Source organism: Floridaenema aerugineum BLCC-F46 (assembly GCF_041929345.1).
GTDB lineage: Bacteria > Cyanobacteriota > Cyanobacteriia > Cyanobacteriales > Aerosakkonemataceae > Floridanema > Floridanema aerugineum.
Genome location: NZ_JBHFNQ010000140.1, coordinates 1 through 45,909, shown reverse-complemented (window position 1 = coordinate 45,909; position 45,909 = coordinate 1). Strand labels below are relative to the sequence as shown.

The following is a 45,909-nucleotide window of genomic DNA, read 5'->3' as shown; positions in this document are numbered from 1 at the left end:
TTGGGCTTTGGTTTTTCCCTACCCTCGTTATGTCAAATATTCTTAAAACCTGCTCTCACGCCAAACAACGTACTAAATTTAATCTCTAACGGAGTTTGCTCAAAAGTAAAGTTCCTGGTACTGCTTTTTTAATCCAACTTGTCACTAGAATTTGGTCAGATGTAAAACTTGATAATTGTTCGCCGTTTATATTACGAAAGACAGTTTCAGGCGGGATTTTAATCTCTTCCCCTGTGGGCATAATCATGCTGTCAATTTGGGAAACATCGAACGGGCGGAAAGTTTGAAAAACTACATATTTGCCACTTTCTCCGGTTAAAACTTCCGCTAAACAATTTTGATTTCGGTAATCTGCTACTTTCGATTTCATTCTGGGGAAAAGTGATGTAGTGCGATTTGCTTTAAAGAATGGGGCGCGAGTTTCTCTAAACCAATTTAATCGTAAAGTTGCGGGATCTTTGAGAATTTGATGGCAAATATTATCGATGTCAACTGCGACATCGCCATTTTTTTCTAAATGTCGTAAGTCTAATCTTACTGTATATAATCCTGCTGATTCTAATCCCTCCAATTTATCCAAAATAAACTGGTCTTTGTCCAAAAACATCAAGGTTCCATGTATAGTTTCTAATGTGGGAAAATGGCGATTTGGTGCATCTTCAAAAGCAGCAGTAGCTTCTAAATAAAGCGTTGAATTTAAATCATATTCTGCTGCTAAAGGTTCAGTTAATAGAGAGCGTGGTGAATAAAATAGTAAAATTTGTCCCACACCTAGTAGTTCGCAAGAAACCGGAAGTTTTTGGCAATATTCAATTAGCTTTTCTTCGGGGAGTTCGATCGACAATATCAATCTCTCCAAACTTTCCCCAAAGATTTCACACCACCCAAGCAAAGATTCAAAGTTATGATTTCCCGTTTCTACAATTAACTGTAACGGCATTTTTGGGAAATGAATTTTCAACCAATAAGCAACACCCGGATCGCAAACGCGAATCGCTGCAAACTGACTGAAATCCCAACTTTTTAACCTTTCACAAACATCATTCATTGCCCGTTCTGGCATCAGAATATCCCAAACTAAAACCGGGCGCAATCCTCGTTTTAAAGCTTCCTCGGCTAAAGTTTTTACCTGATTTTCTGTAAGTTTTCCCTGACGTGCTAATAATATCGGTTCTAATAACACTTCCGGTAAATTAGGAGCATTAACGCACCGTTCTAAATCGGGAATTGATGAAATAAAAGTGTTAAATTGCATGGGCGACTTCTTTAACTGCTGATTTGAATCGAACTACATTGAATTTGGCAATATTTGCTGCTTTTGTTGCTGTTGGAAATTTAGGAATTCGTGCAATACTATCTTGACGCAAAAATTCTACACTTTCACCTGTGATGGAGAAAAGGCGATCGACTCTTCCCCGAATCGCCTCACCTTGAAATGGGATAATCTCAATCTCTTCTCCTACTGTTAAAGGTTCCACAAGTTGCAACACAATTTCATCAGGAGTGGTATCAACAACCAAACCTAAATATTCGTAAGTTCCTGTATTTATCCCTGACAATTGTCCGAACACAGAATCCTTACCTGCTGGCGTTTCTAAAGAACCAGAAAAATAGTCTCGGTTAGGTACAGATTGCAGTTCTCGCGCCGCAACTTGCAACATTTCTGCATTCAATGTTCCATCAGCATAAGCATCAATTAATTGCCGATAAATCTTACAAGTCAAACCAACATAAAAAGAAGATTTCATTCGCCCTTCGATTTTTAAAGAGCAAATTTGATGTTGAAAAAACTCTCCGATTTGGTAGATTCCCCACAAATCTCTCGAAGACATGAAACTTACTAAATCATCCGATTTCTTATCTTCAGTTTCTAAATGATAAGGTAATCGACAAGATTGAATACAACCGCCACGATTAGAATCTCGACCTGCGGTAAAATTAGAAATAGTGCAATGTCCAGAATAAGCCATACACATGGCACCGTGAGTAAACATTTCTACTTCAATGCCTGACTTTTCTCGAATTGCGCCAGCTTCAGCAATAGTCAATTCTCGCCCAACAATTAACCGCTTCACTCCCATTTGTTTCCACAACAGCCCAGCATAAGAATTGAGACAAGAAGCTTGCGTCGATAAGTGAATATTCAAGTTTGAACTGTTGCGAATAGCCCGAATCACACCAAGATCGGAAACAATAACAGCATCTACACCAATAGATTCTAAAAAATGACAATATTCGGCTAATCCGACAAAATCTGAATCGTGAAGAAAAGCGTTTAGGGTAACATAAATTTTCGCATGATGTTGATGGGCAAATACTACAGCTTGCTCTAATTCATAGTCTGTAAAATTATCAGCACGCGCCCGCAAGCCATAATTTTGTCCACCTAAATATATGGCATCTGCACCATAAGCAATGGCAACTTTGAGGCGTTCTAAGTTTTTGGCTGGGGCTAGGAGTTCTGGTTTCCACATGGTATTCTCAAAGACGATCGCTCAACTTATCTTGATTTTACTTAAATTTTCTGGTTGGTTGGGGATAAATCTTCCTTGAGATATGGGAAAATCGAGTTAAATAGAGACAAAATATTGATCTCAAGGGTCAATACAAAAACCTAAAATCTTCAATCTGAAATCGAATGACTACAACTTTAACTAGCCAACCTTTATCCTTTGAACAAAGGCTGGATGCTGCACCAGTAACTCGCGTGATGTGGTTACTTTGGGTGCTATCTGCGGGATTAATTGCTTTAGATGGTTTCGATTTTTTTATTATTGGTATTGCTTTACCGTTTCTTCAGCGAGACTTTAATTTAGGTTCGGCGCAAGTTGGGGCGGTGGCGGTAGCTGCGATCGCAGGATCGCTAGTAGGCGCACTAACTTTAGGCCCAATTACTGATAAAATTGGCAGACATTTAATGTTAATTATTGATATTGCAATTTTTGTAATTGCTACTGCTGGAACAGCATTTGCTTGGGATGCCACTTCATTAATTATATTTCGTTTTTTGGTGGGTGTTGGTATTGGTGCAGATTATCCAATTAGCGTTTCCTATATTACGGAAAACGTTCCTTCTCGACTGCGGGGAAGAATGGTAATTGGTGCTTTTACTTTTCAAGCAGTTGGCGCACTTTTGGGTGCTTTAACTGGATTAATTACAATTCACTTGTTTCAAGTTATTTATCCAGATTCAATATTGCCAATTATTCAATATTCGTGGCGTTGGATGTTAGGGGTGGGATTAATATTAGCAATTATTGTGGCGATTTTGCGGTTTAGTTTCTTGTTAGAAAGTCCGCGTTATTACATTGCCAGGTGTGAATATGATGAAGCTTCTAAGGCGGCATCTACTTTATTAGATGAACCGATCGCAATTACCCCAGAAACCGATCCCCCAGAACGAGAACCAAGTCTTCCTTATAGTTCCTTATTTTCTCCTAAGTATCTTCGCAGCACAATTTTAGCCTCGGTTCCTTGGTTTTTACAAGATATTGCTACCTACGGAATTGGCATTTTCACGCCGACAATTATTGGCGCTTTAGCCTTTGAAAATGCCACCAGTTTTATTGAGCGAGAAATTGCTTCTGCTAGAGGTTCTGCTTTTGTCGATTTGTTTTTAATTGCTGGGTTTTTGATTGCGGTATTTTTGGTGGAAAAAGCCGGACGTATTCGCTTACAAATTGTTGGCTTTTGTGGCATGGCTGTAGGACTTTTGGTGTTAGCAGCTTCTAATTTGATTAACTCAGATAGTTTTTGGAGTACGGCGATCGTCTTTCTTGGTTTTCTCATCTTTAATCTAACGATGAATGCTGGGCCAAATTCCACAACTTTTCTATTATCAGGAGAAGTTTTTACCACTTCAATTCGCGCCAGTGGTGCTGGTTTTGCTGCCGCTTTCGCCAAAGCTGGAGCCGTCTTAGGCACTTTCGCTTTACCAATTTTACAAAAATCAGTAGGGATTTCAATTGTGCTGTTTTTGTTGGCTATCTTTTGCGTACTAGCAGCCATAATTACCTATATGTTTCAGGTTGAAACAACTGGTAAGTCTCTGGAAGAAGTTAATCGATTTTAGATTTTAAGCTACTCAGATCCCCGACTTCTTCAAGAAGTCGGGGATCTAGATTCAATTCTCGATATACTTGAAATATGAGAGTAATTCAGCAAACTTTTACCTTACTAACTCTGCGGGAACGTCCAATAGCCATTTGGGTTTTGAGTAGTTTTACCGCAACAATTGGATTGTTAATTTTTCTATCTTCTACACCTCCTGTTGATTGGTTTGGATTATTTTGCATCATTTGTGCTAATTTTATGATGTTTGGTAGCCCGGAAAAGATGTGCTTATTTGATAAATCGGTAAATCGGGTTACTTTTAAACAAAAAGGATGGTTAGGAAATCAACATAGTCATTTTCCCATTACCAAAATATCTTTAGTTGAAGTTGAACCTTTTAAATTATTTGGGATTCAGTTTTACAGATTAACCTTAAAGTTATTTTCAGGAGAAAGATTCTATTTAACTCCTATTCCCAGTACTGACGATCGACTGTTAAACAATTTAGCTAGCTCCATTCAAGAATTTATATTGTCACTGTAATTTTAGCAATTATTGCCCCTGGATTTGGCGCACCTTTATATCTTTGGTTGTGGTTAGCTTTTCCCTTGGAATCAATCCTATGAAAGACTCAGAAATTTATCCTACTGAACTTTATCTTAGTCCTGAAAAAGATGACCTGTTTCAAAAAGAACCTTGGCCTAAACCTTTTGTTTTTAACGAGGATGTGGTCAATGTTTTTGATAACATGATCTCTCGCTCAGTTCCTCTGTACCGGGAAGTTTTAGCCTGTGCTGCTCATTGGGCTAGAGCTTACTACCAAACAGAAACTAAAATTATTGATATTGGCTGTTCTACAGGAACATTTTTAGAATTAATCGGGCGTTTTTTGCAGCAACCAGCTACATTAGTCGGGATTGATAATTCGCAACCAATGTTAGAAAAAGCCAGGGAAAAATTGCTACCAATTCAGCAAATACATCAAGTTGAATTAATTTGTGCCAGTGCAGAAAATTGCTCTTTTGAAAATAGCAGCGTGGTAATTATTAATTACACTTTACAATTTTTACCCTTACAGGTGCGGCAAAAGTTGCTGAAGTCTATTTATCAAGGTTTAGTTCCCGGTGGTTTGTTATTTTTGAGTGAAAAGGTGAAATCACCATTACCCCTATTCCAAGAAACAATTACCAGACATTATGAAGCTTTTAAGGCGTATAATGGCTATGCTCAAACAGAAATTGAACGCAAAAAGGAAGCACTAGAAAATGTTTTAGTACCTTTGACGGAAACTGAGCAATTACAAATGTTAAAAGATAGTGGTTTTCAGCAGGTTGATTCTTTGATTAAACTGCATAATTTTCTTTCGTTGGTAGCACTGAAATAGGAACGGGAGGTGCGTCAGAAGTTCAAACTTTGCTCCTCTGGCGCAAATTTAGGCTCTGACGCACCCTACAAATTTTGTTGGTAGCACTGAAATAGGAATTTTTGAATGTTTGATGAGTTTATTGGTTATCTAGCGCCTGATTATTGCGATCGCTATTCTACCCAACTAGAACGGGAAGCAATTTTAACCCTACGTCAAGAACGACAAGCTAAATTATTCACCCCACAAAATCGACAGTATCAAGAAGCAGTTCAAGCTGTTCAAGAGATCCAAAGTAATTGGTTTGACTTTTCTAATCCAGTTGTAAAAATTGGGCGCAAAGATGAACTTACAGCAGAACAACAACAGCGTTTTTTGCAAACATTAAAAGCTTTCTGTCCTTGGAAAAAAGGGCCTTTTGAATTCTTTGGCATTACCATTGATGCCGAATGGCGTTCTGATTGGAAATGGGCGCGAATTTTACCTTATATTCAATCTTTGGAAAATCGTAAAGTTGCGGATATTGGTTGCCACAATGGTTATTTTATGTTTCGCATGATCGAACAAAAACCTGATTGTGTAATTGGGTTTGAACCTGTGGCTAAACACTTTTGGAACTTTCAATTAATCCAGAATATTGTGCGGCAGGAAAACCTATTTTTTGAGTTACTTGGTGTTGAGCATATTAACTTTTATCCTAATTTTTTTGATACAATCTTTTGTCTAGGAATTTTATACCATCATCCCGATCCGATCAGGCTTTTAGGCAAAATGAAACAAGCCCTAGCACCAAAGGGAGAAATCATTATAGACTGTCAAGGAATACCCGGAGAATTACCAATTTCCCTGACTCCCCGGAAGCGTTACGCACAGGCGCGAGGGATTTGGTTTTTACCCACTCAATCTTGTTTAGAAAATTGGTTAGCGCGTGCAGGTTTTACGCAGATTAACTGTTTTTTTGCTGCACCTTTGTCAGTTGAAGAACAGCGTCGCACTGCTTGGGCAGATATTGATAGTTTACAGGAATTCCTCAACTCTGATAATGATTCTTTAACAGTGGAAGGTTATCCTGCACCTTGGCGTTATTATGTTATTGCCAGGAAAGACTAAGTAGGTATAGGTAAATAAAGTGAAAACCAAGGCGGGCATCCTGCCCGCCCCACAAGAGTGACAGCTTTCTTGTGGGGTGGGCATCCTGCCCGCCCCACAAGAGTGACAGCTTTCTTGTGGGGTGGGCATCCTGCCCGCCCCACAAGAGTGACAGCTTTCTTGTGGGGTGGGCATCCTGCCCGCCCCATCCTTAGATAACTATTATCACTTTATTTATTTGCACCTACTTAATCTGATAAAATTTGTCCTAGCTTCCTCTTAACTTTTGCTGCTTTTGCTGATAGTCATTCCAAATTAAATGCAAATTTTTTTTTGTGACTTTCTCCCCTAGTGCTTGAGAAAGATCTTGCCACAATTGAGAGCCAATACTTTTAATATAAGCACTACAATAAGAAGACTCCTCTGCCATTTGAGTATAAGCTTTACCTAACCATGATTGATGCAAAATGAATCGCTCGATGGGAGTGAGTTTTCGGGATAGTAGCACCCTTTCTACGGTGTCTAGAAGTTCCTCAAAATTCATTGATTAATTGGTTCTCAATCAACTGGACGGTGTTAAGTGATTTGTCAACCGTTCTGATTAACAAAACGGCTCATATAATTTTCATTATCGTTATTATTGTACTTTCCTCCTTATGGTTGATGGCAAGAAAGAATTTGTAAAATTCCTAACTTTAAGAATAGCTAAAGTTATATTTAATATCATGTCCGATCGATCGGCCATAATATCCTTAATCCAAAACCTTGTAGAGACGTTATATATAACGTCTCTACGACGTTATATATAACGTCTCTACATTATGGGTAATCAACCGGACATGATATAAGTAGCCGTTATCAATTCTGTACACCAAAACCCGTGAAAAAGCAAAGTAGAGACATTTCATACAACATCTCTACTTTGCAGAATGTTCATTTTTAGGACAAATTTAGTCTGAATTTAACGCAGATAAGCGATCGTCACTCCTGCACCACCTTCTTTAGAATCAGCTAACTCGAAACGCTCAACTTGTGGGTGTTCTTGCAAAAATTCATGCACACCTTGGCGCAGTTTTCCCGTACCTTTACCATGCACGATCCACAGCACGCCAGCATTAGTCGCCGCACGAATTCCCCGTTCTAATTCGCTTTCCGCATCTGCGACTCGATAACCCCGAATATCGACGGTGTTTTGCGAGGTGCGAATGGCGGGTGCGGGTGGTGGGGGTTGAGTTCCGCCTTTGTTTGGGGAAGTGCGAGGTGTTTCTTTTTCAGCGGGTTTTTGTTTCACTGGAAGTTCTGCTTTTTCCCCGTTTAAAGATTCCACATCTGCTAAAGAAACGGTCATTTTCATAATGCCAAATCGCACGCTTAAGTTGCCGTTTTCATCAGCAGCAGTTAAAACTTCCGCTGTTTGATTCAGTTTGGGAATGCGAATGCGATCGCCAACTTCCGGTTTAAATCCCGGTTTTGGTTTTGCTGGCGGTGGCAAATGTTTCTCTTTAATTTGATTAATTGCCGCTGTCGCAGCTTGAGCATCTTGTGCAGTCGCATTTCCCTGTTGTAAACGGCGAATTACTTGAGCAATTTCGCCTTTTGCTTGCGCGATCGCAGCTTGTACAGCTTGTTCTTGTTGTAACCTTAATTGCTGCTCTCTTTCTTGTAAATTTGCCGCTTTTCTCGCTACTTCTTGATGCAATTTCTCCGCTTGTTTTAACAGTTCCGCTGCTTCTTCCGCCTTAGTTTCTTGGCGTTTTCTTTGCGCTTCCAAACCTGCAATTACTTGGTTCACATCTTCCGATGCACCACCTACATAATTTTGTGCTTGTTCGACAATTTCGGCATTTAATCCTAACCGTCGCGCAATAGTTAAAGCGTTAGAACGTCCGGGAATTCCCCACAATAATCGATAGGTTGGCGAGAGGGTAACATCATTAAATTCTACTGAGGCATTTTCAAATCTTTCATCCTCATATTTAAGTGCTTTTAATTCGCCAAAGTGAGTCGTCGCCATTGTTAATAAAGTGGTGTTGGCGAGATGTTGTAAAAGTGCGATCGCCAAAGCACTTCCCTCCGCTGGATCTGTTCCTGCACCCACTTCATCAAGTAGTACTAGTGACTGAGGAGCAGGAAAACTCTGTAGGGGTAATTCATGAATTACCCCTACAGAGTTTTCCTGCTCTCCAGAAATTGCTGCTAAAATTCGACTAATTCTACGAATGTGCCCGGAGAAAGTAGAAAGACTTTGTTGCAGCGATTGTTCATCCCCAATATCGGCTAAAATTTGGTCAAACCAGGGAATTTCTACGGGTTCGCGTGCGGGGATAAATAACCCGACTTTTGCCATTAAAGCTGCTAAACCCAAGGTTTTTAAAGTAACAGTTTTTCCCCCGGTATTTGGCCCTGTAATTGTGACAACTCTGATTTGTGGTTGAACGAATAAATCAACGGGAATTACATTTGAGCCTTGTTCATGTTTTTGTTGCCAAACTAACAAAGGATGGCGTAATTGTCGCAGGGTAATAGTTTCTTTTTGTGGTTCAATAAATCTTGGGGGATTTGCTTCTAACCATAAACTATATCTGGCTCTGGCAGTGGCTAAATCTAAAGTTGTGGCGATCGCCAATAATCGCTCTAAATCTGGTTTAACTTCTGCAACTTGTTCCGTCAAAACTCGGCGAATTGCTTCCGCTTCGTTTTGTTCTTGACGCATTAATTGCCGCATTTGGTTTCCCAAAGATATGATCGAATTTGGTTCGACATAAAGAGTCGCGCCACTCATCGAAGTATCATGAACAATTCCCGGAATTGCATCTTTACTAGTTGCTTTTACCGGAATCACAAAGCGATCGCCTCTTTGGGTAATTACTTGTTCTTGAACCGCATTAGATTGGCGTTGAATAATACCCTGTAAAATCTGATAAATTCTGTCTCGCTGTTGGCGCATTTGATGGCGAATACCAGCGAGTTTTTGACTGGCGCGATCGGCAACATCACCTCTATCATCAATACAGCGATGTATTTCCTGTTCTAACTCTGGATAAGTCCGTAAATCTGCCACTAATTCTGTTAAAACAGGCAAATCTTCTTGGTTATCAATAACTCGGCGCAGTTGTCTAGTTCCGGCGAGAGTTGTAGCAATATTCAACAACTCTTCCCCTGACAAAATCCCTTGCAATTCGGCTCTTTCTAAAGCATCACCAATATCAGTAATGCCATCAAAACTTAACCCAGAAACTAAGCGAGTTTCTAATTCATAAACTTCCTTAGTTTGGGCTAATAGTGCTAAACTTTGCGTTTGAGTTGGCGGGATTTGTAGGTGACGGGATGCGATCGCTCCTAACTTAGTAGCAGCGAAGGTAGATAAATGATGGCACAAGCGGGGCCATTCCAGTAGGTCTAAAGTTTCGTTTTGAATCAAGGCTTAAAAAATCTAATTTCAATAGGGTAAATTAATTTGACAGTTGCGGAGTTTCGACAGGGATTGAGGGAATTAACCACAGAACAACAATTTAACAATCTAAACTCAATTCTTCCCAAAATTCCAGGATTAAATATTCTGGAATTAACGGATAATTTTCGATATGATCCAGTTGTTCCGCATCCAAATCGGCAAACATTTCCTTTAAAACTTCCTCATCTCGTTCATAAAAAGGTCTTAGTGGAGCCAAGTAATTGCCAGCCAAGATAATCATATTGAATCCTATTGCCTGAGCGCTTGTAAAGTTCTTGTTACAAACTAAGGCCGATCGAGGTGGTTAAACCTCTGTCAATCTGCTTAACCTGACTGGCTATTATCCCTCTCAAAAGTAGGATAACGAAAATTAAAGGCAAAAGGCACTGCTCATGAGCGCGTTCCCCACCAATTATGAAAGCAGCAAACCTTAAATAAATAGTCTTCCCTAATTAAATTTAAGGAATCGATCGACCTAACTAGGGGTAGCAACTGGTACAGGCTCATAAAGATACTCAAACCAGTTACCATCAGGATCGCGACCGTAAAAAGAAGCTGTACCATCCCGATGTTCGTGAATTTTGGTTAAATGGATGTCTTGCTTCTGGAGTTCTTCGTAAGCAGTTTCCATTTCCTGACGTTCACTGAACACAAACCCAAAATGCGCTCCTGCTTGATCGTAACCTGGACTCAACAACGCCAAACCATCATCCCCAGCTTTCAGGTAAGCCCAGTCTGCATCTTTCCAAACTAACTCCATACCTAAGTTTTGGTAAAACTCAGCTGCTCGGCTAATATCTTGAACGCAGATGGCGACATGACCCAGACGTTTCAATTTCATAAATCAAAAATCTTCACGTTTTCCCTATTTCTCATTGTATGATAATTACTTCGGAATAGCTTTGAAAAATCTTCTTACTCCCGATAGATCTTTGTATCCTATAACGAGCCGGAAAATTTGCCGACTTAAATGTTTTTTTAGTGATTAAATGGTGAACGATCGCTTTTTTTTGAGAAGGCGATCGCTTCCTGAGAGAATTTAATTTTGGATTGTTCATCTGGTGCAATAAAAAGCAACAGTGTTACAGTAAATAAAGCCGATGCCTATTTATTTGTTTGTAGTTCTCAACCTCACCGCCGAACAAATTTTGTCAGATGGTTGGAATTTAATTTAGGAGTTCGCGCCATGACAGTCACTACCGCTAAATGGACATTAGACGACTATCACCGCATGATTGAAGTTGGATTATTAGTAGGTCGTAATGTAGAATTATTGAATGGAGAAATTATCGAAATGCCACCAGAAGGGCCAGAACACGCTCAACAAAGTACTGATGCTGCTGACTATTTGAAAGAACTATTGCCAGATCTGGCTATTGTGCGGGATGCAAAACCAATCACTCTCCCCGAAACAGGTTCAGAACCACAACCGGATTTAGCGATCGTTCAACCCCTTCGCACCCTCTACCGCACCCGCCATCCTTACCCGGAAAACATCTTTTGGCTAATCGAATTTTCTCAGACAACTCTTGCTAAAGATTTGGAAGTTAAACATAAAACCTACGCGGCTGCATTGATTCAAGAATATTGGGTAGTAGACTTAAAAAATCAACAACTTAAAGTATTTCGCGATCCGGTTGATGGTGACTATCGTTTAGAGCAAACATTGACCTCTGGAGAAATTTGCGCGATCGCTTTTCCCCATCTCCCCATCTCCATCGAACAACTAATAAATTAGCACCCCAATCATAGTAAAATTGCTTTATATTTAGTACAATAATTAATTTTCTCTGGTTTATTTACTTTCTTTGATTTTACTGCGGACTAGGAGTTAACAACGATGGAACTTTCGGCAAATTCAGGTGACTCTTATCAAAAGAGTGAACCAGCAACCCTGGCAAAGAAGGAGCAAAAATTTGAAGCATTTGATTTTCTCCGCGCCATCTTTTCCCTCGCCATAGTCGCATACAAAACCAAGATTTTTAACATCCCAAAAATCCTGGCACCGAATGGTTTTACTAAGTCATTCAGCGATTATGTATTGAGTGGAATGGTAGGTGCTCTCGCAGTTCCAGTGTTCTTACAAGTATCCCTGTTTCTATTTTACAATAAAAGTGAAAAAACCGGGCTTAATTACTTTATTCAAAAACGTCTTCCCCGGCTGATATATCTTTACCTTTTTTGGGTTGGTTCGATCACCTTATATGATGTCTTATTTGTCGGAGGATTTGAAGTAATCAGAAAAGCCACTTCATCAATCAAAGTTTTTTTTGAATTTATCATGAGTGGCAACAGTACACCCTATTTCTTCTTCTTTTCTCTGATTTTTGTCACAGTCATTGCTGAAATTGTAGTCTTGTTATTTAGTAAAATAGAAAAGCCAGCGACAAAACTAAGCATCAGTTATTGGTTACTTATTGCCTCCTGCATCTTAGTATTTAGTTTTTCTACTATCCAACCAATCATTAAGTACACAGGGATTCAATCATCATTATTAAACTTTATAAATAACCTCACGGGATGGGACTATACTCCAGTGAATTTCTTGCCTTATGTCTTTACCGCAACTATCACCGCACAAGAATACAAAGAAGGAAAATTAGCTCAAGTAACTACATTTTTGCGACGAAAGTTATACGGCTTACTTGGGTTAACATTATTCTTTTTTGCTTTAGAATGGATATTGACAAGTAATGGTCTGCTAATTCAAGTAGACCAAGCACCTTTAGATCATTACTTGAGGTTATCTCTCGTTTTTGGCTCTTGGTTGCTCCTATATTTAGCTATAGTATCAAAACGCCAAGTTCCTGCCATTGTTGGATTTCTCTCCTATTGCTCTTTGGGAATTTATGGCTTCCACGTTTTCTTTACCTATCAAAAACCTCTACCTTTAGGTAGCATTCCTGTGCTAGGTAATTTATTTCAGGCAGTTCCAGTTTTGTTTATATTAGCTAATTTCTTTATAGTCTTGGGCGCTTCAATTGCACTGACCTTATTGTTTAAAAGAGTCAAAATTTTAAAACAATTCGTCTGAACCGCTTCCTCCATAACCCAAGAGCATTTTTGTAGTGACGGCATAATTAGGAACACCAAGCGTTATGAAGCTCAAAAAAGGAAATATCTTACCTGCGATCGTAACTATGGTTCTTGCCTTACCCATTGGTGTAACAGTCGGCGCTTTTTTAGAAAAAAGCTACGGTTTCAAAAATATACTCCAGGGTAATTTTCAGACAAATTATCCCTCAGAAATAACCCAGATAAATCAAACTAGTATTCCGCAAAAGTATCAAGGAAAATTGCAGTTGTTCATACTTGCTGGACAGTCAAATATGGCAGGAACGGGGGATCTTCCCTCACAACCAAAGCAAGCAGAAACTAACCCCAAAATATTTGTCTTTGGTAACGATTATCGCTGGAAAGTAGCCAAAGAACCTGTCGATGATCCAACAAATCAAGTAGACAAAATATCCTCAGACAAACCCGCAGGTTATAGCCCCGCCTTATCGTTTGCTACGACTATTTTAAAGCAGCGTCCTGATATGATAATCGGGCTAATACCTTGCGCTAAAGGTGGTTCTTCTATCCATGAGTGGCAAAGAAACGGAAACTTAGACGAAAATACACTTTATGGATCTTGTTTAAAGCGAGTACGCGCAGCTTCAACAATGGGAAATGTTGCTGGTATTCTGTTTTTTCAAGGCGAAATTGATACAGTAGACCCCAAAGAAGATCCTAAAAGAATATTTTCCGCCAATCAATGGGCAAATAAATTTACTCTTCTGGTCAGAAATTGGCGTGGAGATTTGAAATCGCCTAATTTACCTGTAGTTTTTGCACAAATTGGCAGTAACACAGAACCAGAAAGATTTGTAAATTGGAAAGTTGTCCAAGAACAGCAGCGTCAAGTCAATTTGCCATTTTCTGCAATGATTACCACAGATGACTTAGCCTTGAAAGACTACGTTCACTTTACTACAGAAAGTTATCAAACAATCGGTCAACGTTTTGCTAAAGCTTATTTGAGCTTGCAAAAATAAACAGAATCCACTGAAAAGCTGACCTGAACTGTTTTTGGAGGTGTCGGTTAATCAAAGAAACTGGTGAGGATTAGTAAGGATATAAATATTTAGTATAAATAACGCAAGTTGCTAGTTATTAATTCTTTCGGAGTTCCCCCCTTGAGTAAGGGGGGTAGTGGGGGGATCTAATGCTGTGATTACTAGGTTTTGATCCCCCCAACCCCCCTGAAGTCGGTTAACACATTATTTGTCGTCTTAACTAATTAATGTCGTCCAAATTTACCAGGTTGTAATCCTTGCAAACTAAGGGTTTCAGCCATTTTAACACTATTTAGCTTCATGTGGGAGCTTTAACATTTTACTTGTCATTATATCGGCTGGCGAGGTTCACGAGTCTCCCATCAAACTCGTGATGGTAAAACTTTGGATGTACGCTATAGCAACCATGTATGGCAATGCGATCATACAAAATTAGACCTGATGTTGGTCGATCAATTTGGTGAAGTTTTGAGTCGTCCTTGGTTAACAAAAATTACCGATAGTTATTCCCTTTACAACAATGGCGAAACGTCAGAAACTCGTTTAACAGGGTGGAAGGGCGCGATCGCACTTACCCTGATAACTTTAACTCCAAATTAGCGATCGCACTTTTTTGATGCTATTTTGCTATTTGACGACCCAAGGCGCATTCTATCCCACAACCATGCTCAAAATTTCGGGCAAAACCCGCAAGTTTTCTCCCTTTTTCCTTTTCCCTTTTACTCTTTTCCTGATTCTCCTTCTCTCCCTCTCTTGGGTGAATGCCCAAGAAGCGCCCAAGCCGAAGCCCCAACCTTGGCAGATTGATGGTATTTTAGCTGCCCTTGAAGATAGCCAAGACCAAGTGAAGAGATATGCTTTCGAGCAATTAGCTAGCTACAAGTCGCAAGACTTGAAATCAGTGGTTAAGAAACCGGAGGACATAGCACGCAAAGCTGCCGACATCCTCAAGGATAAAAAGGTGGACGCATCTGTTCGTAACAGTGCGGCAGAAGCCTTGGGTAAGTTGGGACAGGCAGCTCAACCCTATATCCCAGACATCGCCAACATCCTCAAAGATAAAAAGGTGGGTATAGATGCTCGTCGCAGTGCAGCAGAAGCCTTGGGGAACTTGGGACAGGCAGCTCAACCCTATATCCCAGACATCCTCGACATCCTCAAAGATGACAAGGTGGACATAAACGTTATTAACAGTTCAGCAGAAGCCTTGGGTAAGTTGGGACAGGCAGCTCAACCCTATATCAAAGACATCGCCAACATCCTCAAAGATGAAAAGGCGGACGCATCTGTTCGTCGCGGTGCAGTAGAAGCCTTGGGTAAGTTGGGACAGGTAGCTCAACCCTATGTCCAAGACATCGCCGACATCCTCAAAGATAAAAAGGCGGACGCAGATTTTCGTAGCTATGCAGCAATAGCCTTGTGGAACATAGGACAGGCAGCTCAACCCTATATCCAAGACATCCTCGACTTCCTCAAAGATGAAAATGTGAATGTCTCTAATCGTTACGGTATAGCAAAAGTCTTGGTTCGTAACGGTGCAGCAAATGCCTTCGTTATCTTGGGGAACGCAGCTCAATCCTATATCAAAGATATCCTCGACTTCCTCAAAAATGAAAAGCCGAATATCCTTGGATACACTGGATATGATGCAGATGTTCGTGGCGATGCACTAAAAGCCTTGGGTAACATGGGACAGGCAGCTCAACCCTATATCCAAGACATCGCCGACTTCCTCAAAGATGACAAGGTGGACGCAGATTTTCGTGGCGATGCAGCACAAGCCTTGGGTAACATGGGACAGGTAGCTCAACCCTATATCCCAGACATCCTCAACTTCCTCAAAGATGAAAATCTGAATGTCTCTAATCGTTACGATGCAGCACAAGCCTTGAGCAATATCAGGAAACTGGGGCTAAGCGAGGTTGTTGTCGTCCTAGATCGGGTCTATGAGCCAAATAACAAATTTGAACAGTGGAGATTTTTGACCTATTTCCTGGGTGGCGGCACGGATGAGGTGAAAACCTTGCTCAAATGGCTTGGCAATCCTAAAGCACTTCCTACTGAACTCAAATACGAGGAAGCCAAGAAAACACTAGAAGTCTTTCGCGATGCCTGGAAAGCGAGTCAGGGACTAGAACGCTTACAAAAAGACTTAGCAGACAAGATAGGTATTGTTGCACAACAGATATCTTGGAAACCCCAGGATATTCTCTTACTGCAAACTCACTGCAACAACCTCAAAAAAGGCAAATACAACGCCACTGATACGGTGCAGTCCGCAATTAATAATTTGACATTTTGGCAGTGGATTTTTAACGCCAGAAACACCATCCTGATTCATGCTACCTTTTGGCTTGTCCTCATCTTCGCCTACCCCAAATCTGCCCAAGTCCAAGCCATCTTTTTCTGGAACCCGTGGGTACGCAAGATTTTGGGTGTGGGCTATGTGGGCTTTCTCCTCACCTGGGTTCCCTACCTGCGCCGCAAACTATTTGAACCTTTCAAACCTTCCCTACTAGCCGATGCCGGATTAGACAATTTCAGTTCCCTCACCTACTTCCCACAGTCTAAAGTCAAAGTTCCAGGTACAGGAGAAATCAAACCCGTTACTGAAGCACTACCCAGTATCCAAGGGCAAATCATCTTAGAAGGCGATTCCGGTTTAGGCAAGTCGATGTTTCTGCGCCATCTCGTCAAAAATTCCCCGCGCATCGTCGTCTACCTACCCGCCCAAAAATGCGACAAAGGTGTGATTGAAGCGATTCAGGAAAAACTGCAAGGACAAGCACAAGATGCCGAATTCCTGAAAAACCTCATTTATAGTGGTGCTATCGATATCTGCATTGACGGACTCAACGAAGTCTCCGCCGAAACGCGAGCAAAAATCGTCTCCTTCGTTGAGAAATATTTCCGGGGTAACATTATCATGACCACCCAGCGTTTGCAGTGGACACCCCCCTCAACCGCAAAAACCTATTACTTCCAACCCCTTGAAACCGACCAAATCAAGAAGTTTTTAATTTCCCGTCAGCCAAGACTGCCCAAAGATGCCAAAATTCAAGGAACTGATTACGAAAAAGCCTGCACCAACTACTTAAACGCCCTCAACAACCAACAACCCGACAACGATTTAAAAGCCACCAAAAACAGACTATCCAACCCAATGGATCTAACTCTCGTCGCCCTTATGCTATCCCAAGGCGAAATACCTGACCTACTTCGCCTGCAAGAACAACAATACAACCAGATGGCAAAAGAATTCTTGGAAGAATGGAATTACGAATTTCCTCTGAAAGAATTCTCCGAAGCCGTTTACAATATGCAACTCAAGGACGAAAAAGCTTTACCTGCGGAGCAATTTTACCGAGAATTACAGTCTCTAGAAGATGAGAAATATAAGATGGTAGTCAGCCGTCAGTGGGAAGAAAAAGGAGAAGCCAAGAAACAATGGTGCTTCCGCCACGACAAAATTATGGATTACTTCCTGGTACAAAACTTCCTCGGCGACAGTCATGAAACTGAAGCACGATTAATTGACCTCATGAGCGATTCGCGATTTCGGGGTGTTTACTTCTTATTAGCAACCTTACTGCCTTTAGATGAAGCGAAAAAACTACGCGAACAGTTAATTCAGTATGCCGCTGATACGAAAGATCATACAGTTAGCGATACCTTTGTGCAGTTATTACGGACTAGATGAAAAAATACCTCCTGAGTCTGCACAGAGCCTAGTGAACTAGAGAGTTTGTATTGCTTTTGAGCGATCGCATTAAGTTAGCCAGCGCGATCACACTCCAACTTATGCTATTAAATAGTCTCGATTAGTGAGTAAATGTGTCACCTAAACCGCGCCAGACAATAGACAGCAACCCGAAGAAAACTCAATATAGGATCGATGCGCTCAGTAACCTGCCCTTGGAGCCTCTAGACTATTGCAAACGATGGGTTGAGATGTCCCCCGATGACTGGGGATACAGAAAAGCCTGCATAGCTTCTCTAGCCGAAGCAACCGGACTAAGTGAAAGAACGATCGGTAACTGGGGAGAGAACTTCCAGCGACGGCCTCAATACGTGCTGCATATCCTTTTCCTCGTTCCCCGGTTCAACCTGGGAACGAAGAAATTGTAGGGACACGGCATTCAAAAGATAACGCAGGAGTGGCAAATATTAATGATGCCGTGTCCCTACCGTCACCTTGCGCCCAAGACAGGGCGAAGCATTTGGGTACAAGTATTTTTGGTAGGTTGCAGAATTTATCGCCCAAATGCTGATGCCTACGGCACGCACTCGCGTTCGCCCCTACATTAATTAATTTGTCAACAAATAATGTGTTAATCGAGACAAGAAGGGCGAACGATGGGACTTGAACCCACGAATGGTGGAACCACAATCCACTGCCTTAACCACTTGGCTACGCTCGCCTTGCGATTACTTATCATAGCACTCTTTTCCCAAAAGGATCAAGTCCTTGACCTAGAGATGAAAAAATTCTTTCAGTGCTAAGCTAACTCTGGACTTAAACGGACACAATAAATTAATGAAAAGTTGGAATCTTCCCCTATCTCTGGGTACTGCCATTGTAACCGGACTACTGGTGTCCTTAGCCATCAGCAATCCCAGTCAGTCGGAGTACGAGGAGTATGCTACCAAGCAACTCACCGAATATTTGCAAGAAAACGTCTGTCCCCAAGCACCGAAAATTTGGGGAAAGTCCCTCAAACGAGAGTGCAAAAGATTGGTTAATTCCAATCAATCAGAAATCAAACAAATCATTTCTCAAGGTACAGAAAGATATAATTTTCTTCTGTTCAGTATTTACACAACTGAGTTATCAATTACTCAAGTTTCGTCCTTCTTACCCTCTGGCTTATTACCTTCTTACCATTTTGGCACATTAGCAGTGGGGCATCAATTTTATATTTACCAAGCAGAACAGCAATAAGTTATTAATTATCTGAAATCACTCAAATCTCTAAAAGAGCTTAACATTAGTAAAATTTCTTTTCAGAAACGTTTGTAAACTGTCAACTATAAGTTAAGTATGTTAATTGTATAGTTAATTGCTTTGTTAGTTGGTACTATGTCTTACTGTCTCACCCCAGGATGTTTTAGTCCTGTTAACCCGGACAATGCAAAATTTTGCCTAAGTTGTGGTTCTTTGCTAACATTAAAAGATAGATACCGCCCGATGCAACTAATCGGAAAAGGTGGTTTTGGTAAAACTTTTTTAGCAATAGATGAAGGAACAGCTGATAAAGTTCGCTGTGTGGTGAAGCAACTTTATTTACAAAGTAAAAATACTTTAGTCGTTAATAAAGCAACTCAGTTGTTTCGTCAGGAAGCACAACGTTTAGCAGAGTTAGGAAAACATCCGCAAATACCATCTTTATTGGCGCATTTTGAACAGCAAAAACAGCTTTATTTAGTCCAAGAGTTTATTCCTGGACAAACTTTAGAGAAGGAGTTGCAGGAAAAAGGGGTGTTTAATGAATCGCAAATCTGGGAGTTACTCAAAGATTTGGTTCCTGTGTTAAAATTTGTCCACGATCGCCATGTGATTCACCGAGATATTAAACCCGCAAATATTATCCGTCGTCAAACAGATGGAAAGTTATTTTTGATTGATTTTGGGGTAGCTAAGTTAATTACTGATAGTGGTTTATTTCGTACTGGAACGGCGGTGGGTACTGCGGAATATGTTGCGCCGGAACAAATGAAGGGAAAGGCTTTACCTGCTAGTGACCTTTATAGTTTGGGTGTTACTTGCATTTATTTATTAACTGGTGTGTCTCCGTTTGATTTAACTGATATTGCTAATAATACTTGGGTGTGGCGAGATTTTTTACCTAAAGGTAGCTCGGTGAGCGATCGCCTAACTAAAATCTTAGATAAATTAATCAAACCAGCCGTTAGTCAACGTTACCAATCTGTAGGCGATGTCTTACTAGCCTTGACTATCTTACCATCAACTCCGGCAATAGTTCAACCTTTACCACCTCAGAAAAATAACATTTTAACTAACATTTTGCGTCGCTACAATGCTAAACCGCAAGGAGATCGATTAATCTCGGAAGTAGGGGTTGATTACACAAACTTACAGCATTTGTTAGCTGCTGGGAAATGGAAAGAAGCCGATCGCGAAACTTGGGTCGTCTTATGTTTAGCTCTGGGAAAATCTACTAATGCTTACCTAAAGCTTAGTGACATTGAAAGACTACCTGATGAGGATTTACAGACTATCGATCGCCTCTGGGTAAAGTACAGTCAACAACACTTCGGTTTCAGTATCCAAGCATACATTTTCCATGCTGTTAATGATGATTATGGACGGTTTTGTGAGGCGGTTGGTTGGCCTACACACCAAACCCATAATTCCTATTTGAAATTTAGTATATCAGCCCCAGTGGGACATCTGCCTTCACGTAGTTGGGTTGGTGGGTCGCAATGGTGGCGACATGGAGCAACTATGGCATCCAAACTCAGCAAACATTAAGTTTCAGCAATTAACAGAGTGTCAATTATTCTCATCTAACTAAAAAGTAAAATTTTTATTTTTTACTTTTGGTAAGTGTGGTCGTTTCCTGACATATATAGACATTGCTAAATTAGTGGATTGTGCTTCCAGCCAATCTCCAGCTTAAGCAAGTCTTAATTATTGATAAAATTTTGCATCAATTGCCAAAAGCCTAGTTGACTATTAAAAGGAAAGTGATAGATTGTCAATAGCTGCAACCAGAATCCTTAAGTAACAGGAAAAGGGGAAAACATGACCCAAGCTTTAGGTTTAAGACAAGCCGTAGATCAGATTGCTGACAATCCAGTTTTATTAGAAAAATCCGTTACTGGACCTGTATGTGAAGGATTAAATATTGCCTTAGCTAGCTTTCAAGCGTTGTATCTGCAATATCAGAAACATCATTTTGTAGTTGAGGGTAGTGAATTCTATTCTCTACATCAATTCTTTCAAGATAGCTATGGAGAAGTAGAAGGGCACATTCATGAAATTGGTGAACGTTTGAATGGCTTAGGCGGTGTTCCTGTTGCTAGTTTCACCAAACTTGCTGAACTGTGTTGCTTCACTCCCGAAGATGATGGCATTTTTACTAGCCGATCGATGGTAGAACATGATTTACAAGCGGAACAAGCTGTAATCAAAGTAATTAGAAGCCAAGCAGCACAAGCAGAGAGTTTAGGCGATCGCGCTACTCGTTATTTGTATGAAAAAATCTTGCTGGAGACAGAAGACAGAGCATTTCATTTAGCTCACTTCTTAGCTCATGATAGTCTGACTCTGGCTTTCGTTGCTCCTAGTCATAATTAAGGGTACAAGGCAGAAATAAAGCTGATATTTAACTCTAGATCCCCGACTTCACAGAAGAAGTCGGGGATCTGAGCATAGATACTAAAATATAGGAATTAGTTTAAAAGTTAGGTAAAAAAGGACGATTATGCAATTTATCGATCAAGTAGAAATTGAAGTTGAGGCTGGTAAAGGAGGCGATGGAATTGTAGCATTTCGCCGGGAAAAGTATGTTCCGGCTGGTGGGCCTTCTGGTGGTAATGGGGGGAAAGGGGGTTCTTGTATTCTTGTTGCTACTTCGGACTTGCAGACTTTGCTGGATTTTAAATATAATCATCGGTTTAAGGCTGAGGATGGTTCGCGTGGGGGGCCAAATAATCGCACTGGGGCGAATGGGAGCGATCGCATAATCCAAGTTCCCTGTGGTACTGTCGTTTATGATGCCGAAACTGACGAAATTTTGGGAGATATTGTTGAACCTGGGCAAACTCTTTGTATTGCCGAAGGTGGCAAAGGTGGTTTAGGAAATCAGCATTTTCTCAGTAATCGTAACCGTGCGCCGGAATATGCTTTACCAGGGTTGCCGGGAGAAGTGCGACTGCTTCGTTTGGAATTAAAACTGTTAGCTGAAGTGGGAATTATGGGGTTGCCCAATGCGGGAAAATCTACTTTGATTTCCACAATTTCTGCTGCTAAACCCAAAATTGCTGATTATCCTTTTACAACTTTAGTTCCGAACTTAGGTGTAGTGCAAAAACCGGATGGTGATGGCGCAGTTTTTGCAGATATTCCCGGATTGATTGAAGGTGCTCATTTAGGTGTGGGTTTGGGACATGATTTTTTACGTCATATTGAACGGACTCGGTTATTGCTGCATTTAATTGATGCAACGGCGGAAGATCCGATCGCCAATTATCAAACAATTCAAGAAGAATTATTAGCTTATGGGCGGGGTTTATCCGAACGTCCGCAACTTTTGGCTTTGAGTAAAATTGATGCGATCGATCCTGCACAAACAGACTTAGAAAAACTGCGTCAACAATTGCAAGAGTTAAGCGGAAATCAAGTTTTTCTCATTTCCTCTGCTACTCGTTCTGGACTAGAGAATTTGTTACAACAAATTTGGCAAATGTTGGAAGAAACCGAACAATTAGAATCTGAAACTCCACTTCTTCAATTCTAGCCAGAGAAATTATTTTATCTGTGGGGTAGGGGGGTAAGGGGACACAGGGGCAAGGGAGAGGGGTGATTATAACTCAAATTTAGTTGAAAACTTGCCTTAGAGCTTCGTACTTAATAAGAAAACTACCGGGAGACATAAAGTAGAAGTAACCCTTGGGAAATTCTGCCAAAAGGCAGAGCAGGAGTTTTGCAGTTTGATCGAAAATTAAAATGGTTGAATCTGCTGATTTAGTCAAGCAATTGCCATCTGGGTTGAAAAAATGGAACAAGAAGAAATGTTGAATAAAACCCTTCTCGATCGAATTGCTGCACTAGAACAGCGAGTTCAACAATTAGAAGAGTTGGAAAGAGAATGCCAGAAAGAAAAGAAAGCTCTGCAACAAGAATTGGCGGAAATTAAGGACAAGAGCGATCGCTTAAAACAATTAGAGCAAGTTGAAGATAATCTTCGCCAAACTGAAGAACGTTTACAGTTAGCCCTCAACTCTGCCAAAATGATTGTCTGGGACACGAACTTAAAGACAAATCAAGTGGTATGTTGTGAGAATGCGACCAAAGTCTGGGGCATTCAAACAGGTACAGTGGAAGAGTTTTTTGCCCTTGTGCATCCAGACGATCGGCAAAACTTAATCCAAGCTTACGAACGGGCTTTAGCCCGTGAAACTGCTTATCATCAACAATATCGAGTAATTAGTCCATCGGGACAAGTGCGCTGGCTCGATAGTCAAGGAACTGTATATTTGGATGCAGCGGGAGAACCAGAACGCTTAATCGGGATTTCTGTCGATATTACCGATCGCAAACAAGTAGAAGCGGAATTACAGAAAAGAGAGCAACGCTTTACTACTTTGTTCAATGGCATGGAAGATTGGGTTTTGGTGTATCATATTACACTCGATTATCAGCCAGGAAAGTTAATTGAAGTTAATGAGCAAGCTTGTAAGCGCTTAGGTTACAGCAGAGAAGAACTATTAACTATGTCTGTTACCGATATTGTTTGTTTCACAAATCTGACTCCGCAATTTCTGATTGAAAAACTGCAAACACTCAAACATTTTGTCTTAGAATCTATTCATCGTACCAAAACAGGTGAATTAATTCCTGTAGAAGTTAGTGCTACCTTATTTACTCTTAATGGTTTACCGACAATTCAAGCGATTTGTCGTGATATTACTAAGCGCAAACAAGCGGCAGAAAAACTCCGCGCTAGTGAGGAACGTTTAGTATTAGCAAATCAAGTAGGAAAAATTGGTACTTGTGAATGGCACTTTGAAACGGGAAAATTAACTTGGTCCGAAGAAATGGAAGCCTTATTTCATTTGGCTCCTGGCAGTTTTGAAGGTAGTTATGAACATTGGTTAAAACGGGTACATCCAGACGATCGCGCTCATGCAGACGCAGCTGCCCAACGTACCGTAGCTGAAGGAATTGACTTTGATACAGAGTTTCGGATTTTACTTCCTGATGGGAGTGTGCGTTGGGTAGTAGGTAAAGCGCAAGTATTCAACGACTCTTCAGGAAAACCCTATCGTTTGATTGGTGTAAATATGGATATTACCGATCGCAAACGAGTGGAAAAAGAACTACGCACAAGTGCTCAACGCTTAAGTCTAGCGTTATCAGCTGCCAAAATGGGCGACTGGAGTTGGGATGCAATAACAGATATGGTGACATTTTCCCCCCGGGCAGCCCAAATGTTTGGCATTCCATCGGGAACTTACATGAGTTGGACAAAGATGCGAAATTTATTGCATCCAGAAGATGGCGATCGCGCACAATTAGCAGTAGAACAAGCTATTAGAGAAAACAGTGATTATGATATTGAATATCGAGTAATTCATTCTGATGGGGAACAACGTTGGGTTGCTGTCAAGGGAAGGGCACAATACAATGCTTGCGGGCAAGTTTTGGGAATGTTGGGAGTGGTACAAGATATCACTTCCCGTAAACAAGTAGAAGCGGAAAGAGAAGAATTATTGTTACGAGAAAAAGCCGCTAGGGTGGAAGCGGAAACTGCTAAAGAAAACATTAGTAAGGTTTTGGAAAGTATTACTGATGGTTTTGTAGCTTTCGATCGCCAATGGCGTTTCACTTATGTTAACCATGAAGGTAGTCATACTTTAGGAAAATCTCCCCAAGAGTTGCTTGGAAAAAATCTTTGGTCGGAGTTCCCGGAACTAGCAGAAAGTAGTTTTGGTCGTTTGTATCTTCAAGCAGTTGCCCAAGGAGTACCGTTAGAAATAGAAGATTATTACCCACCTTTTAATGCTTGGTTTTCGGTGCGTGCTTATCCCTCAGATGCCGGACTTTCCCTATATTTTCGCAACATTAGCGATCGCAAACAAGCTGAAGCCGAAATTGCTAAGTTAAACCGCAATTTACAAAACCGAATTAACGAATTGCAAACTTTGTTTGATGTAATTCCGATCGGCATTTTAATTAGCGACGATCCCGAATTTAAACAGATACGTGCTAACCCTGCCTTTGCTAAAATTCTCGGAACTGCTGTTAATGGTAATGCTTCCTCTACACCACCAGCAGGTAATTCTGTGCCGAAGTACAAAATTTTTAGTAATGGCAAAGAACTCACTCCAGAAGAAACACCTTTACGTTATGCAGGTATTCATAATGTTAATTTGCAAGGAGTGGAAGTTGAGATTTTGCGCCCAGACGGAGTATTGTTTAATTTATATGGTTATGCTTCTCCGTTGTTGGATGAACAAGGTAAACCTAGAGGTGCGGTAGGAGCATTTTTGGATATTAGCGATCGGAAAAAAATTGAAGCCGAACGCGAACAACTATTAGCCAGGGAAAAACTTGCCCGCGAACAAGCCGAAGCAGCTAACCGTGTGAAAGATGAATTTTTAGCCGTTCTTTCTCATGAGTTGCGAACTCCTTTAAATCCGATTCTTGGTTGGACAAGACTGTTACAAACCGGAAAATTAGACCAACAAAAAACTGCTTTGGCTCTGGCAACAATTGAACGCAATACTAAGTTACAAACCCAATTAATTGAAGATTTATTAGATATTTCGCGGATTTTACAAGGTAAATTAACGCTGAACGTATATCCAGTAGATTTAGCTATGACTATGGAAGCGGCAAAGGAAACAATACGTTTAGCCGCTGAAGCAAAATTGATAGAAATTCGCACAAATTTAAAATCAGCTATCTATGTGATGGGTGATGCCAACCGACTGCAACAGGTAGTCTGGAATTTACTAAGTAATGCCGTAAAATTTACCCCAACTGGCGGATTAATTGATGTCAAGTTAGAATCAATTGGCAGTTATGCTCAAATTACGGTGAAAGATACAGGCAAAGGAATTAGTCCTGAATTTTTACCTTATGTATTTGAGTATTTCCGGCAAGCAGATAGTTCGATCACGCGCAAATTTGGGGGGTTAGGTTTAGGTTTAGCGATCGCTCGGCAAATAGTAGAACTTCACGGTGGTACTATCAAAGTAGAAAGTCCCGGAGAAGGATTAGGTGCAACTTTTACAGTGCAATTACCCTATTTGACAGCTAAAACACCAATTAACCAAAACCATAGCCGATCGGATCATAATTTAAACTTACAAAATCAGCAAATCTTAATTGTAGATGATGAAGCAGACACGCGAGAATTAATTGCTTTTCTATTGCAAGAATATGGCGCGAAAATCATCACCGCAACCTCAGCAAAAGAAGCATTAACTTTGCTAGAGGAATTAACTCCAGATTTAATAATTAGTGATATTGGAATGCCAGAAATGGATGGTTACAGTTTAATGCGTCAGGTGCGATCGCTAAATCCAACTAAAAAAATTCCCGCCATTGCTTTAACTGCTTACGCTAGTGAAGCCGACCAAAAACAGGCAATTAATTCCGGTTTTCAATTACATATTGCTAAACCTTTGGAAATAGAGCAATTAACTCAAGCAATAGTTAGTTTACTAAGTTGATTATAGGTTAGGGAGAAAGTTTTAAGTTAATGAATTCTCCTTTTTTTCTTGATTCAACTAACTAATATCATGTCTGGTCGATCGGTCATAATATCTTTTTTTCTACACCTTGTAGAGACGTTATATATTTGTAGAGACGTTATATATTTGTAGAGACGTTATATATAACGTCTCTACATTATGGGTAATCGACCGGACATGATATAACAAGTGCGGATGAGCTTCCGCAAATTTAAATGATAAAAATATCTGTTCAGACTTGGCGAAGAGAAAAAACGGAATCGATATGACTACCAACTTTGCAAAACTTGAGAAATTAGCTAACTATCGAAGCAAGATAAATTGCTAATTTGGGAATAATAAAGCTGACGAGATTTTCTGCAAAGACTATGATAGGCTGGCGCTTCTCCTTTTGGCTCTGTTTCGGTAGTCGGTAATCAACTAATTTATTTATACCAACTACCAACTACCGATTACCAACAACCCTAATACTATGAAAATCACAAAATCCGACTTAGCAAAAATTGTCGCCCAAGCTAGCTCTCTGTCAGAGCGCCTACGGATGGAGTCGTTTGCAGTTAATAATACAGATACCGGGGAATCACAAGAGGATCAGCGCCTCGATCGCTGGTGTCAAGTGGTGGCGCAAGGGAACTGGGAAAAGTTTGCCAAACGGTTAATTTGGGATGATTTGAATTTAGAGCAAGCAAAGCAAATTGTGCGATCGCTTCCCGTTGTCGATCCTGAAGATTTACCAACTTGGGCAGAAACTTTAAATGAAATTATACAAGCTGCTTGGTTATTCGTTAACGATCCAGAAAAAAGGGCAGAAATTTTCGCCAGTGAATTAAAAGATCGCCATGATTTTGCTGATCAAGACGAATATAATTATCCAGCAACTAATCAAATCGATAAACTACCGCTAGATCCCGGAATCAAATTACCCTTCAAAGAAGTATTACTTCCGGCGATTTCTGTAGCGAGGCAGAAATTATTAAATTCTCTAAATTCAGCCACATCTTTACCTTTAGAATTACTTTCTTATTCAGCTTATTTTACTTTAGAACGTAATTTACTAAATCAACTATTAAATCTGAGTGGAAAAACTTTAGAATATGAATTGGCGCGTTCTCGTCCTTTAGGGCAAAATTTGCTGAACTTGTTACGACAATCTACTGGCGATCGCGCCCAAATTAAAGTGCAATACGATGCTTTCGTTCACAAACTTTTGCAAGATGGAATGCTAAGCTTTTTCCAGAATTATCCTGTGCTAGGTCGCTTAATAGCAACAGCAATTGATTTCTGGGTAGAAGCAACAGCCAAATTTTTACAAAGATTGCAAACCAACTTAAATGAAATCCAGCAAGTATTTAAACCAGAGAAAAGTTCTTTGAGCAAACTAGGGAAAGTTATTAAAATCAAACCTGCTCTTTCCGCTCCTCATAATTCAGGGGATACTGTAATTGCTCTCACATTTGAAAATGGATTAAAACTAGTTTATAAACCCAAAAGTTTAGGAGCAGAAGTAGCTTATACCCAGTTTTTAGAATGGTGCAATCAACAAGGGATTGGTTGGCATTTTAAAGTGTTAAAAGTCTGCGATTACCAAACTCATGGCTGGGTAGAATATGTAGAACATTTACCATGCGAAGATGAAGCCGCAGCCAAGCGCTTTTATCAACGCTCTGGAATGTTATTATGCCTGCTTTATGCACTACGAGTAGTTGACTGTCACCGGGAGAATTTAATCGCTCACGGAGAACATTTGGTGTTAATTGACATGGAAACTATCATGCACCAAGAAGTCAATCCTTTAGCTCAATTGCAGGAAGAAACTGAAGCTGAAACAAGTGTAAATTGTTACTTTGCTGACTCAGTGTTACGCACAGGTTTATTACCCCGTTGGGAATTTGGAAAAAACAAACGTTTGGCTTATGATACCAGCGCATTAGGTAGTATTGAAGCTCAAATAACCGCACCACCAGAAGAACATGGGGAAACGAAAGATTTGCAATTTTCTATTCCTCCAAATATACCTATTTTAAATAATTTTCCCCTTTCTCCTAATGATTATTTATCAGAAATAATCACTGGATTTGAGCAAATGTATAGCTTTTTAATTGAAAAACGCGAAATTTTGTTGGCATCTAATACACCGTTGTTATTAATGAAAAACCAGAGAGTGCGGTTTATCTTTCGCGCCACCAGAATTTATTGGACAATTTTACAAAAAACTTTTGCGCCACAATTTCTGCGTGATGGGATCGATCGCAGCATCGAACTAGACATCCTCGCTCGTGCTTTTTTAGTTGCTAACCAAAAACCAGATGCTTGGTCAATATTTCATGCCGAACTTAAAGCAATGGAGCAAATGGATATTCCCTACTTCGCAGCTTATCCTGACAGTCAAGCCCTCACAATTGGTGTAGATAAACCCATTGAACAATACTTTAAAGAATCCAGTTATCAGGAAGTAATTTCCCAATTACAAACTTTAAACGAAACAAACTTAGCCCAACAAACAGAAATAATTAAAGGCTCATTTTATGCCAGAGTAGTACGAAATAATTTAAGTAATAACCCGATAATTAGCAACTTATCCACCCTAGTTCCCACAGATTTATCGCAACTTCAACCCTTAAGTAAAAAGCAATTAATTCAAGAAGCAACTCGCATTGCCACAGAAATTGAACAACGAGCCATTTGGGGAAAAGATGGCAGTGTTAAATGGATTAGTTTTGCCTACATTCCTAACGCCGAAATATTTCAACTAATGCCTTTACCAAAAGACCTTTACAACGGTAATGGTGGCATTGCATTATTTTTATCAGCCTTAGATTATGTCAGAGGTACACAACAATTTCATCAACTAAGTTTAGCTGCCTTTCAATCAATTTGCAAATTTATGCAAACTGCTGATTTTGAATCTACTCGCAGATTTGTGCGCTTAGGAATTGGCGGAGGTACAGGACTAGGTTCGATGATCTACGCCTTAGTAAAAACCAGTCACTTTCTCCAAGAACCTACACTTTTAGAAAACGCTTTAGATATTGCTAAATTAATTACTCCCGAACTCATTACTACTGACAAACAATTTGACATTATTGGCGGTGCAGCCGGAGCAATTTTAGGATTATTGGCATTATACGCCCAAACAAAAGAACCAAATGTTTTAGCGACAGCTATTAATTGCGGTCAACATTTACTCGCCCATCAAACAGAACCAGTCAAACAATTTTATTATCCAAATCTGCCAATTCAAAATCCCAAATCAGGCAAAGCTTGGAATATTTTAGGACAGAAACATTACACAGGTTTTTCTCATGGCGCAGCCGGAATTGCTTATGCTCTATTACGGCTTTATACAGTCACACAAAACGAAGCCTTTTTAACAGCAGCCACTGATGCCATTACTTATGAGCATAGCGTCTTTTCTCCCACAGCCGCCAATTGGCCTGATTTTCGCGCATTTACTCAACAAAATGGTCAACCCGGTTTTATGGTGAGTTGGTGTCATGGCGCAACTGGAATTGGATTAGCAAGGTTGGGTGGGTTGTCAGTATTACAGACAAATCAAATAGAACAAGATATAGAAATTGCTTTGCAAACAACTAAAAAATATAGTTTGCAGGATGTTGATTGTGTTTGTTGTGGTAACTTTGGTCGCATCGAACTGTTGCAGGTAGCCGCAGAAAAATTATCCCGTCCCGATTTAAAAGAAATTGCCGCACAAAGAACTACTTGGGCAGTGAATTGGGCAGAAAAATCTGGCGGATATAAATTACCCAATTTGCCCAATTCAGTATTTAGCCCCAGCTTTTTTCAAGGAACATCGGGAATTGGCTATGAATTACTCCGGTTAGCATACCCAGAACTGCTACCTTCCGTTTTGCTGTGGGATTAATCAAGATTATGTAAAGTTTTGTATGAGACAGTACTCACAAGATTTTAATCATTCCTAAGCAAGCTGAATCTTTGAGTAGACTAGCTAATTCAAGTTTTTCGGACTCAATTAAATCTGCTTCATTCTTCAAAAGTAAACAGCGATTTTTTAAGCCTTTTAATTCTAAATTTAACCGAATCTTATTAAGTGCTTTATTCACTAGTTTCATGACATGAAATCGATCGATAACAATCAGAGCATTGGGAAAAACTTCTTTAATTACTTTGGGGAATCCGCCCCACATATCAACGCTCACTTCCTTGACATTCTCCCGAATAGCTTGTGGCTGCTGCTTTAATACCTCGATGATCTCTTCACTTTTATGGGAGTCAATTACTTCTAGTAATGAACTTTTATCAATATCACTCACTACGGTAACAAATTTTCCTTTACCCTTTTCTCGGCTAAACTCATCGAGGCTTAAGCGTGACGGAGTTCCCCAGTCTTTTTTTTTGACGAGCGATTCGTTTAAAGATATTTTCCACTTGGTTAGGACTTAATTGTTCATTTTCGCTGACTTGTTCAATAGTTAATTCTTTCACTCTTTCATAAATATAATTTTCATAACGAATCGTGTAATTTCGTCCCATTTCTTTAAATGATAACCGTTCTGTTGGTGCTTTTTTACAGTGAACACAATGAAATTGTCGGCGGGGGACTTCTAAGTAAACTCCTTGACCACAAATGGCTAAATCTCGGACTAAATTTGGACGATTTTGATGCAGATTATCAGTATAGTGTCCGCAGAATGGGCAGTTAATTCCTTCGTTTAACAACTCTAATTTTAGGATAAAGAATCCTTCTTTTTGATAAGCGGTGAAAACCGTAACGTTCGGTAAGTTTAATAAGGTATCTAGATGAAAGTCCATCGTTCTTTCCGGGTAAAATGTAGTGATAACTACATTTTACCCCATAATGTCGCAAGACCCAATGGGAACAGCTATTGAATTCTGTTAATTTGCAAAAACTATCACAAGAACCTTTAATCAGCTACAACCAACAGTAATCTTAACAATTAAAGTCAAAGGTGCTTTTCTGCTTTTTCGCTGCGCGATCGCGTAAACCCGTAGATTAAGTATACGGGTTTTCCGTGCGATCGCGGATGTTTTACTTAGCCAGTACTGATTTAATTAACATAGCTCAATATATTTTTAGTAAATTTACTACGAATAAAATTTACTTACTAGAGGTTAGTAGTAATGGTTAAGAGCAAAACCGACAGCCTTGAAATAGAGAGTGTATCTACTTTGAAGAAAACTCAAGGACTTTTGGAAACAATTATTGACGATCTGCCTTTTCCGATCTGGGTTAAGGATAATTCGGGATGCTATTTATTAGTTAATTCGGCTGCTGTACAAATTTTTCAAAAATCTAAAGAAGAAATTATCGGGAAAAATAGCTATCAAATATTTCCGGCTGAAGTAGCCACAAAACTGAGGCATAAAGAGCAGCAAACAATTAACGATTATCAGCAGCAAATAATCCGAGAAACTTTTCAGGTAAATGGAAAGGAAAAAAGTTATCTCACTACGATTAAACCTTGGAACGACGAACAAGGAAATATTGTCGGAATAGTGGGAATTTCTCAAGAAGATCCTTTAGCAATTGAAAATAGCACTAATCTCCTGCATACCGTAATCGAATCAATCCCAGAAACATTCTTTGTTAAAGATATTCAAGGGCGATATGTATTAATTAATTCTGTGGGAGTTGCCAATGTTGGCAAAACAGTCAGCGATTTTATCGGCAAAGATGACACAGAGATATTTCCTTTAGAATTTGCTCGCCAACTGCAAGAGAACGATCGCCAGATCATGAATACAGGAGAACCACAAATTCTCGAAGAAACTGTCAATTATGGAAATCATCAGCACGTTTTCTTATCACGCAAAAATGTTTGGCGAGACTCCCAAGGAAACATTATTGGTTTAGTTGGTTTTACTCAGGATATTACTACGCAAAAGCTTCAAGAAGCAGCTTTAAAACAACAAGCCAGAATTTTAGATCAATTATATGATTCGGTAATTACCACCGATCTTAAAGGTATAGTTACTCGGTGGAATAAAGCTGCGGAACGTCTCTATGGTTACAGTGCAACTGAAGCAATAGGTCAGTCAATAACTTTTCTTTATCGACCCGAAGAACAGGAATATTTCGCGACAACAATTATTCCCACTTTACAACAGCAAGGTGTTTATGAGGGAGAGATTAAAGCTTGTCGTAAGGGAGGAGAAATAGTTGATCTTTTCCTCAACATTTCCTGGGAAAACAACGAACAAGGAGAAGTTGTGGGAATGATTGGCTATGCGATCGATATTACTGAACGCAAACTTATAGAAGAAGAACGCTGCCGACAGGAAATAGCACTGCGGAAAAGTGAAGAACTTTCTCGCACTTTAATAGAACATATTCCTAATGGTTCAGTATTTTTGTTCGATCGCGATCGTCACTTTTTAATCGCAGGTGGTTCCGAATTGACAAAAGTTGGACTTTCCCCTGCTGATTTAGAAGGTAAATTTCCTCATGATATCTGGCTTCCCAATGAATATCAACTATTTGATAGATTTTACCAAGCAGCTTTAGCAGGCGAAATGCTCAAAGATGAAATATCTTATTACAATACTGTTTACCTGACACAAGCAGTACCAGTGAAAAACTCTTTAGGAGAAATTTTTGCTGGATTGCTAATTGTACAAAACATTACTGAACGCAAACAAGCCGAATCAGCAATTGAAGAATCAGCAAATCGGCTAGAACTTCTTAATAGAATTGCTGGACAAATTCGGGCTTCTCTAGATTTAGATACTATCTTAGAAACAGTAGTGACTAGTATCCGGGAATTATTTGAAATAGATGCCTGTACATTTGCTTGGTATTTAACCGAGAATTATCTAGCATCAAACGATGAAAGTTTTTTGGGAACTCTGAGCAATTATTACGATAATGGAGAAACTGAAACAGCAGTTTGGCAAACAGTTAAAGAAGCCAGAAATCCCAGTTTACCTAGTTTTATTGGGATTTATCCTGAATCAGCAGTTAAACCACTTTCTCAAAAAGCTTTGCAACAAAAAATAATGATTGTAGATGATGCTGAAGCTGTTAGCGATCTCAGTTTAAAGCAAGTTTTGCAATCATTTAATTGTCTATCTATTTTGACAGTTCCCTTTCAAACTCAAGGGGGTAAATTTGGGATATTAAGCTGTTCTAATCACACAGTAAAAAGAGATTGGAAAGAAAGTGAGATAGAATTAATTTTGGGAATAGCTGATAATTTAGCGATCGCCATATCCCAAGCCGAACTTTACCACAATAGCCAAAACTCTGCCAAAATTGCCTCGGAAAGAGCATTACAATTAGAAAAAGCATTACAAGATTTGCAACGCACCCAAACTCAGTTAATTCAATCAGAAAAAATGTCCTCTCTCGGACAATTAGTAGCCGGAGTCGCACACGAAATTAATAACCCGGTTAGCTTTATTTATGGCAACATTAAACCAGCACAAGAATACATTGCTGATTTACTGCAATTGGTGGAATTATATCAAACAGAATATCCGCAACCCACAGCAAAAATTCAATCTCAAATTGAATTAATTGATTTAGACTTTTTGATGGAAGATGTGCCAAAAATTCTCGATTCCATGAAAGTAGGGGCGGAACGTATTAGAGAAATTGTGCTTTCCCTGCGGAATTTCTCCCGTATGGATGAAGCACAGATCAAAAATGTTTGTATCCATGACGGAATTGATAGTACTTTAAGATTGCTGCAAAATCGTCTCAAAGCTAAACCCGAACATCCAGAAATTTTAGTAGTGAAAAACTATGGACAATTGCCTTTGGTGGAATGTTATGCAGGACAATTAAATCAGGTATTTATGAATTTGCTGACTAATGCGATCGATGCTGTAGAAGAACGGGACAAAAAGCGATCGCTAACTGACATTAAAGCTAACCCTAGTCAAATTGAAATCACTACAAAATTAGTTGATTCTGGGCGAATCGCAATTACTTTTAAAGATAATGGCCCCGGAATGTCGCCAGAAACTCAAGCGCGAATCTTCGATCCCTTCTTTACTACTAAACCAGTGGGCAAAGGTACAGGATTAGGATTAGCAATCAGTTATCAAGTAGTTGTAGAAAAACATTTAGGCAGTTTGTGCTGTCATTCTGTACCAGGTGAAGGGACAAACTTTACTGTGGAAATTCCCATTAAGCAAAAACCTGAAAAACCCCAGCAGGATAAATGACTAATTACACAAACAACTTTGACCGATCCGGAAAAATTTAGGAAAAATTATGTTATCTTTAGCTAGAACAAAACCTTTTTTTCAGAACTAATAGCCTTCCCTAGTTTTTCCCGATCGCTTCCTAAATTGATAACTAACCAAAAAATACTATTCGGCAAAATATACTTAAATAAAGAAAATGGAAGCGATTCGTTTAAGAAAACTAGTTAACTTTTTACAAGAGGAGTTAAAAATTCCCCCTAACTCCCTTTCCCTAGCCCTGCGGCACTCCGAACAATCTACCACATCTTTACCCATGATACTTTGGCAGTATGGGTTAGTCAGTCTCAATCAATTAGAAAAAATCTTTGATTGGTTAGAAACAGCAGCAATTCCTGCGTCTTTGCATCAGTAAATTCTCAATTATTGATATTGCTTTGAGATGGAGATAAAATCTCTTCTCAAAGTAATATAAAATTAGCTAAAAAAACTAAATCTATCTTAGGGAAGATGTATTAAATAGTGATATGCTGCTGAGAGCAGAGTTAGATTCACTATGAAAAAAGTATTTTGGAAAGTAGAAACTTGCCCCAAATGCACCTCTTTTGCGGTAAAAAGCCTAGATGAGTTTTGGGGATGTTTGAATTGTGGCGACTTGTCCGAAGTGGCAATTAACAACTTTTTAGCCGGGAAATGTGCATTTTGTGGCAAACCGATAATTCCCCTTATGGACGCTTGCTTATGCTGCGGCAATCAGCCAAAGTATTTAAGTACAGCTTTAAAAAACTATTAATTCAATTTATTTCAAGCGAGATCCCCGACTTCTCGAAGAAGTCGGGGATCTATGTACCAAACCGATGACTATGCAAAAATTCACCACGCAACTGAGGGTAAGACATTATGAAATGGATGCCCTTGGTCATGTAAATAATGCGGTTTATCAACATTATTTGGAACAAGCTGCGATCGAACATTCCGAACATTTAGGCTTTACAGTCGCCCGTTACCGAGAGTTAGGCGGCGTATTTGTGATGCGGCGAGTCGAAATTGATTATCTGCGTCCTGCTGCTTCCGGCGATATTTTAGAAATTACCACTTGGGTAAAAGAAATACGGGGAACTCGCAGCAAAAGGCATTATGAAATCCGTCTTTTGGGGGAAGAAGATTTAGTCGTAAAAGCTGAAGCTTTATGGGTATGGGTGGATGCGGCAACTATGCGACCTCGACCCATTCCAGAGGAACTATTAACAGCATTTATGCAACAAGAGTAAACGTTTAGTTATGCAGCAAAATTTACCTACTGTGATTGAGGAAATTTTCCGCAAAAACAACAAACCAGATGCAGTGTTTTCGGCTTTGTTACCTGCGTTGGGTGAGGTGTTAAAGTGCGATCGCGTTTTCCTATATTTACGAAATCCTCACACCCAAATTGGTAAAACCGCTTTCTGTTGGCGACGGAGTTCTGATTATCCTGATGCTACTACCTCAGATTGGCAAAAAGAACCTGAATCATTACCAGATGAAGACCCATTATTTGCGGCTGCATTGCATAATAAACCATCGATTTTTGTTGAAGATGTCGAGACAGCAAACCCCGAAGTACTTAACAAAGATTTTGAACAGAAAAATTTTGGGCATCGCGCCTTAATTCACGCTCATTTATGCCACAATAATTTATTGTGGGGAATTTTGCAACCTGCTGTTTTTGGACAACCAAGAACCTGGACTGAATTTGACCATTTGGTGATTGATGAAGTTACTAAAAAAATTACACCGATAGCTATTGATTATGTAAAATCTGAAATTTAGATCCCCGACAACTTCTGCGAAGTCGGGGATCTATTGATAGTGAAATCCGTTTGCGCTGTTCCCGAATCGTTCGTTGCCAACTTTTCGATCGCTTTTCCATTTTAGGCGATCGCTAATCGGAAAAAAGAGAGTGCGATCGCGTAGCGTGCCAAGATTGCGTATCGCGTAGCGTGTTCTCTTGCATATCGCTCTTTTTTGTTAGTACTTAAAACACTGGTGACTAGCTCGCTCTCAGGTAAACTATAATTATGCAGAGTTTCTGGAGTCTGACAATGAAAGCCTATAACTTTGATGCCGTTCTGGAATTGGTGGAAGAAATGTCGGATGAAGAACAGAAGATTCTCATCGATTTGATCGGGCAAAGATTAAAGGAAAAACGGAGAGATGAGATCGCTCTCAATATTGTTAGTGCCCAAGAAGAGTATTTGAATGGACAAGTATTCCGAGGCACAGTAAATGATATAATGGCGGAATTAAAACGATGAGAACTCTTGTTTTAGCATCTTCTTTCAAACGAGCTTTCAAATCGTTAATTCGCCAAAAACCTGAAATGGAGGAAAAAATAGCTGCGCGATTAGAACTATTAGTAAACGATCCATTTGATCCGTCACTTAAGACTCATAAACTGAAAGGTAAGTTATCTGGTGCATGGGCTTGTACTGTAGAGTACGACTGTCGAATAGTATTTAATTTCCAGAAATATTCAGATTCAGATATCGAAGAAATACTTTTAATTGATATTGGTAGCCATGACGAAGTTTATTGAGTTCATCCTTTAAACAAAGAACGTAATATTCTCCTCAATGAGGAGAATATAGAATTACTCTAAATCAATAAGCGATCGCACCAGAGAAAAATAAGAGTGCGTTCGCGTAGCGTGCCGTTAGGCATATCGCTTTTTCATTTTAGGCGATCGCTAATCTGAAAAAAGAGAGTGCGATCGCTTATCATAGAGATCGGATTAAACCTATTAACTCAATAGTCAATGCAGATCACGGTTGAAATTCCTGATGAAATTGCTCAACGTCTAGACCAAAACTGGGGTAGTCTCTCCCGTCGGCTCCTAGAAGTAATTGTTGCTGATGCTTACAACTGTGGCAAAGTCAACACTGCGGAAGTGCGGCAAATACTTAATTTATCATCTCGCCTTGAAACTCACGCCTTTTTGAAGCGAATGGGTGTTTACCTGAACTATGACGAAGCAGAATTAGAACAAGATCTTCAAACTCTTCAGGAGTTTAGAGGAGAATGATTGTAGTTTCTGACACTTCTGGAATTTGTTATTTGTTGCTAATAAACCAGATTGAAATATTACCAGTTTTGTACAACTTTGTCACCATTCCTCAAACTGTGGCTGATGAATTGAGTGCATCATCATCGCCACCTATAGTAATAAACTGGATTACTAACCCTCCCGATTGGCTTCAGATACAAGTGAGCGAAATTGTTCCAACTATTGAACTGGAAAAACTCGATCCGGGCGAACGAGAGGCTATTTTACTTGCAGAACAACTGAAAGCAGATTTGGTGATTTTGGACGACAAAGCAGCAAGACGAATTGCAATGGAACGTGGATTAAGAATTATTGGGCTTCTGGGTATTTTGAAAGACGCTGCTAGATCGGGATTACTGGATTTAGAAACAAGTTTTGCACAGTTGCGAGAGGTTGGTTTTTGGGTTGCACCGAGTTTGCTGGAACAATTGTTGACAGAAGAGTAGTTAAAAACTATAACTTGGGATCGCATTACAAAAAAAGAGCGATCGCACCTGAGAAAAAATCAAGTACAATCGCTTTTTCATTTCAGGCGATCGCTCATCTGAAAAAAGAGAGTGCGATCGCATTTTCAAGTAAGCTATATAATGCCTACTACAACTCGTCAATTGTCACCAAACCGCCTTCAGTAAACTGTACTACAAGTTCATGTTCCTCTAGCAAGGCAGTTCCCAGTAAAGGTCTTCGCCCTGTTGCAAGTACACTAACTTCCCGTTCTTCCCCATTCCAGATCACAACTGCTTCATGGACTGGCAATAAAACTTCACTGTTGTCTGCTAAGTTTGCCGGAAGATCGTAGATGAAAGGAAACCTCAATAATGAAACTGCTTCTGGGGGCAAGCAAAGATGTCCTGTAAATCCTGTATCGATCGCAAATTCAATTGGTATAGTTGAGCCGTTAGAGAGGAGAAATGTCAAAGTTACAGTTGGGTGTCTATCAGTCACGATACCTGAAATCACTTGGAAACGCGCTCCATAACTCCACCGAATGATACAGCTACGTTGTATCCAATGCGAATGCCGAAAAGACGAGCATTTGGATGTTTTTCGCCGAGTTTGCGGGCTGCTTTTAGCCCATTTTCATCTACTTCGTATTCTCCTGATTCAATGTCAATGATTGCCATCTTGCCTATGTTTTCATCCACTTCTACTTGTTGACGGATGCTGTTTTCGTACAGTTGTCTTGCACGTTTTGCCACTTCTTCACGGCTTAAAAGGATTACTTGCATAGTTTCGCGCTTCCCGATCGCTACTCTGATTTCTAGGAACTTCTTTGCTTTATGATATCTTACGGCTAAACTGGGTGGCGATCGCTCATCTGAAAAAAGAGAGTGCGATCGCTGTTTTTATTTTAGGCGATCTCTATCTATCCAATCATAACATTCCCCTGATAGAAATAGATAAGATTGGAGTGAGAAGAGATGTTGGGTTTTTGTGCTTTAAAGTAATATATGAAGAGCAATCGCAATAAGCTCCCTATTATAACTCTTCACGCTTATTTTGCAGTTCCTTAAGTTCAGAGTATAGTGAATACAACTCAGCTATCTCCTTATCATGTTTTCGTTTAAACTCTTCAAAATTTTCCTGCAAAGCCCGTAGCTTTGTTTCATAATCATCTGACTTATGGCTAAAAACATTAGGGATTTTCCCCATCTCCCCTGCCAAAAAAGAACTGATAGAATCTAAAAGATTGCTGCCTTCAAGAGGTTGCAGTGGTTCATCAGATTGTTTAGAGTAAATTTTCAAACTATCAATATTAGGTAGGGCAATGTTGAAAAACCTACTTTCTAGGATACTTTTTTCGGGAATTGAATTGATTAAAATTGATTCTGGTTTAGGATTTCCAGGAAGTTGACCAATCCAAATACTTTGAGGCTTTTTACAGATAGCTGCCGCTGTCCACAACTGTTGTATATATGCTTCTGTATTCGGCTGTAGTGCAAGCTTTCTAGGGTCTGTATTCAAAATAGGTAAGGTGTCAATTTTGGGATGTGGATCGAGCAACCATTCTAGCGATTCTTCAGCAGTATATGACACAAGTGTTGGAGGGCTTTTACTTTCTTCTAGCCATTTTGGATAAATATACTGACAGAGGGGTTTGAAGATGTCTAGGTCAAAACTGATTGGCGGTAGTTCTGAAATATCTGAGGTTCTCTTAATGACATATCCTAAGAATGTAAATGCAATCAGGCGAGCATTCCCAGTCTGATAGTCCATTAAATCTTTCGCCTTCTCAGCTTCTTGACTTAAATACTTTTCTGCCAAATCTTTCCTTTCATTCTCAGTTAGGAGTTTTCTTAAATTACATAACACCCCAAAAACATAGTGCTGGTGATCGCTCAAAAATACACGCTGTAGCAATTCTACAGGTGGGCTAAGAGACTGCACTGCGATCGCTGTCTTAACTTCTTTTATATGAGATATTACCCACTTTGTTTTCTCCTCAGTAAAGTCATCAGGAACCGCAATAATTCGGTAATCAAACTTGTAAGTTCTTGTATAGATGAAAGCAGACCAGCCTATCTTTAGAGACATAGTGTTACAATGAAGTTAATTAACAAACGAAACGCAAAGTAAAATGTACAGGAAGAGTTTTTTATGATGCCTCACCAGCATTTTTAAGAAAATGTAAAAATTTTATAGTTTAGCCCATTTTAGTAGGCTGGTAATTCGCTGATTACCAGCATATATTGGTACACTAGCAAGCTCTAGATCGAGTTGCTGAATTCGGTTCTTAATCTCTGTTTCCTCTACGTTAGTGTCTATTATTTTTGATAAAAACCCCCAGTTTCCTTTTGGTTTTGCCAGTCCATTTGCGTGTTTGATGAGTTTGCACAACACACCAAACGTAACAGGAAGGTGTACCTCTATAGGATCGATTTCCCCTGAGTCTGGTTTCTCAGCAAGTTCTTTCCCTAAAGATACTCCAATAATACCTGTCAACCAAGGTGAACCAGGTACAAATAGTGTTTTAAAGAATTTTTTGATGACTTCAACTGCATTTTCTTTAATAGAACCATTAAAGTTATCTAGTAAGTCAGCCTTTGTTACTACAATTGCCACTGGAAAAGGGTTTTCAGGAGTTGAATTTTTTTTCGCTGCAACTTCTGTCATTAAAGCATTCATTACCCCAACCCTTGCCTTTAAAGCGGCTCCTGGAGTAAACCCTTTGGCTAGATATTCAGCAGAAAGACATAAGAACAGACAATCTGAAGTACAAAGTTCTTCAACAAGCGATTTGCGCTCCTCATTATCCTCATCATCATCCAGAGCGCCACCACGATAATCCACCCAGTTAAACTTGGCAAAAGTTTTGTTAGCATAGTTGAAGTTGAAGGAGTAGCCAACTGTCACATCTGTACCAGCAGGCCAGCGTTCTGACCCTTCTCCCTCACACATTTTCATCCACTGTTCTTCGATTGTCCTAGCTTGATTATGCTTCACAGAAGTGATTGTAAAACCGGAATCAGTACCAACAGTTTGCATATAAACCTGCATTCCAATCATGTAGCAGGTTTTCCCTGTTCCTGAAGTTCCCAGCATCATAATTTTGGTGTCTAATGGCATTCTGATAATCTCCTCTATCTCGGTTTTCATCCTTTCTACATCTTCAATAAATGACTGTTTCCCTGATTTCCAAGCTTGTATTAACCGCTCTTTGATTTCTGAAGACAGTGGAATATTTTCTAATTCTTCAAGAAATTCCTGCTTTACCGATCTCCAAGCTTGTACTAACCGCTGTATGATTTCTGAACGCAGCATTTTAGTTGGGACAAACGTCCTCAAGGGAATAAACTTGAGTTTTATCCAGACTAGCAATTAATTTTTCCTTTTCAGCTTGCTAAAAATCTGGTAATTATCGGGACTTTTCCAATTGATGATCTGCTCGAAAATTGGAAAAGATTGGGAAATATTGGGAAATGTGGAGAAACATTGGATACAATACCACCAACCCACATATCTACCCGACTGTATGAACCTTGAGGAAATGCTAAAACTTGCAGACGAACTCGTATTTGCTAGAACAGGTAAGCATCTTAATGATTTGCAAAAAACGATTCTGCGAGGGACGTGGGAAAATGAGGAATACAAAGAAATTGCTCAAAAGGTTAAACTTTCCGAGGATCGTGTTAGAGAGGTAGGAATGGAATTATGGCAAATACTTTCACAAGAGTTGGGCGAAAAAGTTAAGAAATCAAATATTCGAGCATCAATGGAGAGATTGCAAGTCTCCATAGTTTCACATTTGGAACAGCATCACAATCAAATCGGTAGTTTCAACATTTCTGGAGAAAGTAAACACCCGCCAAATATACCAAACTCACAGGCAGATAATGAGGAAACAGCTAACTCGAAACCAACTAAAACCTCGCATCAAGATTTAAGTGAAATGCCGGAGTTAGGTGCTTTTTACGATCGCACCCCCCAACTAGAAACCCTAAAAACATTAATCTTAGAACAAGGCTGTCGCTTAATAGCATTAACAGGTATCAGCGGTATCGGCAAAACCACATTAGCAGCGCAACTCGTACAACAAATAAAAGATGAATTTGACTATGTTATTTGGTGCAATTTTGAAACTTCTCCCACTTTAGCTGAATTTCAAGATAAATTAATCCAGTTTTTCTCGCAGTCGGAAAAGCTAGATACACCTGAAACTAACCAAAAAGCTTTACCGTTAATTAAGTATTTACAAAAATATCGCTGTTTAGTAGTTTTGGATGACATTCACAACCTTTTCAGTAGCGGTGAATTAGCCGGAAAGTATAAACTAGGATATGAAGAATATCGCTGTTTATTTAAGAACATAGAAACATTATCTCATCAAAGTTGCTTTTTGTTAATTGGTTGGGAACAACCCAGAGAAGTGACTCAAGTTAAAAACCAAAATCCTGCTATTTGTACTTTACAACTTACTGGTTTAGATATTGAACCTGCACGGGAATTACTCAGACATTACGGATTAGGAGAAATTGAGAATTACTCAGCAATTATTCATCGCTACCAAGGCAACCCATTCTGGTTAAAAAGTGTGGGGAATCTGTTTCAAGAGTTGGGAGAAGGTGTGACTGAGATATTACAAGATGAGACTATTTTATTACCGGAAGATTTGCAAGATAGTTTACAACAAACGATTAGTCGCTTATCAGATTGGGAAAAAGAAGTTCTTTCTTTGATGGCGAGAGAAGGTGACGGAATTAAATTGGTAAAATTAATAGAAAATACCAAAATTCCCCCGTCAGATTTAGTGAATGTCGTGCAATCTTTATGGCGGCGCTGTTTGATAGAACAACAGGGAAATTGTTACATTTTGCCAGAGGTATGGAGGCAATATATTAAAGGTTTATGTAGGGACACGGCATCATAGATATTTTGGACAAACAGATGAAAATTAATTATGCCGTGTTCCTACTGGAACGTTAATTTTCTGGCATTTCCATCATCTTGAAAACGTTGTTCGCCAATACCAACAACCTCTACAATTACTTCTCGATTTGGTGGTTTCCATTCTCCTTGGCGTGCGGCAATTTCTACAATTATTTGTTGTTCTTGATGGTAAACTTTGTAATTTGTCGTGGCATAAATGCCATTTTCGTAATCGAAACTTTCGCCGTCGTCTTCATAGAAAGTTAACTCGCCACTTGCACCTGGGTAAATTCGCAAAGTTAAAGGATCAACGGGTATTTCCCCCACATATTGCATCACAGGAGACATGGGAATTATTGCACCTGCACGGACGAAAAGCGGCATTTTTTCTAATGGTGCATCTGCTAAAATATGGGTTGCACCTTCATACTTTTCACCCGTCCACCAATCATACCAAATTCCTGCGGGTAAATACACTGCCCGACATTCCACCCCCGGACGATAAATTGGTGCAGCTAAGATATTTGAACCGAGTAATACTTGATCGTAAAGATGATAAGTTTTCTGGTCATTTGGATAATGATAAACTAGCGGTCTTAAAATTGGTGCGCCTGTGGTTGCTGCTTCCCAAAAAAGTGTGTAAATGTAAGGGATTAGCTGATAGCGTAACTCGATATATTCTCGACAAATCTTTTCTACTTTTTCCCCAAAAACCCAAGGTTCATGTCTTGCTGTAGTTAACGCCGAATGTCCGCGCATTAATGGGTAAAGTATGCCTACTTGCATCCAACGGGCGAACATTTCCGCTGTGGCATTGCCAGCAAAACCGCCAATATCACAACCAACAAATGCAACTCCTGATAATCCCATGTTACACAGCATTGGCAGGGACATTTCTAAATGTTCCCACAAAGATTGATTGTCGCCCATCCAAACTGATGACCATTTTTGAATGCCTGCAAAACCCGATCGCGTCAACACAAAAGAACGTTTTTCCCGATGTTTTTTCAACCCTTGAAAACAAGCTTTTGACATCGATAAACCATATAAATTATGTGCTTCGGCGTGGGTTGTGCGTTCATCTTTTGGCCCTTGGGGGGCATCTAAAGGAAACCAAATTTTATTACCTGGATCTCCGAAAGGTCGATCGTCTAAAGCAGGTTCATTCATATCATTCCAAATTCCCGCAACTCCAATATCTGTGAGAGATTTTTGTAAGTCTCCCCACCAATTTTGTACATGAGGATTGAGGAAATCAGGAAATACTGCTTTATCGGGCCAAACATAACCATGAAACAATTTTCCATCAGCTTTTCTGACAAAGCAATCTTGTTCAATTCCTTGGTCAAAAACATGATAATCTGCTTCTGGTTCGTACTTGACTCCTGGATCGATAATTGTGACAGTTTTAAAACCATTATTTGTTAAATCTTGAATTAATTTTTCTGGTTCCGGGAAACGTTTGGGACTCCAAGTAAACACCCGATAACCGTGCATATAATCAATGTCTAAATGGATAACATCGCAGGGAATTTTGCGCGATCGAAATTCTTCTGCTAACTCCCTAACTACGGTTTCTGACTCATAACTCCAGCGACATTGATGATATCCCAAAGACCACTTTGGCGGCATGGGCATTCTTCCAGTTAGTTCGGTATAAGTGCGAAGAATTTCGGGAATTTCCGGGCCATAAATAATGTAATAATCTAACTCTGGGGCGTGAGTTCCCATTTGCAAAATTCCCGGTTGTTCGGCACCAATATTAAATTGACTCCAATAAGTAGTGTTAAAGAAAATCCCATAAGCAAATCCTGTTTCCTGTTCATCGGGGCGCAAAGCAATAAAAAAGGGAATTGCTTGATACATTTCATCGGTAAGAACGCCGTAATCTAAAGCATCAACCGTCCAATTAGTTTTGATTTCACTTAATTTATTGAGTAAACCTGTGCGTTCCCCAAAACCATAAAAATTTTCGTTAGGTTCGATTTTTTTCCAAGCTGCAACACTACCCATACGCCAACCCATATTTAACTGTGCATCATGGGCGAAGGGACGGTTATATTTATCAAAACAAGCGATCGCACAAGGTTGACGTTGAATGTAAACTCGAATTTGGTCGGTTTCAATCTCGATTTTTTCTGGTGTTTCGCGGATTTCAAATTTTACCTGTAACCATTTTGGATCGTCCTTAGTAATGGCCCAAGAACGACGGGGAAAAATGTCACCCATGGGTGACATTTTTACTCGGACAAGGTTAGGTGCTAGGATAGCGATCGCCACAGTTGCCCCAACACACTCACATAAAACGCCACGTTCATCGCGTTTAACAGTTTGTACCGCCCCAATAGATGACCAAGCTTGTTCATTTACGGGTAATTGTCCGAAGTATTGTGGCATAACTTAAATTTTTAGCAGCTTTAAGCATCTAACAACCAACTAGGGAATGCGATCACCTATCGCGAGGTAGGTTTAAGTATTTTGGACTGATGTTCTAGAATTATAGGGAGCTATTACAAAAATTGATAATTAATCGAACAGAAGATGCAAGTTATGAAGAAGATTTGGCTAAAGATGTCCTAGAAATTATTACTGTATTCTCTGCCAGATTGTACGGCAGTCGCAGTCATAAAAACAAAAAAGTCGTAGAGGAGTTAAGAGAAATTGCTCAAAAGCTTTAAGACAAGACTAAACCTAAACAACAAACAACGAACTTTGGCGGCTTCACACGCTGGAGTTTCTCGTCACGCCTGGAATTGGGGGTTAGATATTTGTCTAAAAGCAATGGATGCTGGCATGAAATTACCAACAGCTATCGACTTGCATAAGCGATTGGTAGCAGAAGTGAAAT

At 39.7% G+C, this 45,909-nt stretch carries 38 protein-coding genes, 1 tRNA gene and 2 pseudogenes; 28 read left to right on the top strand and 13 right to left on the bottom strand.

Going from position 1 to position 45,909, the window contains the following annotated elements:
• Positions 1 to 85: 85 nt before the first annotated feature.
• Both ACE1CC_RS18485 and ACE1CC_RS18480 read right to left on the bottom strand, forming a co-directional pair.
• Positions 86 to 1,255, bottom strand: coding sequence for a U32 family peptidase (locus ACE1CC_RS18485; RefSeq protein WP_413271901.1), 1,170 nt, complete (start codon positions 1,253 to 1,255; stop codon positions 86 to 88).
• Positions 1,245 to 2,474 (bottom strand): U32 family peptidase, encoded by a 1,230-nt coding sequence (locus ACE1CC_RS18480; RefSeq protein ID WP_413271900.1) that lies wholly within the window; start codon positions 2,472 to 2,474, stop codon positions 1,245 to 1,247. Before ACE1CC_RS18480 ends, ACE1CC_RS18485 begins: the two co-directional genes overlap by 11 nt.
• A gap of 164 nt (positions 2,475 to 2,638) precedes the next feature.
• Between ACE1CC_RS18480 and ACE1CC_RS18475 the strand changes: the two genes are divergently transcribed.
• From ACE1CC_RS18475 to cmoB, 4 genes are all read left to right on the top strand, one after another.
• Positions 2,639 to 4,072: an MFS transporter gene (locus ACE1CC_RS18475; RefSeq protein ID WP_413271899.1), complete on the top strand. Its 1,434-nt coding sequence runs from the start codon at positions 2,639 to 2,641 to the stop codon at positions 4,070 to 4,072.
• A gap of 74 nt (positions 4,073 to 4,146) precedes the next feature.
• Positions 4,147 to 4,596 (top strand): hypothetical protein, encoded by a 450-nt coding sequence (locus ACE1CC_RS18470; protein WP_413271898.1) that lies wholly within the window; start codon positions 4,147 to 4,149, stop codon positions 4,594 to 4,596.
• 79 nt (positions 4,597 to 4,675) lie between these two features.
• Entirely contained in the window at positions 4,676 to 5,437 is a 762-nt protein-coding gene (gene cmoA / locus ACE1CC_RS18465; RefSeq protein ID WP_413271897.1) for a carboxy-S-adenosyl-L-methionine synthase CmoA, read from the top strand.
• 105 nt (positions 5,438 to 5,542) lie between these two features.
• A complete protein-coding gene (gene cmoB / locus ACE1CC_RS18460; protein ID WP_413271896.1) occupies positions 5,543 to 6,526 on the top strand; it encodes a tRNA 5-methoxyuridine(34)/uridine 5-oxyacetic acid(34) synthase CmoB in 984 nt (327 codons plus the stop codon).
• Positions 6,527 to 6,773: 247 nt separating this feature from the next.
• Here cmoB and ACE1CC_RS18455 read toward each other — a convergent pair whose 3' ends face one another.
• The 4 genes from ACE1CC_RS18455 to ACE1CC_RS18440 all read right to left on the bottom strand — a co-directional run bounded on the left by ACE1CC_RS18455 (position 6,774) and on the right by ACE1CC_RS18440 (position 10,800).
• Positions 6,774 to 7,049: a hypothetical protein gene (locus ACE1CC_RS18455; protein WP_413271895.1), complete on the bottom strand. Its 276-nt coding sequence runs from the start codon at positions 7,047 to 7,049 to the stop codon at positions 6,774 to 6,776.
• A 417-nt stretch (positions 7,050 to 7,466) separates the two neighbouring features.
• A complete protein-coding gene (locus ACE1CC_RS18450; protein WP_413271894.1) occupies positions 7,467 to 9,926 on the bottom strand; it encodes an endonuclease MutS2 in 2,460 nt (819 codons plus the stop codon).
• Positions 9,927 to 10,017: 91 nt separating this feature from the next.
• Positions 10,018 to 10,200 (bottom strand): hypothetical protein, encoded by a 183-nt coding sequence (locus tag ACE1CC_RS18445; RefSeq protein WP_413271893.1) that lies wholly within the window; start codon positions 10,198 to 10,200, stop codon positions 10,018 to 10,020.
• Between the two features lie 234 nt (positions 10,201 to 10,434).
• A complete protein-coding gene (locus ACE1CC_RS18440) occupies positions 10,435 to 10,800 on the bottom strand; it encodes a VOC family protein (RefSeq protein WP_413271892.1) in 366 nt (121 codons plus the stop codon).
• A gap of 204 nt (positions 10,801 to 11,004) precedes the next feature.
• On the opposite strand from ACE1CC_RS18440, the gene ACE1CC_RS18435 reads away from it, so the two are divergent.
• From ACE1CC_RS18435 to ACE1CC_RS18415, 5 genes are all read left to right on the top strand, one after another.
• The gene (locus tag ACE1CC_RS18435) at positions 11,005 to 11,697 is read left to right on the top strand and encodes a Uma2 family endonuclease (RefSeq protein WP_413271891.1); all 693 of its coding nucleotides are present in this window, start codon (positions 11,005 to 11,007) and stop codon (positions 11,695 to 11,697) included.
• 102 nt (positions 11,698 to 11,799) lie between these two features.
• Positions 11,800 to 12,993 (top strand): acyltransferase family protein, encoded by a 1,194-nt coding sequence (locus ACE1CC_RS18430; RefSeq protein WP_413271890.1) that lies wholly within the window; start codon positions 11,800 to 11,802, stop codon positions 12,991 to 12,993.
• 64 nt (positions 12,994 to 13,057) lie between these two features.
• Positions 13,058 to 13,996, top strand: coding sequence for a sialate O-acetylesterase (locus ACE1CC_RS18425; protein ID WP_413271889.1), 939 nt, complete (start codon positions 13,058 to 13,060; stop codon positions 13,994 to 13,996).
• 405 nt (positions 13,997 to 14,401) lie between these two features.
• Positions 14,402 to 14,617 carry a hypothetical protein gene (locus ACE1CC_RS18420; RefSeq protein WP_413271888.1) on the top strand — a complete coding sequence of 72 codons (216 nt, stop codon included), beginning with the start codon at positions 14,402 to 14,404 and terminating at the stop codon, positions 14,615 to 14,617.
• Positions 14,618 to 14,681: 64 nt separating this feature from the next.
• A complete protein-coding gene (locus ACE1CC_RS18415) occupies positions 14,682 to 17,717 on the top strand; it encodes a hypothetical protein (protein WP_413271887.1) in 3,036 nt (1,011 codons plus the stop codon).
• 648 nt (positions 17,718 to 18,365) lie between these two features.
• Here ACE1CC_RS18415 and ACE1CC_RS18410 read toward each other — a convergent pair.
• Positions 18,366 to 18,438, bottom strand: a tRNA-His gene (locus ACE1CC_RS18410).
• A 116-nt stretch (positions 18,439 to 18,554) separates the two neighbouring features.
• On the opposite strand from ACE1CC_RS18410, the gene ACE1CC_RS18405 reads away from it, so the two are divergent.
• The 6 genes from ACE1CC_RS18405 to ACE1CC_RS18380 all read left to right on the top strand — a co-directional run bounded on the left by ACE1CC_RS18405 (position 18,555) and on the right by ACE1CC_RS18380 (position 30,347).
• Positions 18,555 to 18,959 carry a DUF4359 domain-containing protein gene (locus tag ACE1CC_RS18405; RefSeq protein WP_413271886.1) on the top strand — a complete coding sequence of 135 codons (405 nt, stop codon included), beginning with the start codon at positions 18,555 to 18,557 and terminating at the stop codon, positions 18,957 to 18,959.
• Between the two features lie 138 nt (positions 18,960 to 19,097).
• Entirely contained in the window at positions 19,098 to 20,510 is a 1,413-nt protein-coding gene (locus ACE1CC_RS18400; RefSeq protein WP_413271885.1) for a protein kinase domain-containing protein, read from the top strand.
• Positions 20,511 to 20,783: 273 nt separating this feature from the next.
• Positions 20,784 to 21,338: a DNA starvation/stress protection protein DpsA gene (gene dpsA / locus ACE1CC_RS18395; RefSeq protein ID WP_413260994.1), complete on the top strand. Its 555-nt coding sequence runs from the start codon at positions 20,784 to 20,786 to the stop codon at positions 21,336 to 21,338.
• Positions 21,339 to 21,465: 127 nt separating this feature from the next.
• On the top strand, positions 21,466 to 22,500 hold the full coding sequence (obgE, locus tag ACE1CC_RS18390; RefSeq protein ID WP_413271884.1) for a GTPase ObgE: 1,035 nt from the start codon (positions 21,466 to 21,468) through the stop codon (positions 22,498 to 22,500).
• 259 nt (positions 22,501 to 22,759) lie between these two features.
• Positions 22,760 to 26,443, top strand: a complete 3,684-nt coding sequence (locus tag ACE1CC_RS18385) for a PAS domain-containing protein (RefSeq protein ID WP_413271883.1) — start codon at positions 22,760 to 22,762, stop codon at positions 26,441 to 26,443.
• Between the two features lie 493 nt (positions 26,444 to 26,936).
• Positions 26,937 to 30,347 carry a type 2 lanthipeptide synthetase LanM family protein gene (locus tag ACE1CC_RS18380; protein ID WP_413271882.1) on the top strand — a complete coding sequence of 1,137 codons (3,411 nt, stop codon included), beginning with the start codon at positions 26,937 to 26,939 and terminating at the stop codon, positions 30,345 to 30,347.
• Between the two features lie 49 nt (positions 30,348 to 30,396).
• On the opposite strand, the pseudogene ACE1CC_RS36865 reads toward ACE1CC_RS18380, so the two are convergent.
• Positions 30,397 to 31,255 (bottom strand): annotated as a pseudogene (locus tag ACE1CC_RS36865) (ISL3 family transposase); the annotation flags it as partial.
• Positions 31,256 to 31,585: 330 nt separating this feature from the next.
• On the opposite strand from ACE1CC_RS36865, the gene ACE1CC_RS18365 reads away from it, so the two are divergent.
• The 9 genes from ACE1CC_RS18365 to ACE1CC_RS18325 all read left to right on the top strand — a co-directional run bounded on the left by ACE1CC_RS18365 (position 31,586) and on the right by ACE1CC_RS18325 (position 38,140).
• Positions 31,586 to 34,633 carry a PAS domain-containing protein gene (locus ACE1CC_RS18365; RefSeq protein WP_413271879.1) on the top strand — a complete coding sequence of 1,016 codons (3,048 nt, stop codon included), beginning with the start codon at positions 31,586 to 31,588 and terminating at the stop codon, positions 34,631 to 34,633.
• A gap of 178 nt (positions 34,634 to 34,811) precedes the next feature.
• Entirely contained in the window at positions 34,812 to 35,027 is a 216-nt protein-coding gene (locus tag ACE1CC_RS18360; RefSeq protein WP_413271878.1) for a DUF2949 domain-containing protein, read from the top strand.
• Positions 35,028 to 35,168: 141 nt separating this feature from the next.
• Complete coding sequence (locus tag ACE1CC_RS18355) at positions 35,169 to 35,405, top strand: hypothetical protein (protein WP_413271877.1); 237 nt, start codon at positions 35,169 to 35,171, stop codon at positions 35,403 to 35,405.
• A gap of 70 nt (positions 35,406 to 35,475) precedes the next feature.
• Positions 35,476 to 35,883 carry an acyl-CoA thioesterase gene (locus tag ACE1CC_RS18350; RefSeq protein ID WP_459563876.1) on the top strand — a complete coding sequence of 136 codons (408 nt, stop codon included), beginning with the start codon at positions 35,476 to 35,478 and terminating at the stop codon, positions 35,881 to 35,883.
• A 10-nt stretch (positions 35,884 to 35,893) separates the two neighbouring features.
• Complete coding sequence (locus ACE1CC_RS18345; protein WP_413271875.1) at positions 35,894 to 36,421, top strand: GAF domain-containing protein; 528 nt, start codon at positions 35,894 to 35,896, stop codon at positions 36,419 to 36,421.
• A gap of 272 nt (positions 36,422 to 36,693) precedes the next feature.
• Positions 36,694 to 36,906 (top strand): hypothetical protein, encoded by a 213-nt coding sequence (locus ACE1CC_RS18340; RefSeq protein ID WP_413271874.1) that lies wholly within the window; start codon positions 36,694 to 36,696, stop codon positions 36,904 to 36,906.
• On the top strand, positions 36,903 to 37,187 hold the full coding sequence (locus ACE1CC_RS18335; protein WP_413271873.1) for a type II toxin-antitoxin system RelE/ParE family toxin: 285 nt from the start codon (positions 36,903 to 36,905) through the stop codon (positions 37,185 to 37,187). Before ACE1CC_RS18340 ends, ACE1CC_RS18335 begins: the two co-directional genes overlap by 4 nt.
• 219 nt (positions 37,188 to 37,406) lie before the next feature.
• A complete protein-coding gene (locus ACE1CC_RS18330) occupies positions 37,407 to 37,673 on the top strand; it encodes a UPF0175 family protein (RefSeq protein ID WP_413271872.1) in 267 nt (88 codons plus the stop codon).
• Positions 37,670 to 38,140 (top strand): DUF3368 domain-containing protein, encoded by a 471-nt coding sequence (locus ACE1CC_RS18325; RefSeq protein ID WP_413271871.1) that lies wholly within the window; start codon positions 37,670 to 37,672, stop codon positions 38,138 to 38,140. Before ACE1CC_RS18330 ends, ACE1CC_RS18325 begins: the two co-directional genes overlap by 4 nt.
• Before the next feature lie 148 nt (positions 38,141 to 38,288).
• Here the strand turns inward: ACE1CC_RS18325 and ACE1CC_RS18320 are convergent, their stop codons facing one another.
• Both ACE1CC_RS18320 and ACE1CC_RS18315 read right to left on the bottom strand, forming a co-directional pair.
• Positions 38,289 to 38,654 carry a clan AA aspartic protease gene (locus tag ACE1CC_RS18320; protein WP_459563875.1) on the bottom strand — a complete coding sequence of 122 codons (366 nt, stop codon included), beginning with the start codon at positions 38,652 to 38,654 and terminating at the stop codon, positions 38,289 to 38,291.
• Entirely contained in the window at positions 38,651 to 38,923 is a 273-nt protein-coding gene (locus ACE1CC_RS18315; protein ID WP_413271869.1) for a hypothetical protein, read from the bottom strand. Before ACE1CC_RS18315 ends, ACE1CC_RS18320 begins: the two co-directional genes overlap by 4 nt.
• A 44-nt stretch (positions 38,924 to 38,967) precedes the next feature.
• Here ACE1CC_RS18315 and ACE1CC_RS18310 point away from each other — a divergent pair, with 44 nt between their 5' ends.
• Positions 38,968 to 39,165, top strand: coding sequence for a hypothetical protein (locus ACE1CC_RS18310; RefSeq protein ID WP_413271868.1), 198 nt, complete (start codon positions 38,968 to 38,970; stop codon positions 39,163 to 39,165).
• Between the two features lie 8 nt (positions 39,166 to 39,173).
• On the opposite strand, the gene ACE1CC_RS18305 is transcribed toward ACE1CC_RS18310, so the two are convergent.
• Both ACE1CC_RS18305 and ACE1CC_RS18300 read right to left on the bottom strand, forming a co-directional pair.
• On the bottom strand, positions 39,174 to 40,037 hold the full coding sequence (locus ACE1CC_RS18305; protein WP_413271867.1) for a hypothetical protein: 864 nt from the start codon (positions 40,035 to 40,037) through the stop codon (positions 39,174 to 39,176).
• Between the two features lie 294 nt (positions 40,038 to 40,331).
• Positions 40,332 to 41,456: a hypothetical protein gene (locus tag ACE1CC_RS18300; RefSeq protein WP_413271866.1), complete on the bottom strand. Its 1,125-nt coding sequence runs from the start codon at positions 41,454 to 41,456 to the stop codon at positions 40,332 to 40,334.
• Between the two features lie 226 nt (positions 41,457 to 41,682).
• Here ACE1CC_RS18300 and ACE1CC_RS18295 point away from each other — a divergent pair, with 226 nt between their 5' ends.
• A complete protein-coding gene (locus ACE1CC_RS18295; RefSeq protein ID WP_413271865.1) occupies positions 41,683 to 43,062 on the top strand; it encodes an NB-ARC domain-containing protein in 1,380 nt (459 codons plus the stop codon).
• A 41-nt stretch (positions 43,063 to 43,103) separates the two neighbouring features.
• On the opposite strand, the gene ACE1CC_RS18290 is transcribed toward ACE1CC_RS18295, so the two are convergent.
• On the bottom strand, positions 43,104 to 45,458 hold the full coding sequence (locus ACE1CC_RS18290; RefSeq protein ID WP_413271864.1) for a glycoside hydrolase family 31 protein: 2,355 nt from the start codon (positions 45,456 to 45,458) through the stop codon (positions 43,104 to 43,106).
• Positions 45,459 to 45,571: 113 nt separating this feature from the next.
• On the opposite strand from ACE1CC_RS18290, the pseudogene ACE1CC_RS18285 reads away from it, so the two are divergent.
• Both ACE1CC_RS18285 and ACE1CC_RS18280 read left to right on the top strand, forming a co-directional pair.
• A pseudogene (locus ACE1CC_RS18285) lies at positions 45,572 to 45,739 on the top strand (IS607 family transposase); the annotation flags it as partial.
• The coding region (locus ACE1CC_RS18280) for a helix-turn-helix domain-containing protein (RefSeq protein ID WP_413271863.1) at positions 45,723 to 45,909 on the top strand (187 nt) is incomplete at its 3' end. The pseudogene ACE1CC_RS18285 and the gene ACE1CC_RS18280, both read left to right, overlap by 17 nt.

Excerpts from the sequence above, each read along its gene's own strand:
- ACE1CC_RS18455 (WP_413271895.1), bottom strand. The coding sequence starts at position 7,049 with ATGAATTTTGAGGAACTTCTAGACACCGTAGAAAGGGTGCTACTATCC.
- ACE1CC_RS18355 (WP_413271877.1), top strand. The coding sequence starts at position 35,169 with ATGAAAAAAGTATTTTGGAAAGTAGAAACTTGCCCCAAATGCACCTCT.
- ACE1CC_RS18330 (WP_413271872.1), top strand. The coding sequence starts at position 37,407 with ATGCAGATCACGGTTGAAATTCCTGATGAAATTGCTCAACGTCTAGAC.
- ACE1CC_RS18345 (WP_413271875.1), top strand. The coding sequence starts at position 35,894 with ATGCAGCAAAATTTACCTACTGTGATTGAGGAAATTTTCCGCAAAAAC.
- cmoA (WP_413271897.1), top strand. The coding sequence starts at position 4,676 with ATGAAAGACTCAGAAATTTATCCTACTGAACTTTATCTTAGTCCTGAA.
- ACE1CC_RS18385 (WP_413271883.1), top strand. The coding sequence starts at position 22,760 with ATGGAACAAGAAGAAATGTTGAATAAAACCCTTCTCGATCGAATTGCT.
- ACE1CC_RS18425 (WP_413271889.1), top strand. The coding sequence starts at position 13,058 with ATGAAGCTCAAAAAAGGAAATATCTTACCTGCGATCGTAACTATGGTT.
- ACE1CC_RS18380 (WP_413271882.1), top strand. The coding sequence starts at position 26,937 with ATGAAAATCACAAAATCCGACTTAGCAAAAATTGTCGCCCAAGCTAGC.
- ACE1CC_RS18295 (WP_413271865.1), top strand. The coding sequence starts at position 41,683 with ATGCTAAAACTTGCAGACGAACTCGTATTTGCTAGAACAGGTAAGCAT.
- ACE1CC_RS18430 (WP_413271890.1), top strand. The coding sequence starts at position 11,800 with ATGGAACTTTCGGCAAATTCAGGTGACTCTTATCAAAAGAGTGAACCA.
- ACE1CC_RS18475 (WP_413271899.1), top strand. The coding sequence starts at position 2,639 with ATGACTACAACTTTAACTAGCCAACCTTTATCCTTTGAACAAAGGCTG.
- ACE1CC_RS18440 (WP_413271892.1), bottom strand. The coding sequence starts at position 10,800 with ATGAAATTGAAACGTCTGGGTCATGTCGCCATCTGCGTTCAAGATATT.
- ACE1CC_RS18470 (WP_413271898.1), top strand. The coding sequence starts at position 4,147 with ATGAGAGTAATTCAGCAAACTTTTACCTTACTAACTCTGCGGGAACGT.
- ACE1CC_RS18360 (WP_413271878.1), top strand. The coding sequence starts at position 34,812 with ATGGAAGCGATTCGTTTAAGAAAACTAGTTAACTTTTTACAAGAGGAG.
- ACE1CC_RS18315 (WP_413271869.1), bottom strand. The coding sequence starts at position 38,923 with ATGCAAGTAATCCTTTTAAGCCGTGAAGAAGTGGCAAAACGTGCAAGA.
- ACE1CC_RS18485 (WP_413271901.1), bottom strand. The coding sequence starts at position 1,255 with ATGCAATTTAACACTTTTATTTCATCAATTCCCGATTTAGAACGGTGC.
- ACE1CC_RS18340 (WP_413271874.1), top strand. The coding sequence starts at position 36,694 with ATGAAAGCCTATAACTTTGATGCCGTTCTGGAATTGGTGGAAGAAATG.
- ACE1CC_RS18365 (WP_413271879.1), top strand. The coding sequence starts at position 31,586 with ATGGTTAAGAGCAAAACCGACAGCCTTGAAATAGAGAGTGTATCTACT.
- obgE (WP_413271884.1), top strand. The coding sequence starts at position 21,466 with ATGCAATTTATCGATCAAGTAGAAATTGAAGTTGAGGCTGGTAAAGGA.
- dpsA (WP_413260994.1), top strand. The coding sequence starts at position 20,784 with ATGACCCAAGCTTTAGGTTTAAGACAAGCCGTAGATCAGATTGCTGAC.
- cmoB (WP_413271896.1), top strand. The coding sequence starts at position 5,543 with ATGTTTGATGAGTTTATTGGTTATCTAGCGCCTGATTATTGCGATCGC.
- ACE1CC_RS18325 (WP_413271871.1), top strand. The coding sequence starts at position 37,670 with ATGATTGTAGTTTCTGACACTTCTGGAATTTGTTATTTGTTGCTAATA.
- ACE1CC_RS18405 (WP_413271886.1), top strand. The coding sequence starts at position 18,555 with ATGAAAAGTTGGAATCTTCCCCTATCTCTGGGTACTGCCATTGTAACC.
- ACE1CC_RS18350 (WP_459563876.1), top strand. The coding sequence starts at position 35,476 with ATGCAAAAATTCACCACGCAACTGAGGGTAAGACATTATGAAATGGAT.
- ACE1CC_RS18300 (WP_413271866.1), bottom strand. The coding sequence starts at position 41,456 with ATGCTGCGTTCAGAAATCATACAGCGGTTAGTACAAGCTTGGAGATCG.
- ACE1CC_RS18415 (WP_413271887.1), top strand. The coding sequence starts at position 14,682 with ATGCTCAAAATTTCGGGCAAAACCCGCAAGTTTTCTCCCTTTTTCCTT.
- ACE1CC_RS18400 (WP_413271885.1), top strand. The coding sequence starts at position 19,098 with ATGTCTTACTGTCTCACCCCAGGATGTTTTAGTCCTGTTAACCCGGAC.
- ACE1CC_RS18290 (WP_413271864.1), bottom strand. The coding sequence starts at position 45,458 with ATGCCACAATACTTCGGACAATTACCCGTAAATGAACAAGCTTGGTCA.
- ACE1CC_RS18445 (WP_413271893.1), bottom strand. The coding sequence starts at position 10,200 with ATGATTATCTTGGCTGGCAATTACTTGGCTCCACTAAGACCTTTTTAT.
- ACE1CC_RS18480 (WP_413271900.1), bottom strand. The coding sequence starts at position 2,474 with ATGTGGAAACCAGAACTCCTAGCCCCAGCCAAAAACTTAGAACGCCTC.
- ACE1CC_RS18335 (WP_413271873.1), top strand. The coding sequence starts at position 36,903 with ATGAGAACTCTTGTTTTAGCATCTTCTTTCAAACGAGCTTTCAAATCG.